General features: G+C 57.5%; 53 protein-coding genes (1 of these 53 running past the window's edge). 23 read left to right on the forward strand and 30 right to left on the reverse strand.

The features are described from left to right. The 4 genes from EJ576_RS26030 to EJ576_RS26045 all read left to right on the forward strand — a co-directional run. The coding region (locus EJ576_RS26030; protein ID WP_178083569.1) for an RHS repeat-associated core domain-containing protein at positions 1-2,074 on the forward strand (2,074 nt) is incomplete at its 5' end. Then, complete coding sequence (locus EJ576_RS26035) at positions 2,071-2,475, forward strand: Imm50 family immunity protein (protein ID WP_126571459.1); 405 nt, start codon at positions 2,071-2,073, stop codon at positions 2,473-2,475. The genes EJ576_RS26030 and EJ576_RS26035, both read left to right, overlap by 4 nt. A 78-nt stretch (positions 2,476-2,553) precedes the next feature. After that, positions 2,554-2,967: a hypothetical protein gene (locus EJ576_RS29715; RefSeq protein WP_158628961.1), complete on the forward strand. Its 414-nt coding sequence runs from the start codon at positions 2,554-2,556 to the stop codon at positions 2,965-2,967. Between the two features lie 138 nt (positions 2,968-3,105). Next, complete coding sequence (locus EJ576_RS26045) at positions 3,106-3,468, forward strand: Mpo1-like protein (protein WP_010566540.1); 363 nt, start codon at positions 3,106-3,108, stop codon at positions 3,466-3,468. Between the two features lie 2 nt (positions 3,469-3,470). Here EJ576_RS26045 and EJ576_RS26050 read toward each other — a convergent pair whose 3' ends face one another. From EJ576_RS26050 to EJ576_RS26060, 3 genes are all read right to left on the reverse strand, one after another. After that, positions 3,471-4,268 (reverse strand): acyl-CoA thioesterase II, encoded by a 798-nt coding sequence (locus tag EJ576_RS26050; protein WP_071496658.1) that lies wholly within the window; start codon positions 4,266-4,268, stop codon positions 3,471-3,473. A gap of 90 nt (positions 4,269-4,358) precedes the next feature. Next, positions 4,359-5,120 (reverse strand): CHAD domain-containing protein, encoded by a 762-nt coding sequence (locus EJ576_RS26055; RefSeq protein WP_126571461.1) that lies wholly within the window; start codon positions 5,118-5,120, stop codon positions 4,359-4,361. Between the two features lie 44 nt (positions 5,121-5,164). Next, complete coding sequence (locus EJ576_RS26060; RefSeq protein ID WP_003172685.1) at positions 5,165-5,443, reverse strand: hypothetical protein; 279 nt, start codon at positions 5,441-5,443, stop codon at positions 5,165-5,167. Between the two features lie 216 nt (positions 5,444-5,659). Here EJ576_RS26060 and EJ576_RS26065 point away from each other — a divergent pair, with 216 nt between their 5' ends. After that, positions 5,660-6,697 (forward strand): patatin-like phospholipase family protein, encoded by a 1,038-nt coding sequence (locus EJ576_RS26065; protein WP_028619502.1) that lies wholly within the window; start codon positions 5,660-5,662, stop codon positions 6,695-6,697. Between the two features lie 57 nt (positions 6,698-6,754). Here EJ576_RS26065 and EJ576_RS26070 read toward each other — a convergent pair whose 3' ends face one another. From EJ576_RS26070 to kdpF, 6 genes are all read right to left on the reverse strand, one after another. Beyond that, a complete protein-coding gene (locus tag EJ576_RS26070) occupies positions 6,755-7,444 on the reverse strand; it encodes a response regulator (protein ID WP_028619501.1) in 690 nt (229 codons plus the stop codon). A gap of 37 nt (positions 7,445-7,481) precedes the next feature. Then, positions 7,482-10,133, reverse strand: coding sequence for a sensor histidine kinase KdpD (locus EJ576_RS26075; protein WP_126571462.1), 2,652 nt, complete (start codon positions 10,131-10,133; stop codon positions 7,482-7,484). A gap of 30 nt (positions 10,134-10,163) precedes the next feature. Then, complete coding sequence (gene kdpC / locus EJ576_RS26080; RefSeq protein ID WP_122725118.1) at positions 10,164-10,709, reverse strand: potassium-transporting ATPase subunit KdpC; 546 nt, start codon at positions 10,707-10,709, stop codon at positions 10,164-10,166. Between the two features lie 64 nt (positions 10,710-10,773). Continuing rightward, positions 10,774-12,831 carry a potassium-transporting ATPase subunit KdpB gene (kdpB, locus tag EJ576_RS26085; RefSeq protein ID WP_178083570.1) on the reverse strand — a complete coding sequence of 686 codons (2,058 nt, stop codon included), beginning with the start codon at positions 12,829-12,831 and terminating at the stop codon, positions 10,774-10,776. 15 nt (positions 12,832-12,846) lie between these two features. Next, positions 12,847-14,541, reverse strand: a complete 1,695-nt coding sequence (gene kdpA / locus EJ576_RS26090; RefSeq protein WP_122725114.1) for a potassium-transporting ATPase subunit KdpA — start codon at positions 14,539-14,541, stop codon at positions 12,847-12,849. Between the two features lie 9 nt (positions 14,542-14,550). After that, positions 14,551-14,640 (reverse strand): K(+)-transporting ATPase subunit F, encoded by a 90-nt coding sequence (gene kdpF, locus EJ576_RS26095; protein WP_003218754.1) that lies wholly within the window; start codon positions 14,638-14,640, stop codon positions 14,551-14,553. 393 nt (positions 14,641-15,033) lie between these two features. Here kdpF and eat point away from each other — a divergent pair, with 393 nt between their 5' ends. Next, positions 15,034-16,398, forward strand: a complete 1,365-nt coding sequence (gene eat / locus EJ576_RS26100) for an ethanolamine permease (RefSeq protein WP_016975347.1) — start codon at positions 15,034-15,036, stop codon at positions 16,396-16,398. Positions 16,399-16,510: 112 nt separating this feature from the next. Then, positions 16,511-16,678, forward strand: a complete 168-nt coding sequence (locus tag EJ576_RS26105) for a DUF2897 family protein (RefSeq protein ID WP_003172675.1) — start codon at positions 16,511-16,513, stop codon at positions 16,676-16,678. A gap of 8 nt (positions 16,679-16,686) precedes the next feature. Here the strand turns inward: EJ576_RS26105 and EJ576_RS26110 are convergent, their stop codons facing one another. Next, a complete protein-coding gene (locus EJ576_RS26110; RefSeq protein ID WP_122725112.1) occupies positions 16,687-17,535 on the reverse strand; it encodes a DUF1989 domain-containing protein in 849 nt (282 codons plus the stop codon). 15 nt (positions 17,536-17,550) lie between these two features. Beyond that, positions 17,551-18,195, reverse strand: a complete 645-nt coding sequence (locus tag EJ576_RS26115; protein ID WP_123476568.1) for a GntR family transcriptional regulator — start codon at positions 18,193-18,195, stop codon at positions 17,551-17,553. Positions 18,196-18,316: 121 nt separating this feature from the next. Here EJ576_RS26115 and EJ576_RS26120 point away from each other — a divergent pair, with 121 nt between their 5' ends. Further along, positions 18,317-18,895 carry a TetR/AcrR family transcriptional regulator gene (locus tag EJ576_RS26120; RefSeq protein ID WP_126571464.1) on the forward strand — a complete coding sequence of 193 codons (579 nt, stop codon included), beginning with the start codon at positions 18,317-18,319 and terminating at the stop codon, positions 18,893-18,895. An 18-nt stretch (positions 18,896-18,913) separates the two neighbouring features. Here the strand turns inward: EJ576_RS26120 and EJ576_RS26125 are convergent, their stop codons facing one another. Further along, on the reverse strand, positions 18,914-19,246 hold the full coding sequence (locus EJ576_RS26125) for a helix-hairpin-helix domain-containing protein (protein WP_122725108.1): 333 nt from the start codon (positions 19,244-19,246) through the stop codon (positions 18,914-18,916). A gap of 582 nt (positions 19,247-19,828) precedes the next feature. Here EJ576_RS26125 and EJ576_RS26130 point away from each other — a divergent pair. Genes EJ576_RS26130 through EJ576_RS26180 form a run of 11 tightly spaced genes read left to right on the forward strand, consistent with a single transcriptional unit; the run spans position 19,829 to position 31,703 of the window. Beyond that, a complete protein-coding gene (locus tag EJ576_RS26130) occupies positions 19,829-20,818 on the forward strand; it encodes an FAD-binding oxidoreductase (RefSeq protein ID WP_028619492.1) in 990 nt (329 codons plus the stop codon). A 12-nt stretch (positions 20,819-20,830) separates the two neighbouring features. After that, complete coding sequence (rfbF, locus tag EJ576_RS26135; RefSeq protein WP_122725103.1) at positions 20,831-21,604, forward strand: glucose-1-phosphate cytidylyltransferase; 774 nt, start codon at positions 20,831-20,833, stop codon at positions 21,602-21,604. 2 nt (positions 21,605-21,606) lie between these two features. Beyond that, the gene (gene rfbG, locus EJ576_RS26140) at positions 21,607-22,692 is read left to right on the forward strand and encodes a CDP-glucose 4,6-dehydratase (protein WP_122725493.1); all 1,086 of its coding nucleotides are present in this window, start codon (positions 21,607-21,609) and stop codon (positions 22,690-22,692) included. A 24-nt stretch (positions 22,693-22,716) separates the two neighbouring features. After that, positions 22,717-24,030, forward strand: coding sequence for a lipopolysaccharide biosynthesis protein RfbH (gene rfbH, locus EJ576_RS26145; RefSeq protein ID WP_028619489.1), 1,314 nt, complete (start codon positions 22,717-22,719; stop codon positions 24,028-24,030). Positions 24,031-24,033: 3 nt separating this feature from the next. After that, positions 24,034-25,749: a thiamine pyrophosphate-binding protein gene (locus EJ576_RS26150; RefSeq protein WP_126571465.1), complete on the forward strand. Its 1,716-nt coding sequence runs from the start codon at positions 24,034-24,036 to the stop codon at positions 25,747-25,749. Continuing rightward, positions 25,749-26,681 carry an NAD(P)-dependent oxidoreductase gene (locus EJ576_RS26155; RefSeq protein ID WP_126571466.1) on the forward strand — a complete coding sequence of 311 codons (933 nt, stop codon included), beginning with the start codon at positions 25,749-25,751 and terminating at the stop codon, positions 26,679-26,681. Before EJ576_RS26150 ends, EJ576_RS26155 begins: the two co-directional genes overlap by 1 nt. Further along, positions 26,678-27,988, forward strand: a complete 1,311-nt coding sequence (locus tag EJ576_RS26160; RefSeq protein ID WP_123476249.1) for a hypothetical protein — start codon at positions 26,678-26,680, stop codon at positions 27,986-27,988. Before EJ576_RS26155 ends, EJ576_RS26160 begins: the two co-directional genes overlap by 4 nt. Then, positions 27,985-28,965 (forward strand): glycosyltransferase, encoded by a 981-nt coding sequence (locus EJ576_RS26165; protein ID WP_126571467.1) that lies wholly within the window; start codon positions 27,985-27,987, stop codon positions 28,963-28,965. Before EJ576_RS26160 ends, EJ576_RS26165 begins: the two co-directional genes overlap by 4 nt. A 43-nt stretch (positions 28,966-29,008) precedes the next feature. Next, a complete protein-coding gene (locus EJ576_RS26170; RefSeq protein WP_122725093.1) occupies positions 29,009-29,653 on the forward strand; it encodes a DapH/DapD/GlmU-related protein in 645 nt (214 codons plus the stop codon). A gap of 42 nt (positions 29,654-29,695) precedes the next feature. After that, on the forward strand, positions 29,696-30,493 hold the full coding sequence (locus EJ576_RS26175) for a glycosyltransferase (protein WP_122725091.1): 798 nt from the start codon (positions 29,696-29,698) through the stop codon (positions 30,491-30,493). Further along, a complete protein-coding gene (locus EJ576_RS26180) occupies positions 30,486-31,703 on the forward strand; it encodes a hypothetical protein (RefSeq protein ID WP_028619482.1) in 1,218 nt (405 codons plus the stop codon). The genes EJ576_RS26175 and EJ576_RS26180 overlap by 8 nt, the downstream gene beginning before the upstream one ends. Positions 31,704-31,768: 65 nt before the next feature. Here EJ576_RS26180 and EJ576_RS26185 read toward each other — a convergent pair whose 3' ends face one another. From EJ576_RS26185 to mtnA, 17 genes are all read right to left on the reverse strand, one after another. Continuing rightward, on the reverse strand, positions 31,769-33,763 hold the full coding sequence (locus EJ576_RS26185) for a nucleoside-diphosphate sugar epimerase/dehydratase (RefSeq protein ID WP_126571468.1): 1,995 nt from the start codon (positions 33,761-33,763) through the stop codon (positions 31,769-31,771). A 97-nt stretch (positions 33,764-33,860) separates the two neighbouring features. Next, the gene (locus tag EJ576_RS26190; protein WP_122725087.1) at positions 33,861-34,874 is read right to left on the reverse strand and encodes a glycosyltransferase family 4 protein; all 1,014 of its coding nucleotides are present in this window, start codon (positions 34,872-34,874) and stop codon (positions 33,861-33,863) included. Positions 34,875-35,003: 129 nt separating this feature from the next. Next, the gene (locus EJ576_RS26195; RefSeq protein WP_126571469.1) at positions 35,004-36,269 is read right to left on the reverse strand and encodes a glycosyltransferase family 4 protein; all 1,266 of its coding nucleotides are present in this window, start codon (positions 36,267-36,269) and stop codon (positions 35,004-35,006) included. After that, positions 36,270-37,400 (reverse strand): non-hydrolyzing UDP-N-acetylglucosamine 2-epimerase, encoded by a 1,131-nt coding sequence (gene wecB, locus EJ576_RS26200; protein ID WP_122725083.1) that lies wholly within the window; start codon positions 37,398-37,400, stop codon positions 36,270-36,272. A gap of 68 nt (positions 37,401-37,468) precedes the next feature. Then, complete coding sequence (locus EJ576_RS26205) at positions 37,469-38,587, reverse strand: capsular polysaccharide biosynthesis protein CapF (protein ID WP_122725081.1); 1,119 nt, start codon at positions 38,585-38,587, stop codon at positions 37,469-37,471. 3 nt (positions 38,588-38,590) lie between these two features. Further along, on the reverse strand, positions 38,591-39,625 hold the full coding sequence (locus EJ576_RS26210; RefSeq protein WP_016975325.1) for a polysaccharide biosynthesis protein: 1,035 nt from the start codon (positions 39,623-39,625) through the stop codon (positions 38,591-38,593). A gap of 511 nt (positions 39,626-40,136) precedes the next feature. Beyond that, positions 40,137-40,367 carry a lipopolysaccharide assembly protein LapA domain-containing protein gene (locus tag EJ576_RS26215; RefSeq protein ID WP_122725079.1) on the reverse strand — a complete coding sequence of 77 codons (231 nt, stop codon included), beginning with the start codon at positions 40,365-40,367 and terminating at the stop codon, positions 40,137-40,139. A 20-nt stretch (positions 40,368-40,387) separates the two neighbouring features. Beyond that, on the reverse strand, positions 40,388-40,684 hold the full coding sequence (gene ihfB, locus EJ576_RS26220; protein ID WP_003218804.1) for an integration host factor subunit beta: 297 nt from the start codon (positions 40,682-40,684) through the stop codon (positions 40,388-40,390). 132 nt (positions 40,685-40,816) lie between these two features. Further along, complete coding sequence (locus EJ576_RS26225; protein ID WP_126571470.1) at positions 40,817-41,101, reverse strand: hypothetical protein; 285 nt, start codon at positions 41,099-41,101, stop codon at positions 40,817-40,819. 161 nt (positions 41,102-41,262) lie between these two features. Beyond that, entirely contained in the window at positions 41,263-42,948 is a 1,686-nt protein-coding gene (rpsA, locus tag EJ576_RS26230) for a 30S ribosomal protein S1 (RefSeq protein ID WP_122725075.1), read from the reverse strand. 120 nt (positions 42,949-43,068) lie between these two features. Beyond that, positions 43,069-43,758 (reverse strand): (d)CMP kinase, encoded by a 690-nt coding sequence (gene cmk / locus EJ576_RS26235; protein WP_028619473.1) that lies wholly within the window; start codon positions 43,756-43,758, stop codon positions 43,069-43,071. Beyond that, positions 43,755-45,965 carry a bifunctional prephenate dehydrogenase/3-phosphoshikimate 1-carboxyvinyltransferase gene (locus EJ576_RS26240; RefSeq protein ID WP_256656649.1) on the reverse strand — a complete coding sequence of 737 codons (2,211 nt, stop codon included), beginning with the start codon at positions 45,963-45,965 and terminating at the stop codon, positions 43,755-43,757. Before EJ576_RS26240 ends, cmk begins: the two co-directional genes overlap by 4 nt. A gap of 28 nt (positions 45,966-45,993) precedes the next feature. After that, positions 45,994-47,106: a histidinol-phosphate transaminase gene (gene hisC / locus EJ576_RS26245; protein ID WP_126571472.1), complete on the reverse strand. Its 1,113-nt coding sequence runs from the start codon at positions 47,104-47,106 to the stop codon at positions 45,994-45,996. A gap of 9 nt (positions 47,107-47,115) precedes the next feature. Continuing rightward, complete coding sequence (pheA, locus tag EJ576_RS26250) at positions 47,116-48,210, reverse strand: prephenate dehydratase (RefSeq protein WP_003172650.1); 1,095 nt, start codon at positions 48,208-48,210, stop codon at positions 47,116-47,118. After that, complete coding sequence (gene serC, locus EJ576_RS26255; protein ID WP_078047491.1) at positions 48,210-49,295, reverse strand: 3-phosphoserine/phosphohydroxythreonine transaminase; 1,086 nt, start codon at positions 49,293-49,295, stop codon at positions 48,210-48,212. Before serC ends, pheA begins: the two co-directional genes overlap by 1 nt. 216 nt (positions 49,296-49,511) lie before the next feature. After that, positions 49,512-52,166, reverse strand: coding sequence for a DNA gyrase subunit A (gene gyrA, locus EJ576_RS26260; protein ID WP_005786294.1), 2,655 nt, complete (start codon positions 52,164-52,166; stop codon positions 49,512-49,514). A gap of 303 nt (positions 52,167-52,469) precedes the next feature. Continuing rightward, positions 52,470-53,546, reverse strand: a complete 1,077-nt coding sequence (mtnA, locus tag EJ576_RS26265) for an S-methyl-5-thioribose-1-phosphate isomerase (RefSeq protein ID WP_122725069.1) — start codon at positions 53,544-53,546, stop codon at positions 52,470-52,472. 108 nt (positions 53,547-53,654) lie between these two features. Here mtnA and EJ576_RS26270 point away from each other — a divergent pair, with 108 nt between their 5' ends. The 4 genes from EJ576_RS26270 (at position 53,655) to EJ576_RS26285 (ending at position 57,232) form a co-directional block, all read left to right on the forward strand. After that, positions 53,655-54,986, forward strand: coding sequence for a TRZ/ATZ family hydrolase (locus EJ576_RS26270; RefSeq protein ID WP_122725067.1), 1,332 nt, complete (start codon positions 53,655-53,657; stop codon positions 54,984-54,986). Positions 54,987-55,050: 64 nt separating this feature from the next. Beyond that, positions 55,051-55,749, forward strand: a complete 699-nt coding sequence (gene ubiG, locus EJ576_RS26275) for a bifunctional 2-polyprenyl-6-hydroxyphenol methylase/3-demethylubiquinol 3-O-methyltransferase UbiG (RefSeq protein ID WP_003189760.1) — start codon at positions 55,051-55,053, stop codon at positions 55,747-55,749. A gap of 4 nt (positions 55,750-55,753) precedes the next feature. After that, positions 55,754-56,425 carry an N-acetylmuramic acid 6-phosphate phosphatase MupP gene (gene mupP / locus EJ576_RS26280; protein ID WP_033902529.1) on the forward strand — a complete coding sequence of 224 codons (672 nt, stop codon included), beginning with the start codon at positions 55,754-55,756 and terminating at the stop codon, positions 56,423-56,425. 66 nt (positions 56,426-56,491) lie between these two features. Next, entirely contained in the window at positions 56,492-57,232 is a 741-nt protein-coding gene (locus EJ576_RS26285) for a YciK family oxidoreductase (RefSeq protein ID WP_122725063.1), read from the forward strand. 130 nt (positions 57,233-57,362) lie between these two features. Here the strand turns inward: EJ576_RS26285 and EJ576_RS26290 are convergent, their stop codons facing one another. Next, on the reverse strand, positions 57,363-57,671 hold the 3' portion of the coding sequence (locus EJ576_RS26290) for an ABC transporter substrate-binding protein (protein ID WP_126571473.1). It continues 1,206 nt past the right edge of the window; only the last 309 of its 1,515 coding nucleotides appear in the window; the start codon falls outside the window, past its right edge — the gene reads right to left on this strand; it ends in the stop codon at positions 57,363-57,365.

The raw sequence follows: 57,671 nt of genomic DNA on the forward strand, positions 1-57,671 counted from the left end.
ACGGGAATACAGCTACAACGCATACGGAAAAATCACCTCCGAGCGCGATGAACTCGGCCACGTCACGCGCTACGAATACGCCGACGGCCTGCACCTGATCAGCCGGCGCATCAACGCTGATGGCACTCAGGTCAAATACCGTTACGACAGTGTGCGGTTATTGCTCACCGAGATCGAAAACGAGGTGGGCGAAACCTACCGACTCCAGTATCACGCCAATGGCCTGATCCAACAGGAAACCGGCTTTGACGGCCAGCGCACAGCTTACCTCTACGACCTCAACGGCAACCTGCAAGAAAAGACCGAACACGGTGACGACGGCAGTCAGTTAGTTACCCGTTACGAGCGCGACTATGCCGGGCGACTCGTAAGAAAAACCCTGCCCGACGGCAACCTGGTCGATTACGCCTACGACCGTCAGGGCAATCTCTTAAGCGTCGAAGATGGCCACTGGGCGTTGGCCTACGAGTACGACAGCCAAAACCGCCTCACCGCCGAACACCAAGGCTGGGGCACGCTGCGCTATGGCTACGACGCCTGCGGACAACTGAACAACCTACGCCTGCCGGACAACAACCGGGTGGCGTTCAACCACGCCAAAGGCGGCCAACTCGAAAAAGTCGAGGTCAATGGGCAAACGCTCACCACTCATCTATTCGATACAGGTCGAGAACACCAAAGAGGCCAAGGAAAGCTGCTCAGCAGTTATCAGTACGACGACCAGGGACGCCTGTTCAACCACGGCCTGTGCGACATCGAAGGTGCTATTTACCGACGCCAGTACCACTACGACACATCCGGCAACCTCACCCGCCTGCTCGACACCCGTAAAGGTGAACACCACTACCACTACGACCCGCTAAACCGCCTCACCCGCGCCGACCACTCCCAACACGTGCAGGAACGCTTTGGCCACGACCCGGCTGGTAACGTTCTCATGCAAGACCGCCCGGGCCCGGACATCGTGGCCGGCAATCGCCTGATGATCCAAGGCGACCATCATTACGACTATGACGCCTTCGGCAACCTTATCCGCGAACGACGCGGCAAAGGCCATCAACTCGTCACCGAATACCGCTACGACTGCCAACACCGCCTGATCGGCATCAAAAAACCCAACGGCCAGACCGCCAGCTATCGCTACGACCCGTTTGGCCGCCGTATCAGCAAAACTGTTGATGGCAGCACCATCGAGTTCTTCTGGCAAGGCGACAAACTCATTGCCGAACACCACGCGGAGTGCCACCGCAGCTACCTTTACGAACCGGACAGCTTCCGTCCGCTGGCGCTGCTGGAAGGCTTCGGTCCGAAGAACACAAAGCCCTACCACTATCAACTCGACCATCTCGGCACTCCACAGGAACTCACCGCTTCCGATGGCGAAATCGTCTGGTCCGCCCATTACCGCGCTTATGGCGAAATCACCCGTCTAGAAATCGCAAAGGTCGACAATCCGCTGCGCTTCCAAGGTCAGTACTTCGACCCGGAGAGCGGACTGCACTACAACCGTCATCGCTACTACAATCCGGATATTGGCCGCTACCTGACGCCAGACCCGGTGATGCTGGCGGGGGGGATCAACGCGTACCAATATGTGCCGAATCCTACGGGATGGATTGACCCACTAGGGTTGAATGCCAACTGCCCACCTAAAGGTACGAAAAGCCCAGAATGTGGCACACCTAAAGAGCCGTCTGCGCCGGAAGTATCAAGGAATGGAGCGTTCAAACAAGCCAAGGCCGATGCGGGAATACCGCGTGCACAACACCCAGATGCCGTACTCGATCCCAGATTAGGGACAATGAGGCAATATTCACAGGTATCAATGAAAGATCAGCAGAAAAACGAAATTCTGGATGCCCGAGGAAGGCCTGTGATGACTCGAGAGTACGAATTCACCCGGGCGGACGGTTCAAAGGTTCTAATTCAAGATCATGGAGCTGGTCACAAGTTTTCAGCACCTGACGGAAAGGGTGATCAAACCGCGCATTTCAATCTTCGACCGAAAAACAGGCCGAGAAATGGAAAATTAGATGGCGCTAGAGACCATTATTATTTCAAGGATAAAAAATGAAATATTGGAACGAGCTAGAAAACACGATTTTCTTCAACAAGGTATTCACTTACCCGGTAGAAATAGGCGAAATAACGCTTTTTTCCGTGACCATTGACAATGACCGACCCAATATCGGTTTAGGTTTCGACATTTCTGAAATTCCTGACGCCCCCCCGGAAAAGTGGATTAAAAAGGGATTTAACACATGCAGAATAGGCCTGGATTGCGGCGGATTGAGCGATGTCAAAATCAAAAACATTCCGACTAGAGAAACGCTAAAAGTCGTGATAACTAAACACGAAACCTATTATGAGTTGCGAGCTACTTCCAAGTCTTCGGCAATCGAGTTAAAAGCCAAATATATTTCTCTCTGCGGTCCAGCCGTATACATTAACGCCCCAGACTCAGCTTGTGGCTAGGTACGCCAAAGCTGTTAAACGGTCACAGAAAGACGATTTCTGCATAGCAAAAGCGAAAAAACTTCTAGAGAATGATAAATGGCAACCCCTCTGACAAAACAATCAGACCTTACAACAAATAACTATAAGAGAGTGCGCGTTTTAGCACTCAATGATCAGATACAAGAAGATATTACGCTGCTCATAGAGGGGACGATCATAAATTGCTTTATTAGTTACTGCCCCTATCAAATAGAAGTTGGGAAATTCTATGACGTGGAGCTGACCATAAACATTCCTGAAGATTATGTGCTTGAGCGTGCTGAGCCGAGCGGCGTGTTGGCCGAAAAGATAGGGCCTGGCTATTTCTATATCCTTTACGGCGAGCTCTATGACGATAAACTTCTCACCTTCACATCGCTGAGCGACGAAGGCATACATTATGACCATCCAGAACTTAACGAGCATTATGTAAAATTAACGGTCGAAAGAATCGACGCCAGCTTTCACTGAAAAGCTTAAAACCGAGCAGTCGTTTACATGGCAGGAGCTTGCAGTCTATGACCCCCATAGCCAGCCCCAATTCGCCCCCTCCTCCAACCCCACCTAAACTCTCTCCATGCTATTTCAACGGACAGAGGATTCACCATCATGGGCAAGCGTCACCCCAATCTCCCCGCCTGGCAATGGCGTAATTACCCGCAGAACCACCAACACCCGACCAACCTGGCGTTGCACCTGATTGCCGTGCCGCTGTTCATCATCGGGTTTCTGTTGATCGTGTCCGGGGTTTTCAGCCTGAGCCTGGCCAGTTTTGCCGTGGGTGTGGTCGGGATTCTGGCCGGCTTGGCGTTGCAGCGTCATGGCCATAGCCTGGAAGCCCAGGCCAGTGAGCCGTTCAGTGACCGTAAAGATGCGGTGCAGCGCCTGGTGGTCGAGCAGTTCGTGACTTTTCCGCGCTTTGTACTAAGCGGCGGCTGGTGGCGCGCCTGGCGGCAGCGCCACCGACATTGAGGTCAGGCGAAGACCACCACGGTCTGGCGGCTGATGGCGATCAACTCGCCGGTCGGGCTCCAGAGGGCGGCAGCGGCATGGCCGTAGCCATCGCGGGCGTGTTCGATGTTGACGTAATACTGGCACCAGTCGAGGGTCGTCAGATCCTGCAAGGGTTGGATGAATTCGATAGTCCAGGTCAGGGTGCTGCCGGGAGCCGGCTTTTTCAGGTGCGGCAGCAAGGCTGGGGGCCAGGCGTCAACCAGGGCGAGGATATGCGCCTCAGTCAGTGGCTCTTCTTTGACATCGCCGCGTAAACGAACCCAACCGCCCATGTCCCGGGATTTATTGCCGGTAAAGGGTAAGCCACCGACACTCCAGCGCATCGCCAAATGACGCATGAACTCGGGGGTAACGCCCTTGATATAGGGCAGTTCCTGGCATTCATCCCAATGTTTGAACACCGGCGGCGCTTCGCTTTCAACCGCGATTTCCGACTCACGGGACGCACCGAAACTGGCCTGTACCAGTGTCGCCACTTCACCGTTCTGCACCACACGGCCAAGCAATTGGCTGACGGCCTTGCCTTCGCGCAAGACTTCGACTTGATAACTGGCAGGAACGTCCGGCGCTACAGGGCCGACGAAGGTGATGGCCAGCGACCGTAGCGGACGATCGGCTGGCACCTGGGCGCGCAGGGCCTCGTATTGCAAGGCAGCCACCAGGCCACCAAAGGTCGCGCGGCCCTGGGCCCATTCGGCGGGGATGGTGACATCCAGCGGGTTGCTGCGGGCGGCGTCGAGCAAATCACTAAAGCGCATGGCGGTCTCACATCAAAAGAAACAGATGAGGGATCTTAACCATCGGGCCAGCCAGGTACAGCGCCTATTCCGGCCAAAAGCCGGACCGGTTTAGAAACAATCGGCGCTGAGTTTATCCAGCACGCGGTCCGCCTGCCCTTCTGCCTTGGCCATGGTACGATGCCACACCGCAACACAAGGTTGCAGATCCGCCTGAAGCTCAGCTTGGGCCAGCCATTGCCAGCAATCGTGCCAATCGCCTAAAGCACCCTGGGCTTTTTTCAGGCGCGACATCGCGTTGGCCGGCAACTTATCCAATTCGGGATAGGCTTCGGCGGCATAACGCACCCGCTTGATCAACAACCGCAGGCGGTGTCGGTCATGATCTGGGTCTTTCAAGGCCTCACCGAGTTTCTGCCATTGTTTGGCCAGACGTTTTTCAATGCGTGGGCGCAGGCCTTTGAGCAATTTCTGATGCTCAGAAGCACGGATGAAACGCGGAAAGGCATCCAGAATCAGCAGCAAATGCGCAAGCTCCGGGCTTTGCGCTACCTGACGATAGGCCTCAGGTTGCAGACGCAGGCGACGGTTGGCGGCCTCGTGATGACCATGCTGGTGCAAATACGCCGCCAGCACCTCACGGTCACGTAGCGGCGTCGTCAATTGGCCGACGGTGCTGGCGGCCAACTCAAGCTGTTCCACCCCTGGCAATCCCCGCAAGGGGCGCAACAAGCTGCGCAGACGGCGCACGGTGGTGCGCAGGTCATGCAAGGCTTCATCGTCGGTGACGGCGGCGAGGCGAGCCTGGCAGCTCAGTAACCCTACTTCCAGGCCAATGACCTGAGCGACTAACTGATCGACCAAAGCTGACATCCTGCCCTCACTGCCTGATGAAAAATCCTACTCGCTGCTGCAGGTCAACGCCCGGCGCGAGACTCACGAATATAGAACCGCGCTTTCTCGGCTTTGTTGGAACAGCCTTCAAACGCTTCAAACTGTTGCTGGGTCTTGGCGCCCGTCAGCAGCGACAAGGCTTTGGAGTAGCTCACCGTGCCAGCAAAGCCTTCAGCCTTGGCAAGATCGAGCTCCTTCCAGGCAGCGTCCAATTGGCTGCCGCAGCTGTCGCGGTATGCGGTCTTCCCGGCACAACCGGCCAGGGCCAGCATGATCACAGGTACACACATCCAGGCTTTCATCGATGACACCTCAAAAAGAAAAAACAGTCGTACGTTGTAGACGTTGCCTACATGGAAAAGTGCCTGTCCTTAGCCTGAAATCGATTGTACCTACAGACCAGAGCATACCCGAGCACCGTGGCTATTCTGGAAAAATTTCGCAGGCCGCCCGCGAAGATTGAAGCCGCCCCCTCAATGGGTGCATTGTGAGACCCTGCCTTGGGGAGGACATGGACCATGAAGAAGCGTGTTGCCTTGGTGCTGGGTTCCGGCGGGGCCCGGGGCTACGCCCACATCGGCGTGATCGAAGAAATCGAGCGGCGCGGCTACGACATCGCTTGTATCGCCGGCTGTTCCATGGGGGCCGTCGTCGGCGGGATCTACGCCGCCGGTAAGCTGGATGATTATCGGAACTGGATTGAAAGCCTCGATTACCTCGACGTGCTGCGTCTGGTGGACGTGAGCTTTCGCCTGGGGGCGATTCGCGGTGAGAAAGTCTTCGGGCAGATCCGCAAGATTGTCGGCGAGATCAACATCGAAGAGCTGCGCATTCCCTACACCGCCGTCGCCACAGACCTGACCAACCAGCAGGAAATCTGGTTCCAGGAAGGTTGCCTGCATCAGGCCATGCGCGCCTCCGCGGCGATTCCCAGCCTGTTCACCCCGGTGATGCAAGGCAACCGCATGCTGGTCGACGGCGGCCTGCTCAACCCGCTGCCCATCGTGCCGGTGGTGTCGAGCCATTGCGACTTGATCATCGCGGTCAACCTCAACGCCACCAACCAGAAGCACTACCATCTGCCGGTGATCCAGCGCCCGCCTGCTTTCAAGAGCCGCTTTAATAACCTGGCCAAGTCACTCGGCTCGCACCTGCCATTTCGCCGCAAACAGGCCGAACAATTAATGAAGTTGGAGCAGGAAGCCTTAGAAGCCCAAGCGGCGGAGATCAACCCGTGGTTGGAGTCGGCCGAGCCGGAATCCCAACAACCCGCCGCCGCACCGGAAAAGCCGGGAGCACCAAAATCAGCGACCGGCTCGTTCATCATCGATAACGTCGGCCCGGCGTCACTGCTGGATTTGATCAACCAGAGCTTCGAGGTGATGCAGACGTCGCTGGCGCAGTACAAGATTGCCGGCTACCCACCCGACGTGCTGATCAACGTACCGAAGCGGGTCTGTCGGTTTTTCGAGTTCTACAAAGCGCCGGAGCTGATCGCGCTCGGGCGGGAAATCGCCAGTGATACGTTGGACCGGTATGAAAGTGAGCAGAGCTGAAAGAGCAGGCGTTGCTGATGGCCTCTTCGCGGGCAAGCCCGGCCAGACGCCTACGTTCTAAGCACTCAACAACCGATACCCCACTCCCGCCTCGGTCACGATAAACCGCGGCTGGGTCGGATCATCTGCCAGTTTCTGCCGCAGGTGGCCCACGACAATGCGCAGGTAGTGGCTGTCTTCGGTATGAGTCGGCCCCCAGATGTCCTTGAGCAATTGTTGCTGGGTAATCACCCGCCCCGGATGCCGCGCCAATTGCGCCAGCACCGCATACTCCTTGCGGGTCAGCGCCACTTCGGCACCGTCCAGCAGCACGCGGCGATAAGCCAGGTCCACCGTCAGCGGGCCAAAACGCAAGGCCGCTTCCTGGGCTTCGCCCGCTGGCGCCTGGCGTAGCAAGGCGCGCACGCGGGCGAGAAACTCCTGAATGCCGAAGGGTTTGGTGACGTAGTCATTGGCGCCACCGTCGAGGGCTTCCACTTTCTGCACTTCGCTCGCGCGTACTGACAGCACCAGCACCGGCACCGTCGACCACTCTCGAAATTCACGCAGCACTTGCTGGCCATCCATGTCCGGCAGGCCGAGGTCGAGCACCAGCAGGTCCGGTTTGCTCAACGCGGCCTGGGCCAAGCCTTCGTTGCCAGTGCCGGCCTCGATCACTTTGTAACCCTGGGAGGCCAGGCTGATGCGCAGGAATTTGCGGATCTGCGGTTCGTCATCAATGACTAAAATCGTCGCGGTCTGGCTCATGGTGCCCCATCAAAATCCGTGAAGAAAACAGGGTAGCTCATGCCTCGCGCTCCAGGCCAGGCTGTGTCGGCAACGGCAGGAACAAGGTGATGCAGGTGCCACGCCCGTCGATACCGTCGGCCACACTGATATGTCCGCCGTGGGCCCCGACCATGCCCTGGCAGATCGCCAGGCCCAGGCCCGTGCCCTGCCCACCACGATCGCCTCGGGCGGCGGTGTAGAACATGTCGAAGATCTTTGCCCGTTCTTCCTCGGGAATGCCTGGCCCCTCATCGGCCACGGCGAAAAACAGCTGATTTTCCGTAACGCCGGCGCTCAGTTGCAAGCGGCCTTGCGGGGGTGAGAAACGTGCGGCGTTTTCCAGCACATTGACCAACGCTTGCTCGATCAACGCGGCATGCACATACAACAAGGGCAACTCAGGTGGCACATCGGTGTTCACCTGCAACGGCGCCAGCACCGCACGCAGACGGCCGAGGGCGCTGCCGACGATATCGCCCGGTGACACCCAGTCCCGTGCCAGTTTCAACGCGCCATGACCGAGGCGTGTCATGTCGAGCAAGTTCTGGATATAGCGGTCCAGGCGCTCAGCTTCATCACGGGTGCCTTCAAGCAACTCGCGGCGATCCTCCAGCGGGATGGCTTCACCGAGCGCCAGCAGGCTGTCGATGCTACCGCGCATGGACGTCAGCGGCGTGCGCAAATCGTGGGACACCGAGGCCAGCAAGGCACTGCGCAGTTGCTCGGTTTCGCCGTGCAATCGAGCGGATTCCAACTCTTGGGCCAGTTGCGCACGCGCCAAAGCCTGGGCCAGCGGTTGGCTCAAGGCCGTGAGCAATCGACGGCGTTGTCCGCTCAACTCCAGGCCGGGTTTTGGACTGACACCCAGCAACCCCAGCGGGCCCTCTTCGCCCGACAACGGCCACCACCACCAACGCCCGAACGGCAAGGTGCCGGTGCCCATACCCGCCGGCTGATCATGCTGCCAAGCCCAATCAGCCGCGGCGCGCTCGGCCTCGGTGAGGGTCAGCGGGCCGCCAGTTTCGATCGTCCAACCACCCTGCCCATCACGATTGACCAGGCACAGGTCCAGGTCGCTCCAGCCTTCCAAATGATGCGCAGCCGCGCTGACCACCGCCTGGCGATCGGTGGCAGCGGTGAGTTTGCGCGACAGGTCGAGCAGCTCGCTGGTTTCTTCCTGAGTGTCGCGCAACGCCTGCAATTGGCGGCGTTGGCGCGCGGCCAGGTTGCCGGTCAGCGCCGCCATCAGCAGGAAGAACAACAGCGTCAATACGTCTTCTTCACGCTGGATGGCGAAGGAAAAATTCGGCGGGATAAACAGAAAGTCATAGGTCAGGAACGACAACGCCGCGCACACCAGCGATGGCCCCAAACTACTGCGCACCGCCACCAGCAACACGGCGGCGAGAAACACCAGCGAGATATTCGGCAGCGGCAGGACACTGGACACCGCCCACGCCACCGCAGCCGCCACCACCGTCGCCACTACCGCGAGCGCATAATCGAACCACACCAACCCACGTACATCCGGCAAGCGTGGTGGCGCCGGGATGTCGTCGCTGTCGAGGACGTTGATTTCCAGGCCGCGTGCATTTCGCAACAACCGTGCAGCCAGGCCACCGCCAAACAAGCGACGCCGCCAACGCATCCGCGACTGTCCCACCAGCAACAGGCTGGCGCGACGTTCAGCGGCGTGCTGGATCAGCGTCTTGGCCACCTCCCCCGCCCGCAGCAGCACTACCTCGCCCCCCAGACGCTCGGCCAGTTGCTGAGCATTCTGCAAACGCAACCGGGACTGCTCATCGCGCGCACGGCCGTTATCGATATGCACCAGGCTCCACGGCAAATGCCGACGCTGGGCAACCCGGCTGGCATGCCGCACCAGGCGCTCGGCCTGTGCATCGCCATCCACCCCCACCAACAAGCGACCACGCACCGCCGGAGCGGCCTGGCCGAGTTGGCGATAGCCCTGGGCCAAATCGTCATCGACATGGGCGGCGGCGGTTTGCATCGCCAACTCGCGCAAGGCCATGAGGTTGGTCTGGGTGAAAAACGCATCGATGGCCGCGCGGGCCTGTTCGGGCACATAGACCTTGCCGTCACGCAGGCGCTCCAGCAGCTCGCGGGAAGGCAGGTCGATCAGCAGCAGTTCGTCAGCCTCTTGCAACACCCAGTCCGGTAGGGTTTCACGCACTTGCACGCCGGTAATGCCGCGCACTTGGTCGTTGAGGCTTTCCAGGTGCTGGACGTTGACCGTGGTGAATACGTTGATGCCGGCGGCGAGCAATTCCTGGATATCTTGCCAGCGCTTTTCATGGCGACTGCCGGGCGCGTTACTGTGGGCCAGCTCGTCCACCAGCACCAGCTTGGGCTTGGCGGCGAGCAGGCCGTCGAGGTCCATTTCTTCAAGCATCACGCCACGGTATTCGCTGCGCAGCAAAGGCTGTTGCGGCAGGCCGCTGAGCAAGGCCTCGGTCTCGGCGCGGCCATGGGTCTCGACCACACCGGCAATCAGCCGCACGCCTTGGCGCAACTGAGTGTGCGCTGCCTGGAGCATGGCATAGGTCTTGCCCACCCCCGGCGCGGCGCCGAGGAAGACTTTGAGCCGGCCACGGCCGTCCCGGGGCAGATCGGCTAATAAGGCATCGGCGCGGCCGGAGTCGCTCATGCGGGCAGTGTCCTTCAGGTATTGATCGGGTTACAGCTTTTCCAGGGCCATGTTCAGCGCCAGCACATTCACCACCGGCGGCCCCACCAACGGGCTTTCGATATGCTCATCGAGCAAGCGCTGCAAGGTCGACACCGGCACATTCCGCGCCGCCGCCACCCGCGCCAGTTGATAGGCAATCGCTGGTGGTGGCAAGTGTGGATCAAGACCGCTGCCAGAGGTAGTCAGCGACGCCAAAGGTACGGGCCCCTGGCCGGGTACCAGTTGTTTGTTTGCCTCATCGATGATGCGCGTCGCCAGCGCCGGGTTACTGGGACCAAGGTTGCTGGCACTGCTGGAAACCGTCGCGTAAGCGCCCGCCGATGGGCGTGGGTGGAACCAGCTGTCACCGGTAAAATCCTGGGCGATCAGGCTGGAGCCGCGCACCTTGCCACTGTCATCGCGTACCAGGCTGCCATTGGCCTGGTACGGGAAGGCGACTTGGGCGACGCCAGTCACGACCAGAGGGTAGGCGACGCCGGTGATCAGGGTCATGAGTACCAGCAGGCTCAGGGCCGGGCGGATCATGTTGGACATTTCGGATTCCTCAATTCGGTCATTGCAACCTGTGGGCACCCAGCTGGCACCCACAGGATTCGGGTCAAACCAGGTGCAACGCAGTCAGCAGCATGTCGATCGCCTTGATGCCCACGAATGGCACCAGGATCCCGCCCAACCCGTAGATCAGCAGGTTGCGGCGCAGCAACGCCGCCGCACTCGCCGCTTGCACACGCACACCGCGCAGCGCCAACGGAATCAGCACCACGATGATCAATGCGTTGAACACAATGGCCGAGAGAATCGCGCTCTGTGGGCTCTGCAGGTGCATCACGTTGAGCACGCCCAATTGTGGGTAGATCGAGGCGAACAGCGCCGGCAGGATCGCGAAATACTTGGCCACGTCGTTGGCAATGGAGAAGGTGGTCAGCGCGCCACGGGTCACCAGCAATTCCTTGCCGATCTGCACCACGTCCAACAGCTTGGTCGGGTCGCTGTCGAGGTCGACCATGTTGGCGGCCTCGCGGGCGGCCTGGGTGCCGTCATTCATTGCCATGCCGACGTCAGCCTGGGCCAGCGCCGGAGCGTCGTTGGCGCCGTCGCCACACATTGCCACCAAGCGGCCGTCGTTCTGTTCATGACGAATGCGCGCGAGTTTTTTCTCCGGGGTGGCTTCGGCCAGCACGTCGTCGACGCCCGCTTCGGCAGCAATCGCTGCGGCGGTCAGCGGGTTGTCGCCAGTGACCATCACGGTGCGAATGCCCAGCTTGCGCAGCTCGGCGAAACGCTCACGGATGCCGGGCTTGACCACGTCCTTCAGGTGAATCGCACCGAGCAACTTGCCATCAGCACACACCAGCAACGGCGTACCGCCGCTTTGGGCGATCTTGTCGATTTCCCGCGACAGTGCTGGCAGCAAGTCGCGCCGTTGCTGACCGATGAACGCCAGCAGCGAATCCACCGCGCCTTTGCGGAACACCCGGCCCTGGTAGTCGACACCGGACAAACGGGTTTCCGCACTGAACGGCACAGCGGTCAGCTCATCCGCAGAGGGCTCGGCCTGCGGATGCAAGGCGCGCAGGTATTCGACGATGGATTTACCTTCCGCCGTGTCATCCGCCAGGGAGGCAAACAACGCGCCTTCGGCCACTTCCTTGCCGCTGACGCCAGGCGCTGCGACCACCGCCGCACACCGACGGTTACCGAAGGTGATGGTGCCAGTCTTGTCCAGCAGCAACACATGCACGTCGCCCGCCGCTTCCACGGCGCGGCCGGACTTGGCGATCACATTGAGGCGCACCAGGCGGTCCATGCCGGCGATGCCGATGGCCGACAGCAAACCACCAATGGTTGTAGGAATCAGCGTAACCAGCAGTGCGACCAGGAACACCAGGGGCAAGCTGCCATTGGCGAAGTGGGCGAAGGGTTGCAGGGTCACCACCACCAACAGGAAGATCAGGGTCAGGCCGATCAGCAGGATATCCAGCGCGACTTCGTTGGGGGTTTTCTGGCGTTTGGCCCCTTCCACCAAGGCGATCATGCGGTCCAGGGTCGACTCACCCGGGTTGGCGGTGATGCGGATCAGCAGCCAGTCCGACACCAGGCGGGTGTTGCCGGTGACGGCCGAACGGTCGCCACCGGACTCGCGGATCACCGGTGCGGATTCGCCGGTGATCGCCGCTTCGTTGACCGCCGCGATCCCTTCGATGACTTCGCCGTCACCGGGGATCATTTCCCCGGCGGCAACGCGTACCACATCGCCTTTGCGCAGGCTGGTGGCCGGCACGACCTTGAAGCTGCCATCGGCCTCTTTGCGACGAGCGCTCAGGCCTTCACTGCCAGCCTTGAGGCTGTCGGCACGGGCCTTGCCACGCCCTTCGGCCAAGGCTTCGGCGAAGTTGGCGAACAGCACGGTGAACCACAGCCAGACCGCGATTTGCACCGCGACATAGGTGGGCACGGCGGTGTCAGGCACGAAGCACAGCACGGTGGTGAGGATGGCCGTCAACTCGACCACCAGCATCACCGGCGAGCGTTGCAGTTGACGCGGATCCAGCTTGACGAACGCCTGGACCAACGCCGGGCGCCACAGGGCGGAGATGGCAGTTTTGGCGGGCTCCTGGGGTTGCACCGGAGCCGCATTTTTTGCAGGCATATTCATTTTCATATCCCTTTACTAGAAGCCCATGCTCAAGTGTTCAGCAATGGGGCCTAACGCCAGCGTTGGCAGGAAAGTCAGGCCGCCCACCAGCAAAATGGTCACGGTCAACAGGGTCACGAACAGCGGGCCGTGGGTTGGGAAGCTGTTCTGGCCAATCGGTGCGGTCTTCTTCATCGCCAGGCTGCCGGCCAGGGCCAGTACCGGGAGGATGTAGCCAAAGCGACCGATCAACATGCCCAGGCCCAGCATCAGGTTATGAAACGGCGTGTTGGCACTGAAGCCGCCGAACGCCGAGCCGTTGTTGGCACTGGCCGAGGTGTAGGCATAAAGCAACTGGCTGAAACCATGAGGGCCAGGGTTACTGATGGCACCGGCCGGACCTGGCAGGCTCGCGGCAATGGCGCCGAGCACCAGCACGCCAACCGGCATGACCAGCAAGGTCACCACCAGCAATTGCACTTCCTTGGCCTGCAGTTTCTTGCCCAGGTATTCCGGCGTGCGACCAATCATCAGGCCGGCGAGGAACACCGCGATCAGCACGTTGAGCAACATGCCGTACATACCTGCGCCGACGCCGCCAAAGATCACTTCGCCGACCATCATGTTGACCAGCGCAACCATTCCGCTAAGGGGGTTGAGGCTGTCCTGCATGCCGTTGACCGAACCGTTGGACGCCGCCGTCGTGGTCACCGACCACAGCACCGTACCGGTGGTGCCAAAGCGTGCTTCCTTGCCTTCCAGCGGCGCGGTTTGCTCCACGGCGGGATTGTTCAGGGTCGGGTTGGGCTGGTATTCGGCCCACAGCGAGGTCGCGCCACCAATCAGGAACAGAGCCAGCATGCAGCCAAGGATCGCGCGGCTTTGGCGCAGGTCCTTCACGTAGTGGCCGAAGGTGAACACCAGCGCCACCGGGATCAGGATGATTGCCGCCAGCTCGAACAGGTTGGCCCAGGCAGTCGGGTCTTCAAACGGATGCGCCGAGTTGACGCCGAAGAAGCCACCGCCGTTGGTGCCCAATTGCTTGATCGCAATCTGGCTGGCCGCCGGGCCCAGGGGAATCACTTGATCCACACCCTGCATCGTCACCGCATCTACATAGTGAGCGAAGGTTTGCGGTACGCCCTGCCACACCAGGAACAACGCCAGCACCAGGCACAACGGCAGCAGGCCATAGAGGGTGGCGCGGGTCATATCAACCCAGAAGTTACCCAAGGTCTTGGTGGATTTACGACCGATCCCACGGCACAAAGCGACCAGCACTGCCAGACCGGTGGCCGGACTGACGAAGTTCTGCACGGTCAGGCCCGCCATCTGGCTGAGATAACTCAGGGACGCCTCACCGCTGTAGGACTGCCAGTTGGTGTTGGTCATGAAACTGACCGCCGTGTTGAAGGCCAAGGTCCATTCCTGACCTGGCAATTTCTGCGGGTTCAGTGGGAGATAGTCCTGGAACAACAGGATCGCGAACAACAGCACAAAGCCTGCGAGGTTGAACGCAAGCAAGGCCAGCATGTATTTCTGCCAGCTTTGTTCTTGATGCTCATCCACGCCGGACAAGCGATAACAGGCACGCTCCACCGGGCCAAATACCGGCGTGAGCCAGGTGCGCTGCCCTTCCATCACCTTGTAATAGAACCGCCCCAGGAACGGGGCCGGCACCAGCACCACCGCAAAGAAGGCAATGATCAGCCAATAGTCATAACTGTGCATGGCCCGCTCCTAGTTCCGATCCGCGCGTAACAGCGCAACCAGCAGATAAATGAACAGCGCCACGGCCAATAGCAGTGACACCCCGTCCAGAACGCTCATGGAAGTCTCTCCGTTTAGCGGCGAGTGCCGCGTGTGGGGCAATTGTCGGCAGGAGTGGTGTAAAGGAACGAGAGCGAGGGTATGGGTGGGGCGTAAAGACGGCGTAAAGAGTAGGTTTATGCGGGGTTTACAGGGAGATTTGTAGTGGATGGGAAGGCCTCACCGCGGCCAAGCCCGGCTCCCACAGGGGAATGCGGTCAAGTGTGGGAGCCGGGCTTGCCCGCGATGACGGCAGTTGCAACACCACCGCACTCAACTGGTGCAAGGCTGCAAAGATTCAAACGCGAAACCATCCCCCACACGACAGTTGCTCCGCTTTACGACAATGATTCTCAGGCTGGCATGCACGCTGCAACACCTTGAATCATTCCAAACCGTTCAGGGAGCAGCACAATGAATACACAACTCAAACCCACCTTGGGCACCCTGCATTTATGGGGCATCGCCGTCGGGCTGGTGATTTCCGGCGAATACTTCGGCTGGAGCTATGGCTGGGGCGTCGCAGGGACCCTGGGCTTTCTGGTCACTTCCTTGATGGTCGCTGCGATGTATACCTGCTTTATCTTCAGTTTCACCGAACTGACGACGGCGATTCCTCACGCAGGAGGGCCTTTTGCCTATAGCCGTCGCGCCTTTGGTGAAAAAGGCGGACTGATCGCGGGACTCGCAACCTTGATCGAATTTGTCTTCGCACCACCTGCGATCGCCTTGGCCATCGGCGCCTATCTTAATGTGCAATTTCCGGCGCTGGACCCGAAACATGCGGCCGTCGGTGCTTATATTGTGTTCATGGGCCTGAACATCCTCGGCGTCAAACTCGCCGCCACCTTTGAACTGGTGGTGTGTGTGCTCGCCGTCGCCGAGTTGCTGGTGTTCATGGGCGTCGTAGCACCTGCGTTCAGCTTCAGCAACTTCGCCCTGAACGGCTGGGCCGGCTCAGACACCTTTGGCGCACCCGCGATTGCCGGAATGTTTGCCGCGATTCCGTTCGCTATCTGGTTCTTCCTCGCCATTGAAGGCGCGGCCATGGCGGCTGAAGAAGCGAAAGATCCGAAGCGCACCATTCCAAAAGCCTACATCAGCGGCATCCTGACCCTGGTGATCCTGGCCATGGGCGTGATGTTCTTCGCGGGCGGCGTGGGCGACTGGCGCACCCTGTCCAACATCAACGATCCCTTGCCACAAGCCATGAAAACCGTGGTGGGTGACAGCTCCGGCTGGCTGCACATGCTGGTGTGGATCGGCCTGTTTGGCCTGGTAGCCAGTTTCCACGGCATCATCCTCGGCTACTCGCGGCAATTCTTCGCTCTTGCCCGCGCTGGCTACCTGCCGTCTTTCCTCGCCAAACTGTCGCGTTTTCAGACACCGCACCGGGCAATTATCGCCGGGGGCGTGGTCGGCATCGCAGCGATCTATAGCGACGGCCTGATCAACCTGGGCGGCATGACGTTGACCGCAGCGATGATCACCATGGCGGTGTTCGGCGCCATCGTGATGTACATCATGAGCATGCTCAGCCTGTTCAAACTGCGTAAGAGCGAACCGCTGCTGGAGCGTACCTTCCGCGCACCGGGTTACCCCATCGTGCCGGGCATTGCATTGGTACTGGCGGTGGTGTGCCTGGTAGCCATGGCCTGGTTCAACGCGCTGATCGGGCTGATCTTCCTGGGCTTTATGGTGGTGGGGTTTGCCTACTTCCAGATGACTGCGCAAGACCGTGCCGATGCACCGGCAGATGCGATGTTGACCGGGCTCTGATCTACTGAGAGGCAGAACGGGCCTACACTGAACTAGTAAGAAAGCCCGTCACTCAAAGCAGTTATTCCCGTGGGAAAGTTCTCCCACGGCAATCTGCCTCAAGGAGAGCCTTATGCCGTGGTATGCGTGGTTGATTATGGTAGTTGCGATCGGATCGATCGTCGGTGGGTTGATGATGCTGCGAGACAGCGCCAACAAAGTCGAACTCACCGACGAACAGCGCAAGCGCGTGGCCGAGCGCAACGCCCAGGCGGATGCCAAGGACGCGCAGGACCGCTGAACCTTGGGTTACTCCCAAGCCGCCCTGGCAATATGCAACCCGTGCTGCCCCTTATAGGCAGCACGTTCCGGCTGGCTCCAGCCGTTTAGCAACTCATCCTCCAGCTTGTAGATCTCAACCCCCAGCGGACGGCACACCGTCAGCGGATCCTGTGCCTGCGGCCCCCACATTGGCAGCGACAGGTCCCCGCCGGGGCACGTCGACAACGCACACAGCAAATCAATCTCGGCAAAGAATTCCAGGTAATCGCCCTTCTGTGCCGGGCAAGCCTTCATGAAATACATGTCGTCATGATTGAGGCCGGTGCACTGGAAAATATTCAATACGTCATGCACGTCGAACTCGGTCAGACCGTGGGGCAAAACCGCGCGGGTCAGGTTCGAATGGCAGTGGTGGTGGAAGTCTTCGCCGGTCAGCATGCGGTTCACATAGGGATCGCAACGCGTACCTAGCAAGTCGTGCAAGCGCCCGCCATGTTCGTCTATACCGTAGCTGGCCAGGCTATCGTCGGTGATTGTCACCAAAGGCCGCAGAAATGGCAGGTTCGACCATAGCCGGTCATGGGTGCTGACATGGGCGCCCTGCAATTGGCGTGTACGTGCAGCCCACAATCGCTCGCGAGGGTCGTTGGCGTTCCACACATTGAAATCACCCACCTGCGGGCCGACCGGCGTGGTCACACGGAACACGTGCCCGGCCGGCACTTTCCACGCCCTACCTGTACGGATCGGCACTTCGAACTGCTCGATCAATGTGCGTTGCTGCTTTCGATCACGAATACGCTCGTAAAACGCCGTGTCGACCTGCAGCGCCGAACCTTTACTGACTTGGTACGCGGCCGGATAGTCTTTGTACATGGTGCAGATCCTCAATCAGGGGCGGTTAAACAAGGCCAATGACAGGCGTTCCGAATCATCCAGGTACAGGCTCATCGCCTCCCCTGCCGCCGGTTTATCCTGCTGGACCAATAAGGTGAAAATCTCACGATCGCGCTCTAACCACGGTGATTGAAAACGCTGTTCATCAGGCGCGGCGCAAAACACCAGACGCAGTTGAGCGATGACTTGGGCAAAAAACTCATCGAACAAAGGGCTGCGCATCAACCCGACAATCTGCTGGTGAAACACCAGGCTGTGAGTGGCGACCGCACGCCAGTCCTCGCGCTCACGGGCCAGGGTGGTTGCGTCGATGGCGTTTTGCATGTGTTCGGATTGGGCCTCTGTCAAAGGACCGCTTTGGGCGATGGACTGCAGTTCCAAGGTGCGACGGACTACGAACAAATCACGCACTTCCTCTCGCTCCAGTCGTCGGACCATGACCCCTTTGTTGCGCACATAGCGGGTCAACCCTTCTTGCCCCAAACGGTGCAACGCCTCACGAATGGTGTTGCGTGAGGCGTTATAGGCCTTCACCAGTTCCACTTCGACCAACGGCATGCCGGGCAGTAACCGCCCACCGATGATGTCAGCACGCAGCTCCAGGGCGATCTGGTCGGCTAAAGACAAGCTGAGTGTCATGACCACCTCACGATTGTTGAACAATCTTCTGCGTTAGAGGCAATCACGTTTCATGCCAATGTGCATGGATGAAAAAAGGTCCAAGTTGGTTAAGATGCCAGCCTGTAGCCGAGGCCACCCCATGCGTTATTCATCCGACCACAAAGCCCAGACTCACCAACGCATCATCAAAGAAGCCTCCGTCCGCTTTCGTCGCGACGGCATCGGGGCTACTGGTTTACAGCCGCTGATGAAAGCACTGAACCTGACCCATGGTGGGTTCTACGCGCACTTCAAATCCAAGGGTGAGTTGGTGGAGAAGGCGCTGCAGTCGGCTGCGGCAGAGCTGGATGCCCATTGCGAAATGCTGTTCAGCCAGGAAAGGCCGCTGGAAGCATTTATTGACAGTTACCTCTCGGAATGGCACCTGACGTCTCCGGACCAAGGCTGCCCGCTGCCGACCATGTCGTCCGAACTGGGCCTGAGGGGCCAGCACAGTCCGACGACGGACGCGGTGCTTAAGGCTCGACTGAATCAGATTGAAGCCGCGCTGGAAAACCCGAATGCCGATCGGCAGAGCCTGGTAATGATGTCGACGCTGGTGGGTGCATTGGTACTGGCTAGAAGTGTCAAAAGCACAGAGTTGGCGACGCGCATCATGGACGTGGTGCGGGAAAACTTGAAGACGCAAGTGCACAATGATGAAAAGGCCGATCAATGACCGGCCTCCTTCCTTGCCTTAATTGATCACGATCCTTTCGCGGTTCTTCTCCAGCAATGCCTTGCCGATACCTTTCACTTCCAGTAACTCGTCCACTGCGGTGAACGGACCGTTGCTTTCGCGATAGGCGATGATCGCCTTGGCCTTGGCAGCCCCGATGCCGAAGAGATCACGGCGCAGGGTTTCCGCATCGGCGGCGTTCAGGTTGACCTTGGCGGATTGTTCGACCTGACGCGTTTGCGCGGAGAGGGGGGCTGGCGCTTCAGGCTTGATGGACGGCGCTGCGGTAGTGGCTACGGAGATGCTGGTGAGAAAAGCAAAGATAAGGGAGGAAATATAGATGTTTTGCATTGGTGACGCTCCATGACATCGTTAAGAGAAAAGCAGCTTTTCCGAAGCTGCCTTTCTACGTTAGGTCATGTTTGGGGCGAGTCAAAAATGGGAAGATTACTGGGTATTACTCTGCCGCCCCTGCAGTCAGTAGAGCCTGCATTTCCAGTTAAGGCCCCAAGCAGGTAGAATCGCGATTACTTACGGAAAAATCAGCTCGAACGCACATGAAGATTGCCCCCTTGTGCGATCGTGGTGATCTTGAAACCTATTACTTCTGGCAGCCGGGCGTTTGAATATCCGGCGCTAGGCACATTAAAAACACCGTCCGTCGGACAGTACACTGACGGCCAAATGCCGCCATGGAACAACCGTTCCCGGGCAGCCTGGTTATCTGCCTTAACCTATATCAAAAATGCCCCAGGCCTGGGTATGTAGTCTGCGCGCTGAATGCCTTATGCCTTCGCACTTTCAGCGCAACGACGAGAGGAGATGTAAACGTACATGGGTATCAAAAGTATGTCGCAGGTGTGTGCAAGAGCCTACGTCCAATGGGATGGACGGATCTCTTATGACGCCCTCCCCGAGCGTGGTGTCTGACACATGTCGATTGTCACGCTCTCGAACCACAAGACATTTACGGCGGAATCCGGAAAAAGCCTTCTGGATTGTGCGAAGTCCCAAGGGACTGTACTCGAGTATAGCTGCCGTAACGGTCGATGCGGCGTATGCAAGGCTAACGTTATCCAGGGCGAAACTGAGCTGGTGCAGCCCGAACTGGCACTGACGGAAGAAGAGCGTTCTTCGGGAACCATCCTGACATGCTGCCGAGCCGCGATCACCGACGTTGAACTGGATATCGAAGACCTTGGGTTATTGGCTGATATTCAGATAAAAACCATGCCTTGTCGCCTCGACACCTTGGAACGCCTTGCAGACGATGTCGTACGGGTAGTGCTTAGAACACCGCCCAGAAGTGCGTTGTTCTACCTTCCCGGGCAATACATCGATGTCATTGGAAAGGACGGCGTGCGTCGTAGTTACTCCATCGCCAACGCCGTCCGTGAGGATGCCAAGCTCGAACTGCATATTCGCCAGGTCGCCAATGGGGTCATGAGTCAATATTGGTTTGACGAAGCCCAAGCCAACGATCTACTGCGGCTGGAAGGCCCTCTGGGAACGTTCTGCCTGCGCGATGCCCGGACTACGAACCTGGTGTTCATGGCTACCGGAACGGGGATTGCACCTGTCAAGGCCATGCTCGAAGCATTGGCGGCCGCGCCTGAATCAATTAGCAACAAGCGTATCTATGTCTATTGGGGCGGTCGCACGGAGGCAGACCTGTATTGGCACCTCGACTTCCCGACACTGGACCTGATCTACCGGCCCACTCTTTCTCGTGCGAATGCACAGTGGTCAGGTGCAACGGGTTACATCCAACAAGCAGTACTTGCAGAAAACCTTGACCTCGCGGATACCTCGGTCTACGCGTGTGGCTCTGAAGCCATGATTCATACGGCGCGCGAAGTGCTGACACAGGCTGGCCTGCCCCTCAAACATTTCCATTCTGATGCCTTTGTAAGCTCGAATTGAACCGGAGACAGCATGAAAGCAGTTATTTTGGCCGGTGGCCTGGGAACACGGCTCAGCGAAGAAACCAGTTTGCGCCCAAAACCAATGGTGGAAATCGGCGGCAAGCCTATCCTCTGGCACATCATGAAGATGTACTCAGCACACGGCATCAATGACTTCATTATCTGCTGTGGCTACAAGGGATATGTGATCAAGGAGTACTTTGCCAACTACTTCCTCCACATGTCCGACGTCACTTTCAACATGCGCGACAACACCATGAAGGTGCACGACCAACGTGCTGAAGACTGGAACATCACTCTGGTCGATACCGGCGACGAGTCCATGACCGGTGGTCGCCTGCGTCGTGTCGCCGACTACGTCAAGGACGAAGAAGCTTTTTGCTTCACGTATGGTGACGGAGTCAGCGACATCGATATCAGCGCCACCCTGGACTTCCACAAGTCACATGGCAAGGCCGCGACACTTACCGCAACTTATCCGCCTGGTCGTTTCGGTGCCTTGGATATCCAGCAGGGCCAAGTGATGAATTTCAAGGAAAAACCCAAAGGTGATGGCGCACTGATCAACGGCGGTTTTTTCGTGTTGAAGCCTGAAGTACTCCGGTACCTGAAGGACGACAGTACGACTTGGGAGCAGGAACCACTGATGAACCTGGCAGCAGAGGGCCAACTGATGGCCTTTGAACACCCGGGGTTCTGGCAACCGATGGACACGCTGCGCGACAAACACTACTTGGAAGAGCTTTGGCAGTCCGGCAAAGCCCCTTGGAAAACCTGGGCTTGAACATGACGTCGACCGTTTCCCCAGCCTTTTGGCGAGGCAAAAAAGTCTTCCTGACCGGCCACACTGGATTCAAGGGCAGTTGGCTGTCTTTATGGCTGACCAGCATGGGCGCACAGGTGAAAGGTTTTTCCCTGGCACCACCGACCCACCCTGCCCTGTTCGTCGAGGCCAAGGTCGCCCAAGGCATGGAGTCGGAGCAAGGCGATATTCGTGATCGCGCGGTAATCGCCCAAAGCATGGTGAGCTTCAACCCCGACGTGCTGATCCATATGGCGGCGCAACCGTTGGTCCGCTTGTCCTACCGCGAACCGGTCGAGACGTACGCTACCAACGTGATGGGCACCCTGCATGTGCTGGAAGCCGCCCGCCAATGCCCGAACCTGCGGGCTATCGTCAACGTCACCACCGACAAATGCTACGAAAACCGTGAATGGGAATGGGGCTATCGTGAAGACGAACCCATGGGCGGCCATGACCCGTACAGCAACAGCAAGGGGTGCGTGGAACTGATCACCAGCGCCTACCGCAAATCGTTTTTCAACAACCCGCAAGGTGCCGCGCTGGCGTCCGGCAGGGCCGGCAACGTGATTGGCGGCGGCGATTGGGCAGAGGACCGGCTGATACCTGATATCCTCAGTGCCTTCGAGAAGGGTCAACCCGTCACAATACGCAATCCAAAGTCGACCCGGCCGTGGCAACACGTGCTGGAACCGCTGAGTGGGTACCTTGTGTTGGCTGAACATCTCTGGACCCATGGGCATCGTTTTGCCCAGGGCTGGAACTTCGGCCCCAAGGATGAAGACGCACGCCCAGTGGAGTGGATCCTTGACCACATGGTGCAGGCTTGGGGTACAGACGCCCATTGGCAACTGGATCAGGACGCGCAACCGCATGAGGCCAACTACCTCAAGCTGGATATTTCCAAAGCGCGCGCCCACTTGCACTGGGCACCCAGCTGGAACCTCGAGACCACGCTCGCCCGAATTGTTAACTGGCATCGTGCCTGGTTGAGCGGCAACGACATGCAGGCCCATTGCCTGGAAGAAATCAATGCCTACATGCTCGCCATGCAGGCCGGCAGCAACTAACTCTATTTTTTAGCAGGATTTTTCATGACCCCCGATATGCTCCGCCAGGAAATCAGCAAGCTCGTCGAGCAGTACGCCAACGTTGCATTGGCGAGCAAGCCGTTCGTGGCTGGCGAAACCATTATCCCGCCGTCCGGCAAAGTGATCGGTGCGCGTGAGTTGCAGTTGATGGTCGAAGCCTCCCTGGATGGCTGGCTGACCACTGGCCGTTTCAATGCCGAATTTGAGAAAAAGCTGGCAGAATTCCTCGGTGTCAAATTCCTGCTGTCGGTCAACTCCGGCTCTTCCGCCAACCTGGTTGCTTTCAGCACCCTGACCTCACCCAAACTCGGTGAGCGCGCAATCAAGAAAGGCGATGAAGTGATTGGCGTGGCTGCGGGCTTCCCAACCACGGTCAACCCAATCGTTCAATTTGGCGCGATCCCGGTGTTCGTTGACGTTGACATGGCTACCCACAACATCAACGCTGACCTGATCGAAGCGGCCATCACACCAAAAACCAAGGCAATCATGCTGGCCCACACCCTGGGCAACCCGTTCAACCTGGGCAAGGTCAAGGCGCTGTGCGAAAAGTACAACCTGTGGCTGGTGGAGGACTGCTGTGACGCCCTCGGTGCGACGTATGACGGCAAGCTGGTAGGTACTTTCGGCGACATCGCTACCCTCAGCTTCTACCCTGCACACCACATCACCATGGGTGAAGGTGGCGCAGTGTTTACCAACAACCCGATGCTCAAGGTGATTGCCGAGTCGTTCCGCGACTGGGGTCGCGATTGCTACTGCGCACCCGGCTGCGACAACACCTGCGGCGACCGTTTCGGCCAGCAATATGGCAGCCTGCCTCAAGGTTATGACCACAAGTACGTATACGCGCATTTGGGCTACAACCTGAAAATCACCGACATGCAAGCCGCCTGCGGCCTGGCCCAACTCGAACGTGCCCAAGACTTCATCGATACTCGCAAGCGCAACTTCAAACTGCTCAAGGACCGACTGTCCAGCCTGTCCGAGTTCCTCGAAATCGCCGAAGCAACTCCCAACAGTGACCCATCGTGGTTCGGCTTCCCGGTGACACTCAAGGAAAGCAGTGGCGTCAACCGTGTTGATTTGTTGAAGTACCTTGACCAGCACAAAATCGGTACACGCCTGCTATTTGCAGGCAATTTGACTCGCCAACCGTACTTCCAGAACCTGGAGTACCGTGTAGTGGGTGAACTGACGAATACCGACCGCACCATGAACCAGACTTTCTGGCTCGGCGTACAGCCATCGCTAGGCCAGGAGCATTTTGAGTTTGTCGGTGAGAAGCTGGAAGAATTCTTTGGGATTGGTTTCTAAACAATGAAAGCATCGGATGCGGTTGCGTTGGTTCTTGCTCAGAACAAGGTGTTGTATGGCTACGAGTTGATCGGAGGGATGATCACCCACCTGGTTGACAGCATCAATCAGTTGGGTGAAACCAAGCTAGTCTCGGTCCACCATGAGCAAGGGGCAGCGTTTGCTGCATCCGCGGTTTCTCGCGCGACACACCATGAAGTACTTGGTGTCGCCTTGGGCACAAGCGGCCCTGGCGCAACCAACCTGATTACCGGTATTGCTGACTGCTGGCTTGATAGCCATCCCTGCCTTTTCCTGACGGGCCAGGTGAATACCTACGAACTCAAGGGCGACAGGAATATCCGCCAACAGGGTTTCCAAGAGCTTGATAGCGTGGCGCTGGTCAGCAGCATTACCAAATATGCCTACCAGATCAGGCACGTGGACGAGTTGCTCCCGTGCCTGCAAAAGGCGATCGACACCGCCAGAGAGGGACGCCCTGGCCCGGTGCTGCTAGACATCCCTATGGATATCCAGCGAAGCGAAATTGATGACGCCGTCGTACATGCGCTTTTGGTACCACAGCCGGAGCGGGTCGAGGCTTCCTTACAGGAGTCCGACCTGGAAGCGATCAAAAACGCGCTGGCATCTGCCCAAAATCCGTTGATTCTGTTGGGTGGAGGGGCTGTCAACGTACGTAACTTCACACCGTGGCTCGCTCAACTGGAAGCGTCGGGCATACCTTACGTCGCCAGTCTGAAGGGAGCAGAAAAGGTCCCGGCGAGCGCGAACTACCTGGGCATGCTCGGCGCCTACGGAACGCGTACCGCCAACCATGCCGTGCAGAATTGCGATTTCCTGCTGGTGCTGGGTAGCCGCCTGGATGTTCGACAAACCGGTGCTAAACCCGAAGACTTTGCCCGCAAAGCCAAGGTTTTCCAGATCGACCTGATGGAAGGGCAACTGAACAACCGCGTTAAGGCGCATGCCTCCTACGTGATGGAACTGAACACGTTTTTCGCACGGTTCCCTCTTTCCAAAGTGCCAGAAAATACGGCATGGGCTACCTGGGCTGCTGATTTGCGAGCTGATTTCGATCAGAGCTTCGTCGATGAGTACACTGATTGGTCGGTAAGCCCTTTCGTCATCTGCTCAACCCTGAGTGCTTTGACCAAAGGGCGTGCCGTCGATTTCGTTGCCGACGTCGGCAACAATCAGATGTGGGCGGCGCATACGTTGCGATTGAGCCAGGGCCAATCCATGCACCATTCCGGCGGTCTCGGCACCATGGGGTTCGCGATCCCGGCGGCCATTGGCGCCTGCAACGCGGGCAACAAGCCTGTCATTGTCATTACGGGGGACGGCGGGGCCCAGCTCAATATCCAGGAACTGGATATCATCGCCCGCGACCAACTGCCCGTCTTGATCATTGTGCTTAACAACCACTCCCTGGGAATGGTCCGCGGGTTCCAGGAAATGTACTTCGAAGGACGCAACTCTTCGACCTACTGGAATGGCTACACCTCACAGTTCAAAGCCATTGGTGAGGCCTACGGCATCAACTCCGCGGTCGTGAGCACCCATGATGAATTTGCGACGCAGGTCAGAATGTTCATTGAATCACCCCGTCCCGCGCTGATCGAACTGATGATGCCTGACGCCCGAGAATGCCGTCCACGGCTAGAATTTGGTCGCTCGATTGATCAGCAGTTGCCTGAAAAAACGCGGACATCACGCTGATGCACATCGCAATATTCGGCGCGAACAGCCAAATTGCCCAAGACCTGACACGTTCACTCGCCGCAGCTCGAACATTCGAGCTGAGCCTGTTTGTGCGGGACAAAAACAAACTCGACATATCGGCATTGATATCCGCAGAACAGCGAAGTATCAAAATCTTTGAGTACGCCGAGTTCGATCAAAACACTCCGTTCGATGCAATCATCAACTTTGTAGGGGTCGGCGACCCCGCAATGGCATCGAGAATGGGATCTGCCATTTTCGACATCACCTATGAATATGACAAGCTCGCACTCGACTACCTTAAAGCCAACACCAAGTGCCGCTATATATTTCTGAGCAGTGGTGCTGCCTATGGCGGTGATTTCGAAACCCCCGCACAGGCTCAGACCCTCGCCACGTTTGACATAAACAACTTGAAATCAACGGATTGGTACGCTGCCGCAAAGTTTTATGCAGAGGCGAGGCACCGAGCGCATAAGGGCCTAAGCATTGTGGATATCCGGGTATTCAACTACTTCAGTCACACACAAGATTTGAGCGCACGTTATTTTATAACCGACGCGGTCCGCGCCATCAAGGACAACACCGTACTGACGACGTCTCCCGCGAACATGTTTCGTGACTACATAACCCCCCTGGACTTTTACACGCTTATATCAAAAGCATTGACGTTCAACGGCGACCTCAACATAGCTGTCGATTGCTATACCAAAGCCCCAACCGACAAGTTTTCAATACTCGATCATCTTCAGAACAATTTCGGCCTACAATTCACCGTTGAAAAAACCACTCAACACATCAATGCCACCGGTGCCAAACAGCACTATTACTCCGAAAACAAAATGGCATCGACATTGGGCTACGTACCACACTTCAACTCCATTGAAGGATTGACTCATGAAATCGAAAGATGTCAATTCATTAAATGAATTATAGAAAAATATTCAATCACGACTTTCGCAACACTGCAATAAATCAGTTATGGCGATTACTCTCGGGACCTGCCCTGCTCATCCTGGTCCCTCTTTACCTGTCATCCGAAGCCCAAGGATACTGGTACACCTTCATCAGCATGGCCGCACTCGCGGTGTTTGCAGACATGGGGTTTTCTGCCGTGCTGCTATTGTTCGCCTCGCATGAGTTTGCACACCTCAAGTTCAATAATCAGAAAGAACTTTGCGGCGCACCTGAGCACATCAGTCGACTGGCGACATTATTGTCTTTCGCCATGCGCTGGGCCAGCGGTATGGCGCTCGTTGTTTTCCCGGCCGTGCTCTTGATCGGGTATTTCATACTGAATGGCAAGACGTCCGAGATAAACTGGCAACTTCCGTGGCTGGTATACGGTGTGGCATCCGTCATTGTATTCATCAATAGCATTGCACTGTCCTTCATAGAAGGATGCGACAGCGTGGGTGACATTCAGAAAATTCGTTTCCACGTCAGCGTGATCAGTGTATGCGTGACCGTTATCCTGCTGATCAGCGGCGCAGATCTGTATGCTCTGGCCTTTTCATTATTAGCCGGCGCACTGGCAGGCACCTCAATAATCCTTCATCGCTACAAAGCCATGCTGGGACAGCTTTATAAACTGACAAAACTCAACAGCCACCCTTGGTTCAAGGAAATAATGCCGCTCCTGTGGCGTTTCGCATTGAGCTGGATCAGCGGCTATTTTGTACTGTCTATATTCACCCCCCTCTCTTTCAGCTATCACGGGGCCGTACAAGCAGGCCAAGTTGGCTTCTCAATGGCCATTTGCATGGCCATGTTCAGCATCGCCAACATTTGGATAACCATTATCACCCCAAAAATAAATATGTATGCGGCCCATCGTAATACCACTGCGCTCGATCAAGCCTTCAGAAAAGGCGTAGCGCTGGCAATAGCCACTTATGCCGCAGGCATGGTAGCGCTCTTCACCGGCCTCTGGCTGATGGAGGGCCAACCCTTGATAGAGAACCGCCTGCTGCCGACCCTCCCTCTGTTGATGGTCAGCACAGGATGGCTGATGCAGTTGATCGTCAATGCAATGGCGATCTACATGAGGGCTTATAAAAAAGAGCCACTGGTCGTGGTATCAGTCGTCAATGGGCTGTATGTCGCGATCACGACTTTGCTGGCCGCGAAGTACCTTCCGTTCGAATACCTTTTTTCTGGTTTTACAAGTGCGTACGTCTTGGTCTTACCATGGGTTTATTGGATTTTTAGGTCTTTCAAAAGGCGTTCATCATGAGTTTTCAGCCTAATCCTGTATTGTCCATTGCACTGCCTACCTTCAATCGAGCGGACTTCCTTGACAGCTCGCTGGCGGCGCACCTGCCGATACTAAGGCGCCATAACATTCAAATTTTCATTTCCGACAATGCCTCGACAGATGAAACCTTCAAGATTGTCGAAAAATGGAAAGCGGAATACCCGCTGCTGCACTACTCGCGCAACCACGAAAATCTGGGCGCGGATTTAAACTTTGAAAAAGCGCTGTCTTTATCGGACACCGCATACACATGGCTACTGGGCGACACCTCACAATTCTGTGCCGACGATCTCGACAAGGTATTGAATCTTTTAAAAACAAACATCCCTTATGACGCCGTATTGGTAAACCTCGTAAACAAGATTGAAACGCCGGAAGCCACCTATCAAGACGCCAATGCATTACTGGAAGATCTCGCAGGGCTCATGAGCTGCATGAGCTGCTTGATCTATAGCAAAGCGCTGATAAATGATGCAGACTTTTCCCGCTATCACAATTCTAACTTCATACAAACAGGCATCCTCTTCGAGTCTATTGCGAACCGCCCCTTTCAAATTCATTGGCTACCCCAGGCATCCGTCACACCCCTTGAAAGCCCACATCTCACGAAAACCAGCTGGGCCCACACAGACAAAATATTCAAGATCGGCCTGACCTGCTGGGTTAACTTTATATTTTCGTTACCCGTCAGCTATTCGCTGAAAGGAAAACTTAAAGCCTGCACCCGTTTTGGCGAAGTATCCGGCGCGTTCACGATCAAAGGCATGCTGTCTCTGAGGGCCAGAGGGTTGTTAAACTACGGCGTCTATAAAGCGTACCGAACGGATCTCAGGCTGTCCGTGGGCTACCCTAGCTGGATCGTCATGGTGATATCAGTCATTCCAAGATCGATGCTCAGTAAGGCAGTCAACCTGTACCTCAAACGCGCACGCAATCTACCGGTGGCAGACCACTAGTTTGCTTCCACCTGTTTACACACGCCAACACGAGTAGACCGCGGTGTCCTATTTTTTTAAAAAACTTAAGCAACATCACGTCTTCATCGTCCCCATGGTGATCGGGCAATTTCTGTTTGTATGGCGAGCCTTTATTCACCTCAGAGCGCTCCCCGCCCCCGGGAAACGTGCCTATCTTGGTCGTGCGCCCAAGGTCTTTGGCCTGGAACACATCACGCTGGGTAATAATTTCAGAGTAGGTGAAGGGCTCTGGCTGCACGCGGTCTCTCAATATCTCAAGTTCATGTATCAGCCGCAGGTCGACATTGGTGAGAACTTTTCCGCCAGCGACCATTTGCATATAGCGTGCTGCAACAAAATAACGATTGGCCGCAATGTCTTGATGGGCAGCAAGATTCACATCACCGACCACTCCCACGGCGACTATTCGGGGGAAAACCAATCCAGCCCCTACGAAACACCTTTCGAAAGAAAACTGGCCAGCAGCGGCCCCGTGACCATTGGCGATAATGTATGGATCGGGGACAATGTCGTCGTACTGCCGAACACCTCTATCGGCGATGGGGCGATCATCGGCGCCAACAGCGTTGTCGCCAAAGATATCCCCAGCAACGTCATTGCTGTGGGCTGCCCTGCCAGGGTCGTGAAAGTCTGGAGCGATAAAGAGAGCAAATGGTTAAATGTTTAAACGTGACTCAGCATGGGCGGCTCCACACATCAAAGGCATGGCATGACGCGTAAGATTGCAGTAGGTATTGTTGTCTATCACGCAGGTGCTGAGTTATTGCGTAGGCTCGAATTGACGTCGTCGGATGGATTTGAAGTCTACGTATTCGACAACTCACCTGACGTTACCAACGTGCGAGAACTCGCGGAGCTTGACCCGCGCATCCACTATTTTACCTGTGGCAAAAATCTGGGATTGGGCATCGGCATCTCAACAGTGTGTGCCAATGCCTATCAACAGGGCCACTCAGCACTTCTGTTTTTTGATCAGGACACCGGATTCAGCAGCGAAACACTGTCTTACATAGAGAATAACTATGCCGACAACAGCGACGCTTACAGCGAGTTCAGCGCAATCGCCTTCAAAGCCGACGGAAATGCTCGGGTACAGGATGTGCCTTTACTGATCAACAGTGGCAGCCTTTATTTCCTGGACAAACTCAAAGCCCTTGACTGGATGGACTGCAGCTATTTCGTTGACAGTGTGGATTATAAGCTGTGCCTGGACTCGTTAAATAAGGGCTATCGCATTGGCGCCTGTGGTGCCACACCGGGGTTCGACCATGTCACCGAGCAGGCTGATAGTCGCTATCGCATCGCGGGTCGTACGTATTCAATGCGGGCCTATTCAGGTTCCAGAATAAAAGACACTGTTTCGTCGAATCTCAAACTTATTTTTTCTGCGCTCAAGAGCCGCCAGGTTGGCTTCGCGCTCAGAATAACAAGATTACTGACGCTCTATTGCGCCTCTCAGATCCTCGTCAGGGTAATCAATACATTAGGAATTTTTAAACGTGACTGATGAAAAAGGCATGACCGGCGAGCGCTCAGCCATTTTTACCGTGTGCAACCTGGCTTACTTATCAAAGGCGCTGGTGCTGGCCGAGTCATTGGTAAAATTCGACCAGCCGAAACTGAAGATCTATATTTTTGATCGTAAGGTCGAAATGGACCTCCCGACCGACCTGGCAGAGTTCTATTGGGTTGAAGAGATCGGATTGGCTGACGTCCGGCACTACGCCTTCAAATACGACATCGTCGAGTTCAGTACCAGCCTCAAGCCCTGGATCACCTTAAAGCTCCTTGAGCAGCACGATAAGGTGGTGTTCCTGGACCCGGATACCTGTGTGTTCAGCCGCCTCGATGGTTTATGGGGCGAGCTCGACACGCGCGACATCATTCTAACGCCCCACTACGTCACGCCTCATGTTGAAGGTGATATCGGGATGCTGCGCTTTGGCTCCTTCAACCTGGGCTTCTACGCAGTTTCCAATACCTCAGAAGGCATACGGTTTCTTCAGTGGTGGAATGAGCGCTGCCTGGAGCACTGCTATTTCGAAACGCAATTCGGACTTTCGACTGACCAGAAATGGGTCAGTATTGCTCCCTGCTTCTTCCCGACCCTGCACGTATCGTTCAATCTTGGCTACAACGTAGCTTTTTGGAATAGCCATGAGCGAACCCTCTCGCCTGACGGCCAGGGTGGCTATACGGTAAACGGGGAGTGCCCATTGGTTTTCTTCCACTTCAGTTCGTTTGATGAGAAGAACCCGGCACTGTTGAGCAAGCGTGCATTTGCGGGAAGAGAGAAACAACGTGAGGACCTTCAGGAAGTCAGTTTCTATTACAAGGAACGACTCTCCAACTTCTCATCCTTCCCTTCCAGCGCCGCCTATGCATTTGATTACATGAGCGATGGAAAATACATATCGCCTACGCTGAGAAGGGCCTACGCCAGCGTGCTGGATGAGTTACCTGCCGGCCATGACCCTTTTGATGCCAGCGGCCCCGTTTATACTTTTGCCAGGAAGAACTTCTTGTTCGAGGCGGGCGGACAATACAAACCGGCCGGGTTTGGTGATGCGCAAACTCACTCTGGAAAGCTCCAGATCATCAACTCAGTGCTAAAGGGGATTCTTTACGTTGTAGGCCCCAACCGGTTCATGAACATATCGAGACTTTTCGTCTACCTCTCGAGCTTCAGGCTGAACAAGAAGCTCTGGAAGCTCTAATACAAGGCCCCTATTGCGAGCTCTGATGAACGGCAAACAGGTCCATCAGAGCGGCAATACGCTGATCACACTTCGCGGTGTCGCTGAATATGCACCCAGTCAACGATCTCACCCTCTGGGGCGTAGCCGCTGACGGTGTCTTTCAACAGCTGCCTGACGAGCGAAAAATCCCCCTCCTCAACAGCCGCCAACAAGCCTTGCAACCGGCCCTTGAGCACTTCCCAGTCCAAGAGTTCCTCATTGGCTCGCATGATCATCGGATGACTCGTGGCAGCGACGTTGTCGCCAATCAACAACTCTTCATAGAGCTTTTCACCCGGACGCAGCCCACTGAAATTGATCAGGATATCTCCGTGCGGGTTTTTCTCGGAGCGGATACTCAGGCCTGATAAGTGAATCATCTTTTCGGCAAGCTCTACGATTTTCACAGGCTCGCCCATGTCGAGCACGAAGACATCTCCCCCCTGCCCCATCGAACCTGCCTGGATAACCAACTGCGCCGCTTCAGGTATCGTCATGAAATAGCGGGTTATTTTCGGATGGGTCACCGTCAGCGGCCCACCCGCCTGGATCTGCTTATGGAACAACGGGATAACCGAACCTGACGAGCCCAGCACGTTACCAAATCGAACCATGGTGAAACGAGTTTTGTTGACCCGCGAGATATTTGACGCATCACCAAACAATCTCGGTGCCAACTCCTTGCTCAAGGCTTGCAATACAAGCTCCGCCAACCGCTTGGTGCTGCCCATCACGTTGGTTGGCCGCACAGCCTTGTCGGTCGAAATGAGCACAAAGTTCTCGACACCTGCCTGCAGTGCAGCCTGCGCGGTATTAAGGGTGCCGATCACATTATTAAGAATACCCTCGGCAATATTGTGCTCCACCATGGGTACGTGCTTGTAGGCTGCTGCATGGTAGACCGTATCGACTGACCAGGTATTCATAACCTCCAACAGTTTGCCGGGATGCCGCACCGAACCCAGGATCGGCAGCAGCGTTACCTTCAACGACTCTGATTCAACACGCTGTTCAAGTTCGGACAGGATGCAATAAAGGTTGTACTCACTATGATCGAACAACAATAGGCTGGTGGGTTCCAGCGAGAGGATCTGACGACAAAGTTCCGATCCAATCGAACCGCCCGCACCGGAAACCAACACTACACGGTGCTTGATGCATCGCTCCAGCAACTCAGGCTGTGCAGGTACGGGATCTCTACCGAGCAGGTCGGCAATGTCTACTTCCTGGATATCATCGACTTTGACTCGACCACTGGCCAAGTCCATGAATCCGGGAACACTGCGCACATGCAACGGGTAGCCTTCCAGATAACCCAGTATTTCTCTACGTCGAGATCGTGTGGATGACGGTATTGCCAGCAGCAGCTCTTCAGCACCGGTCTCATCGATCATCTGCTGGATGCGCTTGGGCTTGTAGACCTTCAGCCCTGAGATGATGCGATCCGAGATGCCGCTGTCGTCATCGATAAAAGCTACCGGACGCATCACCCGACCCATGCGCAAGGCCGCTACCAATTGATTGCCCGCCGCCCCAGCCCCGTAGATAGCCACCTTGATAAGGCCATCATCACGACTGGTGAAAGGCACATGCTGCGCAGCGGCAAACCAGTCCCCCTGAAAGTATTGACGCATCGCCAAGCGCAAGCCGCCAATGATGACCATGCTCAGCCACCAATAGTTGAATACGATTGAACGGGGCACCACCGTCTGATGATTGCTGTACAAATACACCACCAGAGCCAGTAACAATGCGGAGAGGCTGACGGCCTTGATGATTGCAATCAGCGCATCATTGCCGAAATAACGCATCACTGCCCGGTACATGCCAAAGTGGATAAAAAGCGGGATGGCAATCACTGGCGCACTGAGAAACAGCCACAAATGAACTACGAAGGGGTTGTTGAGGTCATCAAACCCCAGGCGCACAACAAATGCCAACCACAACGCCGTCCATACCAGAACGATGTCGGTCGCCACTTGCAAGAAACGTTTATGCCTGCGCGGCAAGCCCACCAATCGGGTACGTAAACTATCCATAAACCCTTTTATACCTCAGTCCCTAGCACTGCCAGCAAAAAAATGGCAGCCCTGTGAGTGTGCAACAAACCCTTGAAGCTCCAGCGCCCATCAATTATCACGCCTTTTCAAGCTCACCCGCATGAAACTTAATAGCGAGCAATACCAATGGAATATAGGCCACCAGCAAGCCCAGAACGCCGTCAAACCCTAGGCCGACAAAGAGCGCGATGGGCAACAACCACAACAGATTGATAGCCATCACCGTCAGCGTAACCGGCAAATGGCGCCCCGCCAGGCGTGATGCATATTGATAGGCATGACTGCGATGCGCTTCATACACCTTGTCTCCGCGCAACAGGCGTCGCCCCAGGGTGAAGGTCGCATCAACGATGAATACACCCAGCAAAATCAACCAGACCCAAAGCATCTCAGGTGCCGCCCACGCAGCCTGAAGCGACAGGATGCCGATCACTACCCCCAGGAAGCCACTCCCGGCATCGCCCATGAAAATACGGGCAGGAGGGAAGTTCCAGTATAAAAACCCAAGTACCGCGACCGCTAACAGCATCGGTGCAATCATGAGGTTTTCATGACCCGTCAGCCAGTACACCAGGCACGCGCCAGCACAAGCGCAGACGGCCTCAATGCTGGCAATGCCATCAATACCGTCCATGAAGTTGTACAAATTCAGCATCCAGACCAGATAAAAGGCTGCCAGTACGTGACCCAACCAGCCAAGGTCCAACTCAACGCCGACGAGGCTGATCGTGGGTAGCCCTCCCACCCAGAACAACGCCCAGATAGCTGCGCCAAAGTGGGCCAATAGACGCCAGCGTGCTGCGATATGGCCATGATCGTCGAGAAAACCAACGACCGCGATCAACGCCCCAGCCCCCAATAATGGCAATGCGGCACTCCAACTGACCCAACCAGCAAACGCCACCAGCACCAACGTCACCAGGTACGTCAGTACGATTGCGACACCACCACCTCGTGGCGTCGGTACAGAGTGCGAACTGCGGCCATTGGGAATGTCCATCAAACTACGCGACAAGGCATAACGGCGTAGGACCCAAGTCAATAGAAGCGATGCTGAAAGCACCGCGGAAAACACCAACCAAATGGTCATGTAGGAAACAGTTCCTGAAACAGATGCGGGCAAAAGGGTTCAGCGTTCATCACTGGTCGGCACTGCCTGGTACTCGACATCGTTCAGGCAGCACAGCCAGGAACGACATCGATGAATGAAGGCTTGCGGTCATTTTTCGTTGCGCCTCAGGGTAGCCTTCCGGAAAAGCGCCTCAAGACGGTCGAACAAGGTCTCCTTGGAAAAATGCTCAAGGTAGTAACGCCTGCCCAACGAGCCCATACTCTCGAGCTCGGGCTTGGGCAACGCACCCATGGTGCGCACAATATTCGCGAGTCCCAGGGCATCGCCAGAACCACACACCATGCCAGCACCCGACCCGGCAACAACGTTGGCCGCCTCGCCGTCAATCATGGCAATGACGGGTTTTCCCGATGCCAGATAAGCCTGGACCTTACCCGGGATGGTTTTCTCGAAAACGTCATTAGTCCTCAACGACACCAACAAAGCGTCCGCAGCGGCGAACAGTGCCGGCATTTTTTCCAGCGGATGCCTTCCGAGCAGCAGGACGTTATCCATTCGGTTCTCCGCCACATGCTTGGTCAGCCATTGACTGGCCCGGCCATCCCCCACAATCACCCAGCGCACAGGCAGGTCCGTCTTGACCGCCTTGACTGCCGCCATGATCGCTGGAAAATCCTGTGCGTCACCAATGTTGCCGGCAAAGAGGATCGTAAACACCGTATCGTCGCGCTGCAGCAGTTCAGAAGGCGCTTGCACCTCCCCCGAAAAATCATCCTCGGCCCAGCTGGGGAAATACACCAACCGATCTGCGCCCATTGCACGCGTGCAGTATTGCTTGACGCTCTCATCGAACGAACGTGACTGCAACAGCAAGTAATCGGTACGGTTGTAGATCCAGGACACCACTTTGCCAACCAGCCTAAGCAGCCGAGGGCTTTCGATAACCCCCACCGCCCTGAGACTTTCCGGCCACAGGTCCAATACCCAGATGAACACCGGGGCCTTTTTCAAGCGACCCAGCACCAGGGCTGGGATTGCCCCCATGATTGGCGACACACCATATACAAAGATCGAATCGAACGACTGGCCGCGCAGTTTGTAACTGCCAACGATAGAGGCACTGCTGAAAAACGAGAGGTAATTCATGGCCAGCGTGAAGTTGCCCTTGCCTCGCGCCAGCATCGGCACTCGGATAACGCGAGCCCCCCGATAACTGGAGAACTGCGCGGGATCACGCCGAAAATCAGCAAAGACCTGCCCTTCCGGATAATTAGGCAAGCCGGTGAGCACCGTCACCTCATGGCCTTTGGCGACAAAGCCTTCGACCATGTTGTTGATGCGCATGTTTTCGGGCCAGAAGTACTGGGTCACCACCAATATCTTGAGTGGCTTTTCCTGGGAGAGCCTGTCCAATCAATATTGCTTCCATACGGTGCGCATGACGTAGTCACGGTAGCTATGGATAATCCGCACGACCTTTTCAGCGACATTGGGCATGCTGTAATCGGCGACAAGCCGTAGCGTCCGTTCTTGCCCCGATGCCTGGCTTTCCAGAAGCTGCAAGCCTTGCATGGCACGCTCGACCTCCAGGCCGACCATCATGACAGCCGCCTCTTCCATCCCTTCCGGCCGCTCATGGGCTTCTCGCAGATTCAGCGCGGGGAAATTGAGGATCGATGACTCTTCGTTGATGGTGCCGCTGTCCGACAGCACCGCTTTGGCTGTCAGTTGCAACTTGTTGTAATCCTTGAACCCCAACGGCTTGAGCAATTGCACATTCTTGTGGAACTTCACACCCATGGCATCGACGCGCTTTTGCGTACGAGGGTGAGTGGTCACGATCACCGGCAAGTCGTAATGGGCAGCGACGATGTTCAACACTTCGACCAACTTGAGGAAGTTCTTGTCGGAATCGATATTCTCTTCGCGATGCGCACTCACGACGAAAAACTTGCCGGCCTCCAGGCCAAGCCGCTCCAGCACATCCGAGGCCTCGATGCCATCGCGGTAGTAATTGAGCACTTCAAACATAGGACTGCCCGTCTTGATCACCCTGTCCGGCGGCAGCCCTTCGCTCAACAGGTAATCACGCGCAATGCTGCTGTAGGTCAGGTTGATGTCAGCGGTGTGATCAACGATGCGGCGATTGATTTCTTCAGGCACGCGCATGTCAAAACAGCGATTGCCGGCTTCCATGTGAAATGTCGGGATCTTGCGGCGCTTGGCCGGAATCACAGCCATGCAGCTGTTGGTGTCACCGAGGATCAGGAGGGCTTCGGGCTTCACGTCCTCCAGCACCTGATCCACCGCAATGATCACGTTGCCGATCGTTTGCGCACCACTTGCGCCGGCAGCGTTGAGAAAATGGTCAGGCTTGCGAATGCCAAGATCCTGGAAAAAAATCTCGTTCAATTCGTAATCGTAGTTCTGCCCGGTATGCACCAGGATATGTTCACAGTGCTCGTCAAGCTTGGCCATCACCCGCGACAGGCGAATGATTTCAGGGCGCGTCCCCACAACCGTGACAACTTTCATTTTTTTCATTTCAACACTCTTCCAGAATCATTGGCATCGGAGCCGTCCGCCCCATGCATTGCCTGACGCGCCCATGCTCAGGCTTGAGTACCCACCGGCATTGCAAAGGTGTCCGGGCGCTCACGATCAAAGATCTCATTGGCCCAGAGCATGACAATCATCTCTTCCTCCCCGACATTGGTAATGTCGTGAGTCCAGCCAGGCACCGTTTCCACTATCCGCGGTTGCTCACCCTCAGTAAGCAGCTCATAAAACTCCCCAGATACTATATGGCGAAAGCGAAAGCAGGCCTTGCCTTTGATTACCAGGAATTTCTCGGTCTTGGAGTGGTGATAATGACCGCCCCGTGTCACGCCAGGGTGGGCGGTGAAATAGGAAAACTGCCCACTGTCCCGGGTCTTCAGCATTTCAACAAAAACGCCGCGTGGATCACCGTACTTCGGAACGTCGTAGGTAAATTGCTCGACCGGCAGGTAACTGACGTAGGTGGAATAAAGTGCTCGCACCAGGCCTGTGCCAACGGCCTCGCTGATCAGCGTGTCGCGACTGTCGCGAAACGCATGCAGCTGATCCGCTAACTCCCCCACAGAAATGCTATACACCGGGGCCACCTGATCAACTGAATCGTGAGGCGAGCCCGTGTCCATTAGCTGGGTGAAACAGTCGACCACATCGTCGATGTAAACCAGGCTGACCATCGCGTGTCGATCATTGACCTGGATCGGCAGGCCTCGGGTGATGTTGTGGCAGAAAGTCGCCACGGCCGAGTTGTAATCAGGCCGCGCCCATTTTCCGAACACGTTGGGCAGGCGCAGAACATGAACCCTGGAACCGTGGCTCGCCTGTAGATCATGCAATGCATGCTCAGCAGCCAGTTTGCTGATGCCGTAGGGATTATCGCGATCAGCCTGGGTCGAGGAGGTATAAAGCACAGGAGTGGGCTTGCCACTCATCTTGATTGCGTCGCACAGAGCCTGGGTCAAATCAGCGTTGCCAACCTTGAACTCCTCGGACGATTGCGGACGATTGACCCCCGCAAGGTGGAAGACAAAATCAACCTCGGCAACCAGCGCGGGCAATTGAGCGATGTTGTTATCACGGGTAAAGGCAACCACGTCGATATCACTGCGCTCACTTAAATGCGCTATCAGGTTCTTACCGACAAACCCGTTGGCGCCGGTGATCAGTACCTTCATCACTCACTCCTCCGGCGTAGCGAGTTCGCCACGCTGGATTGCCTTCATGAACTCGAGTTTGAGCAGCAGCCGTTGCATGCCGGCCACATCCAACCGCTCAGTGTTATGAGAGTTGTAGTCTTCTGTGCGAGAGATTTTTTCTTCGCCCTGCTCTACAAATTTTGAGTAGTTCAAGTCACGTAGGTCGGGCGGAATGCGGTAGTAATCGCCCCTGTCTTCAGCGCAAGCCATTTCTTCACGGCTCAGCAGCGCTTCAAACAGCTTTTCGCCATGACGAGTACCGATGACCTGGATAGGATGCTCAGGCTTACCGACCATTGCGGTCAAAGCCTTGGCCAGGGTTTCAACTGTCGCCGCTGGTGCCTTCTGAACAAAAAGATCACCGTTGCAGCCGTGCTCGAAAGCATACAACACCAAGTCCACGGCGTCCGACAGCGTCATCATGAAGCGCGTCATGCTCGGATCAGTCAACGTCAATGCCTGACCTGCACGAATCTGTTCGATGAACAGAGGAATCACAGAACCTCGTGAAGCCATGACGTTACCGTAGCGAGTACCGCAGATAACCGTCTTTGCATCATCCACGTTACGGGATTTGGCAACCATGACTTTTTCCATCATTGCCTTGGAGATACCCATGGCATTGATCGGGTAGACAGCCTTGTCGGTGCTCAGGCAAACCACTCGCTTGACCGAATTCTGGATCGCGGCTTCCAGGACATTCTCAGTGCCAATAACGTTGGTCTTGACCGCCTCCATGGGATGAAACTCACAGGAAGGCACCTGCTTCAGAGCAGCAGCGTGAAAAATGTAATCCACGCCGCGAGTGGCATTGAGAACACTCTGGTAGTCGCGCACATCACCTATGTAAAACTTCAGCTTGGTGTCGGCATAACGCTTACGCATGTCGTCCTGCTTCTTCTCGTCGCGACTGAAGATGCGGATTTCTGCGATACCACTGTCGAGGAAACGCTTGAGGACGGCGTTGCCGAATGAACCGGTGCCACCGGTGATTAGAAGCGTTTTTCCGCTGAACATAGTAAGTCCTAAAGCAACGCGCACATCACGACAAGCTTCTAGTCGGCCACTCACCTCAATGCCTGCAGACCAACAAATCCAATCTGCCGCCCCGGAATGCTCAACGGTGAAGAGGTTCAAGGAAAACGTCGAAGCTCGTTAGCAAACAGCCCGAAAAATAAGCTTGGTGTGGTGCAGTTAAAGATGAAGGGTATGGAAATTGGTGGCTATTTTAAGGCCTGCATCCTTAAAGTCAAAAGCGAACACGGATGCGTGAGAACATGCCCAAACGGCAATGAGAGGATGGGCACCAGACTCGACACCCTAGGGAGATTAACGCTGACTGGTTATTGATGTGACATGACGGAAGATTTCATACGGATAAACGCTAAACGACTTCATCAGAGCAGTAAACCCCCCCACCTTAAAATAGGAGGACTAGCTCGCCCTTATGTCAGGCTGCGCTTGCCGAGAGGATAAAATGCCGCATGGTTCAAGCATAAGACTACAGCAACCCCCAAGCACATATCGATCAGGCCTTCTGACGTATTCTCTTACGGCCAAGCACCACACCTAGTGCAGGCCCAACAATCATTCCCACGAGTAACGCCAGTAAGGTGAAAACTGAAACAGGTAGCTCAACCGTGGACCAGCCGAAAAACGACAGTGTCGCACCTTGCTGATTCTCGAGCACAAAAAAAACGACAACGAGCGCGAAGAACAAAACAGATACAATCGATGCAAAGCGCGCAAGTCTAGACATAACATTCTCCTGAAAGTCGATCAGACGCCTTCTTCCTCGTCTTCGTTCACACGATCACGCAATTCCTTACCCGGCTTGAAGTGAGGTACGAACTTGCCGTCAAGACTGACGGACTGGCCGGTTTTCGGATTACGGCCCACACGCGGCGCGCGATAGTGAAGGGAAAAGCTCCCAAACCCACGGATCTCAATGCGATCCCCGGTCGCCAGGCATTGGGACATTTGCTCAAGCATGGTCTTGATAGCCAGCTCGACATCCTTGGATGAGAGCAGCCCTTGATGGGTGACAATTCGTTCGATCAACTCCGACTTCGTCATATTTTTCCCTTCTTTTTCAAGCAGCTAGGAAAAGCGCTCCGAAGGTTTTAGCATGACTTGATGAATTTGAACAGCCCATGCATAAACTTATCTGCTGGTTGAATACCCCCCCGCATTGAAGGTGCTATTCGTTCAATTGCAGATCACCAGCATCGTCCGCGTCACTGCGCCGGCAGGGTTCCAGCCAAAGAGAGAGTCACCCTCTTCATCCTGGGCATCACTGGACCTGGTGATGACCTTGTAGCCTTGCATCTTGCACTCTCGAGTGGCGCGCTTCTCGCACTTCTGCCAGTTGTTGCCAAGCCCTGAGCAGTCGATCTCGATGCCACTGACGCCGCGCTTGGCATGGGTCTTGGCGCTGGTAGCGGAGCAGCCTGCGAGCATTACCACGGCGAGTACTACGATAAGCCTGACCATTCAAATCCTTACTGAAGCTACAACACGGGAACCGCTTTTTTCTTAAGACTATAGCTAGTTCTGACACTGAGCTGAACGCCTTGGTTCTAGGTTGTTGATTCAACGAATTTCAAGCACAAAAAAGGGCGACCGAAGTCGCCCTTTCTACAGCTTTACAGAACTTAGTTCTGTTTAGCCATTGCTTCGCGCAGCAGGGAGGCCATGGTGGTCTCGCCTTTTTCAGCTTCCGGAGCAGTTTTCAGGCTCTGGATGGCTTCTTTCTCTTCAACTTCGTCTTTCGACTTGATGGAGAGTTGGATTACGCGGCTCTTGCGATCAACGCTGATGATCTTGGCTTCTACTTCCTGGCCTTCTTTCAGAACGTTACGCGCATCTTCAACGCGGTCACGGCTGATTTCGGAGGCTTTCAGAGTCGCTTCGATATCGTCGGCCAGAACGATGATGGCGCCTTTGGCGTCAACTTCTTTCACAGTGCCTTTAACGATTGCGCCTTTGTCGTTCTCTTGAACGTACTCGGAGAACGGATCGCTTTCCAGTTGCTTGATACCCAGGGAGATACGCTCGCGCTCTGGGTCAACCGACAGGATAACGGTGTCCAGCTCGTCGCCCTTCTTGAAACGACGAACAGCTTCTTCGCCCACTTCGTTCCAGGAGATGTCGGACAGGTGAACCAGGCCGTCGATGCCGCCGTCCAGACCAATGAAGATACCGAAATCGGTGATCGACTTGATGGTGCCGGAGATTTTATCGCCCTTGTTGAACTGGCCAGAGAAATCTTCCCATGGGTTAGATTTGCACTGCTTGATGCCCAGGGAGATACGACGACGCTCTTCGTCGATGTCCAGAACCATAACTTCCACTTCGTCGCCGACTTGTACGACTTTCGAAGGGTGGATGTTTTTGTTGGTCCAGTCCATTTCGGAAACGTGTACCAGGCCTTCCACGCCTTCTTCCAGCTCAGCGAAGCAGCCGTAGTCGGTCAGGTTGGTAACACGCGCGGTAACGCGAGTGCTTTCTGGGTAACGGGCTTTGATAGCAACCCATGGATCTTCACCCAGTTGCTTCAAGCCCAGGGAAACACGGTTGCGCTCGCGATCGTATTTCAGAACCTTGACATCGATCTCGTCGCCAACGTTGACGATTTCGGAAGGATGCTTGATACGCTTCCAAGCCATGTCGGTAATGTGCAGCAGGCCATCCACGCCACCCAGGTCGACGAATGCGCCGTAGTCGGTGAGGTTTTTGACGATACCTTTGACTTGTTGGCCTTCCTGCAGGGATTCCAGCAGAGCTTCACGCTCGGCGGAGTTCTCTGCTTCCAGGACGCTGCGACGGGAAACGACAACGTTGTTGCGCTTCTGGTCGAGCTTGATGACCTTGAATTCGAGTTCTTTGCCTTCCAGGTGCGTGGTGTCGCGCACAGGACGAACGTCGACCAAAGAACCTGGCAGGAACGCACGGATGCCGTTAACGTCGACAGTGAAGCCGCCTTTAACCTTACCGTTGATAACGCCCTTGACCACTTCTTCAGCTGCGAAGGCTGCTTCGAGAACAATCCAGCATTCAGCGCGCTTGGCTTTTTCACGGGACAGCTTGGTTTCACCGAAACCGTCTTCAACCGAGTCCAGAGCAACGTGAACTTCGTCACCGACATTGATTGTCAGATCACCAGCATCGTTGTAGAACTGTTCCAGCGGGATCAGAGCTTCAGACTTCAGACCAGCGTGAACGGTTACCCAGCGAGCTTGGTAATCGATATCAACGATAACACCGGTGATGATGGAGCCTGCCTGAAGGTTCAGGGTTTTTAGGCTTTCTTCAAAGAGTTCCGCAAAGCTTTCGCTCATTTTAATTCCTGTTGATAAGGGCGAAGAATACGCCCATCTCCACACCCCAGACGGTGTGGGTCAGTTTCAGTTAAAAGAAGCCACCGCAGGACTATGACTGGTCCCCTGCGGCCTTCTTGATCACCCGGTGATATCGCGAATGGCGATTTCACTCAAGATGCGTTCCAGCACCTGCTCGATGGACAACTCCGTGGAATCCAGCTGTATGGCATCAGCCGCCGGTTTGAGCGGGGCTACTGCGCGCTGGGTATCACGCTCATCGCGTGCACGGATCTCATCTAGCAGACTCGACAGACTAACACCATCGACTTTGCCCTTCAACTGCAAGTAGCGGCGGCGAGCCCGCTCCTCGGCGCTGGCGGTCAGGAAAATCTTCAACGGCGCCTCGGGAAACACCACGGTTCCCATATCACGGCCATCGGCCACCAGGCCCGGCGGCTCTTGAAAAGCCCGCTGACGCTGCAGCAGCGCATCACGTACGGCCGGCAGCGCGGCAACCTGGGACGCCCAGGAGCCGACCTGCTCGTTGCGCAGGTCATCTGTCACATCGTCCCCTTCAAGGATGATGCGCTGGGGATGACCTTCCGTCGCGCCGACGAACTGCACATCAAGGTGCGCCGCCAGCAGCTTCAGGGATTCTTCGTTGGTCAGGTCGACGCCATGGTTGCGTGCGGCGAACGCCAGCAGGCGGTACAGCGCGCCAGAATCCAGCAGGCACCAGCCCAGGCGCTTGGCCAGGATGCCGGCGATCGTGCCTTTGCCCGAGCCGCTTGGCCCGTCGATGGTAATCACCGGTGCTTTGATATTCACAATTGAGCCTCTTGGGCAACACGGATGCCGACGTGGGCACACAGTGTAAGAAAATTCGGAAAAGACGTAGCAACATTGGCGCAGTCACGGATACGAATCGGCGCCGCCGCCCGTAGGGAAGCCACGCTGAATGCCATGGCAATCCGGTGATCGCCATGGGCATGCACTTCACCACCGCCCATCAGACCACCCTCAATGATAATCCCATCAGGGGTCGGTTCACACTTAACGCCCAGCGCCAACAGACCGTCGGCCATGACCTGGATACGGTCGGACTCCTTCACACGTAGCTCTGAAGCGCCACGCAACACCGTTCGTCCCTCGGCACAGGCCGCGGCGACGAACAACACTGGAAACTCATCGATCGCCAACGGCACCAACGCTTCAGGAATCTCGATTCCCTTCAACGCTGCCGCTCTTACGCGCAGATCCGCGACAGGCTCTCCACCCACCTCACGCTGGTTTTCCAGGGTGATATCCGCGCCCATCAGCCGCAGGATATCGATCACGCCGGTACGCGTCGGATTGACACCCACATGCTCCAGCAGCAACTCAGAACCCTCGGCAATCGAAGCTGCCACCAGAAAGAACGCTGAAGAAGAAATATCCCCCGGCACTTCTATATGGGCAGCCGTCAGCGCATGACCGGACTCCAGCGATGCCGTCGCGCCCTCCACCGCCACCGGATAGCCAAAGCCGCGCAACATGCGCTCGGTATGGTCGCGGGTCGGCGCAGGCTCGGTCACCGCGGTTTTGCCTTCAGCGTACAACCCGGCCAGCAATAGGCAGGATTTGACCTGGGCACTGGCCATCGGCATCGCGTAAGCCAGGCCTTTCAACGACTGGCCACCACGAATGGTCAGCGGCGGACGCCCTTCTGGCCCGGTCTCGATCACTGCACCCATTTCCCGTAGGGGCTTGGCTACGCGATTCATCGGGCGCTTGGACAGGGACGCATCGCCAGTCAGCACACTGTCGAAACTCTGCGCTGCCAGCAAACCCGACAGCAGCCGCATGGAAGTGCCGGAGTTACCCAGGTAAATCGGCCCCGGCGCCGGTCTCAGGCCATGCAGCCCTACGCCATGAATGGTCACGCGCCCATGGTGCGGGCCCTCAATCACCACGCCCATGTCGCGAAATGCCTGCAAGGTCGCCAGGGCATCTTCACCTTCAAGGAAACCTTCGACCTCAGTCACACCCTCAGCCAACGAACCCAGCATGATCGAACGATGGGAGATTGACTTGTCGCCCGGCACCCGAATACGCCCGCTCAAGCGGCCACCCGGTTCGGCGAGGAAGGTCAACTCATCAGCGTTCACTGCGGTTTCCATGTAGGCCCGGCGCGCCAGGATCTTGCTGAAATGCTCACGCGCCACCCGCGCACGGGTGAACACGCCCAATAATTGATGGCCATCTCCGGCATCAACCGCGTCGCGCAAGGCGTCGAGGTCGCTGCGGAAGGTGTCCAAGGTGCGCAACACCGCTTCGCGATTGGCGAGGAAGATGTCGTGCCACATCACCGGGTCGCTGCCGGCAATCCGCGTGAAATCACGGAAGCCACCGGCGGCGTATCGGAAAATCTCGAGGTTTTCGTTGCGTTTGGCCAAGGAGTCCACCAGGCCGAATGCGAGCAAATGCGGCAGATGACTGGTCGCGGCCAGCACTTCGTCATGACGCTCGACCTGCATATGCTCGACATCCGCGCCCAACTCACGCCACAAACGATCCACCACCGCCAATGCAGCCGGATCGGTTTGCTCCAGCGGCGTCAGGATGACTTTATGGCGACGGAACAACTGCGCATTGGACGCCTCCACCCCGCTCTGCTCGGAGCCGGCAATCGGATGCCCCGGCACAAAACGCGCCGGCATACCACCAAAGGCCCGTTGCGCCGCGCGCACCACATTGCCTTTGGCACTGCCGACGTCCGTCAGGATCGCCTGGCCCAGGTCCATGCCCGCCAGTACGGCGAGCAATTTCTCCATGGCCAGGATCGGCACGGCCAACTGGATCACGTCTGCGCCCTGGCACGCGAGCGCCAGGTCCGCCTCACAGCGATCCACCACGCCCAACTCAACCGCCAACTTGCGCGATTGCGGGTCCAGGTCCACACCGACCACTTCGCCACACAGCCCGCTTTCACGCAGGCCCTTGGCGAAGGAGCCGCCGATCAATCCCAGACCGACCACCACCAGGCGACCGATCATAGGCACAGCAGGTTGCAATGCAGTGACATCAACCACGGGCCAGAACCTTGGCCAGCGCCTCCAGGAAGCGGGCGTTTTCTGCCGGCAGGCCGATGGTGATGCGCAGGTGGTTCGGCATGCCGTAGTTGGCGGTCGGACGCACGATCACGCCTTCGCGCAACAGCCCCTGGAACACCGGCGCAGCCACTTGGCCGAGGTCGACACAAATGAAGTTGCCCTTGGACGGAATCCAACCCAGGCCCAACTCACGAAAGCCTTCCTGCAGTTGCAACATGCCGCTTTCGTTGATGCGACGACCTTCTTCCAGGTACTCGGCATCCTTCACCGCCGCACAGGCCGCCGCGAGGGCGAGGCTGTTGACGTTGAACGGCTGGCGCACACGGTTCAGCACATCGGCAACTACAGCGGTGGACAGGCCATAGCCGACCCGCAGCGACGCCAGGCCATACGCCTTGGAGAACGTACGCGAGACCAGCAGGTTCGGGTACGCCGCCAGGAAATCCAGGCCGTTCGGCAAATCACTGCCTTCGGCGTATTCGATGTAGGCCTCGTCCAGCACAACCAGCACGTGTTCCGGCACGTCTTGCAGGAAGTCGTTCAGCGCTTGCGCATCGAACCAGGTGCCGGTCGGGTTGTTCGGGTTGGCGATAAACACCACGCGGGTCTGGGCGTCGATCGCCGCCAGCATGGCTGGCAGGTCGTGACCCCAATCCTTCGCAGGAACAACGCGCGCATCAGCACCGACCGCCTGGGTCACGATCGGATAGACCGCAAACGCGTGCTCGCTGAACACCGCATTCAAGCCTGGGGCCAGGTACGCACGACCAACCAGCTCAAGAATGTCGTTGGAGCCATTGCCCAGGGTGACCTGGTTCAACTCGACCCGGCACTTTTGCGCCAACAGCGACTTGAGGGCAAAACCGTTGCCATCGGGGTAGCGGGTCAGTTCAGCCAGCTCTTCACGAATCGCCGCCAACACTTTAGGGCTCGGGCCCAGCGGGTTTTCGTTGCTGGCCAGCTTGACGATGTTCGCCGGATCCAGGTTCAACTCACGCGCCAACTCGTCCACAGGCTTGCCCGGAACGTAAGGCGACAGTTGTTGCACGCCCGGCTGAGCCAGGGCGAGGAAGTTGCCACTCATGTTAAAGCCTCACAAAACCGCTTTCGGGTAAGAGCCCAGCACTTTGAGTGCCACAGCCTCCTGACTGATTTTCTCCAGCACACCTTTGACCAGCGGGTCGCGGTGGTGGCCGATGAAGTCGATAAAGAACACGTAAGTCCATTTACCGCTGCGCGAAGGACGAGTCTCGATGCGCGTCAGGTCAATCCCGTTGTCGTGGAACGGCACCAGCAGCTCGTGCAGCGCGCCGGGCTTGTTGCTCATGGAGACGATGATGGACGTCTTGTCGTCGCCCGTTGGCGGCACTTCCTGGCTGCCGATCATCAGGAAACGCGTGGAGTTGTCCGGGCGATCCTCGATTTTCTCGGCCAGGCGCGTCAGGCCATACAGGCCCGCTGCCATATCACCGGCGATGGCCGCCGAGTTCCACTCACCCTTGACCCGCTTGGCCGCCTCGGCATTGCTGGAGACCGCCACGCGCTCAACATTCGGGTAATGCGCGTCCAGCCACTTGCGGCACTGAGCCAGGGACTGGGCGTGGGAGTAGATACGGCTGATGCTGTCGGTCTTGGTGTTCTCGCCCACCAACAGGTGATGGTGGATACGCAGCTCGACTTCGCCGCAGATCACCATGTCATGCTCGAGGAAGCTGTCCAGCGTGTGGTTGACCGCGCCTTCGGTGGAGTTTTCCACCGGCACCACGCCAAAGTTCACCGCACCGGCCGCCACTTCACGGAACACTTCGTCGATCGCCGCCATTGGCTTGCTGATCACCGCGTGGCCGAAGTGCTTCATGGCCGCCGCTTGGGTGAAAGTACCCTCAGGACCGAGGTAAGCCACTTTCAGCGGCTGCTCCAGGGCCAGGCAAGAAGACATGATTTCACGGAACAACCGCGCCATCTCTTCGTTGCCCAGCGGGCCTTTATTGCGCTCCATGACACGCTTGAGCACCTGGGCTTCACGCTCCGGACGGTAGAACACCGGCACTTCGCCTTCAGCCAGGGACGCCATCTTCACCCGTGCCACTTCCTGGGCGCACCGCGCGCGCTCGCTGATCAGTTCCAGGACTTTCTCGTCCAGGCTGTCAATGCGTACGCGCAGGGCCTTGAGTTCTTGCTCAGACATTAGCCGTGTTCCTTTTCGAACTCTGCCATGTAGGCAACCAGCGCCTTGATGGCGTTGATGTCGACAGCGTTGTAGATGGAGGCGCGCATGCCACCGACCGATCGGTGCCCCTTGAGGTTCAGCAGGCCACGCTCGTCGGCACCGGCCAGGAATGGCTTGTCCAGACGGTCGTCAGCCAGCCGGAACGGCACGTTCATCCACGAGCGGTCAGTCAGGTTGATCGGGTTGCTGTACAGGCCGCTGGCGTCGATGAAGTCGTACAGGGTGCGCTTCTTCTCTTCGTTCAGCTTGCCCATGGCGGCGACACCGCCCTGCTCCTTCAGCCACTCGAAGACCAGGCCGGACAGGTACCAGGCGAACGCCGGCGGGGTGTTGTACATCGAGCCGTTATCGGCCGCGACCTTGTAGTTGAGCATGGTCGGGCACAGCGAACGGGCGCGACCGAGCAGGTCTTCACGGATGATGTTGACCAGGATGCCGCTCGGACCGATGTTCTTCTGCGCGCCGGCGTAGATCATGCCGTATTTGGACACATCGATAGGGCGCGAGAGGATGTCCGAGGACATGTCGCACACCAGCGGCACGTCACCCACTTCCGGCACCCAGTCAAACTCCAGGCCGCCGATGGTTTCGTTGGCAACGTAGTGAACGTAGGCAGCATCCTTCGACAGCTTCCACTCGTTCTGACCGGGAATGGCGAAGTAGTCGTACGGCTTGGCGGTACCCGCGACATTCACGTGACCGTAACGGGAAGCCTCTTCAATGGCCTTCTGGCCCCAGATGCCCGTGTCGATATAGTCAGCCGTGCCGTCTTCCGGCAGCAGGTTCAGCGGGATCTGGGCGAACTGCTGGCTGGCGCCGCCCTGCAGGAACAGCACTTTGTAGTTGGATGGGATGTCCAGCAAGTCGCGCAGGTCCTGCTCGGCTTTGGTGGCGATGGACACGAACTCATCGCTGCGATGGCTCATTTCCATCACGGAGAGGCCTTTTCCATGCCAGTCGAGGAGTTCACCCTGCGCGCGCTGCAGGACTGCTTCAGGAAGCGCCGCGGGACCGGCACAGAAGTTATAGGCTCTCTTGCTCACATCCAATCTCACTCTGATCTGGTGGGGCTGCAATCATGTTCGGTAACGCTCTGTTTCCGGAGCGGACCGTTGTGGGAGCTGGCTTGCCTGCGATACAGGCGCCTCGGTACGTCAGTGATACCGTGGTGATGCCATCGCAGGCAAGCCAGCTCCCACATGTTTCAAAGGGGACAAACAACAAGGGGGCGAATCTTCATCCGCCCCCTGTGTGTCCGCTTATTCCTGCGGTTCTTCTTCGTCTGCGGCAGCATCGAGGGTTGGCTCGTCGACGTTGTCATCGCCGGCTGCGATCACCTCGCCGTCAAACTCCTCACCTTCCAGCTCCTCGCCTTCGACTTCCGACGGCTCCTGGACACGCTCCAGGCCGACCAGTTTTTCGTCCTTGGCCAGCTTGATCAGGGTCACGCCCTGGGTGTTACGGCCCAGGCTCGACACTTCGGCCACACGGGTACGTACCAGGGTGCCCTGGTCGGAAATCAGCATGATTTCCTCGCCGTCGAGCACCTGGACCGCGCCGACCAGACGGCCGTTGCGGTCGTTGCTGACCATGGCGATCACGCCCTGGCCGCCACGCTTGTACTCCGGGAACTCGCTGATGGCCGTACGCTTGCCATAACCACGCTCGGAAGCGGTGAGGATCTGGCTGCCTTCTTCCGGGATCAGCATCGAAATCAGCTTCTGCCCTTCCGGCAGACGCATGCCGCGCACACCACGAGCGGTACGGCCCATGGCGCGAACGTCAGATTCCTTGAAGCGCGTGACCTTGCCGCCGTCGGAGAACAGCATGACTTCACGCTCGCCATCAGTGATAGCAGCGGAGATCAGTACGTCGCCCTCGTCCAGCTCCAGGGCGATCAGGCCCACACTGCGCTGACGGCTGAAGGATTCCAGCGGGGTCTTCTTCACGGTGCCTTTGGCGGTGGCCATGAAGATGAAGTGACCTTCGGTGTATTCCTCGACCGGCAGCATGGTGGTGATGTACTCATCACTGTCCAGCGGCAGCAGGTTGACCAGCGGACGACCACGGGCAGCGCGGGACGCTTCCGGGATCTCGTAGGTTTTCAGCCAGTACACCTTGCCCTTGCTGGAGAACAGCAGGAGCGTGGTGTGGCTGTTGGCGACCAGCAGGTGAGCGATGTAGTCCTCATCCTTGACGCCAGTAGCCGATTTACCTTTACCGCCACGACGCTGGGCCTGGTACGCAGCCAATGGCTGGGTCTTGGCATAACCGCCGTGGGAGATGGTCACCACGCGCTCTTCTTCCGGGATCATGTCACCCAGGGTCAGGTCGAGGCGCGCATCAAGGATCTCGGTGCGACGCACGTCGCCGTATTCGGCGCGGATCACTTCCAGTTCTTCGCGGATCACTTCCATCAGGCGCACGGCGCTGCTGAGGATGCGGATCAACTCGCCGATCTGGTTGAGAATCTCCTGGTACTCGGCCAGCAGCTTTTCGTGCTCCAGGCCGGTCAGGCGGTGCAGGCGCAGTTCCAGGATGGCCTGGGCTTGCTCTGGCGACAGGAAGTACTTGCCTTCGCGCAGACCGTATTGCGGGTCCAGGGTCTCTGGACGGCACGAATCGGCGCCGGCACGTTCAACCATGGCCACCACGGCGCTGGATTCCCAAGGCGTGCTGATCAGCGCTTCCTTGGCTTCCGACGGGGTTGGCGAGGCCTTGATCAGGGCGATGACCGGGTCGATATTCGACAACGCAACCGCCTGGCCTTCCAGGATGTGCCCACGTTCGCGGGCCTTACGCAGTTCGAACACGGTACGGCGGGTGACCACTTCGCGGCGGTGACGGACGAAGGCTTCCAGCAGATCCTTGAGGTTCAGGATGCGCGGGCGGCCGTCGATCAGTGCAACCACGTTGATACCAAACACGCTTTGCAACTGGGTCTGGGCGTAGAGGTTGTTGAGGATCACCTCAGGCACTTCGCCACGACGCAGCTCAATCACCACGCGCATACCGTCTTTGTCAGACTCGTCGCGCAGCTCGGTGATGCCTTCGAGCTTCTTCTCTTTGACCAGCTCGGCGATCTTCTCGATCAGACGCGCTTTGTTCAGCTGGTACGGGAGTTCGGTGATGACGATCTGCTGACGGCCACCGACTTTGTCGATGTCTTCGATCATCGAGCGGGCGCGCATGTAAATGCGGCCGCGACCGGTGCGGTAGGCTTCGATGATGCCGGCGCGACCGTTGATGATCGCGGCGGTCGGGAAGTCCGGACCGGGGATGTATTGCATCAGCTCATCGACGGTCAGCTCAGGGTTGTCGATGAGGGCCAGGCAACCGTCGATGACTTCACCGAGGTTGTGCGGCGGGATGTTGGTCGCCATGCCCACGGCGATACCGCTGGAACCGTTGACCAGCAGGTTGGGGATCTTGGTCGGCATGACCGCCGGGATCATTTCGGTGCCGTCGTAGTTCGGCACCCAGTCCACGGTTTCTTTATGCAGGTCGGCCAGCAGCTCGTGCGCCAGCTTGGTCATGCGCACTTCGGTGTATCGCATGGCCGCGGCGTTGTCGCCGTCGACCGAACCGAAGTTGCCCTGGCCGTCTACCAGCAGGTAGCGCAGGGAAAACGGCTGGGCCATCCGAACGATGGTGTCGTACACCGCAGTGTCGCCGTGGGGGTGATACTTACCGATCACGTCACCGACAACACGGGCAGATTTCTTGTACGGCTTGTTCCAGTCGTTACCCAGCTCGCTCATCGCGAACAGCACACGCCGGTGCACGGGCTTCAAGCCATCGCGCGCATCAGGCAGTGCCCGACCGACAATTACGCTCATCGCGTAGTCGAGGTAGGACTGTTTCAGCTCGTCTTCGATATTGACCGGGAGGATTTCTTTGGCCAGTTCGCCCATGAGAAGCCTGATTCCTTTTTCGGGTGAAACCTCGTCACATCCATATGGGACGAACGAAGCTCGCCGCTGCCGGCAGAGTGCCTGACAACGACTTACGACAAATCAACGAGTTATGACACGGATCTGCACGTTATAGGCCACCCCTCGGGGTAACCCTGGAAACCGCCGGATGTTATCACAATCGCCGCCACGCACCTATCCCCCTGATGCGCATGGAGCATAGTAAGTTGACGGATGACAGGCTTGAGGGCGACGAGAGGGGCTCAGAGCTGGATCCAAGCCCGTTTCCGGAGGCAAATTGGCTTAATGCAGGCGCTTACGGCACATCAACTTGGCCAGCTTGGCGGTGTCCGGCCGCTCGACCACGCCTTTTTCGGTCACGATCACGTCGATCAGGTCGGCCGGAGTCACGTCAAACACCGGATTGTAGGCACTTACATCGGCTGCGAAACGCCGGCCGGCGACTTCCAGCAACTCGCCGGTATCGCGTTCTTCCAGGGCGACATCATCGCCAGTGGCCATCATCAGGTCCAGGGTCGAACTCGGCGCCACCACCATGAAGCGCACGCCGTGATGCATTGCACACACGGCCAACTGGTAGGTGCCGATCTTGCTGATCACATCGCCATTGGCGGCAATGCAATCGGCGCCGACGATCACCCAGGTCACGCCTTTGGTCTTGAGGATGTGCGCGCCGGCCGAATCGGCATTCACCGTCACCGGGATGCCCTCGCCCGCCAGCTCCCAGGCGGTCAGCCGCGAACCTTGCAGCCAGGGCCGGGTTTCATTGGCATAGACCTGCTCGACCATGCCTTCCAGATAGGCCGCACGAATCACCCCGAGCGCCGTACCGACACCGCCGGTCGCCAGGGCGCCTGCGTTGCCGTGGGTGAGGATGGCCTGGGCATTGCCCTGGTGCTTGCGGATCAGCTCGACACCCAACTGCGCCATGGTGAGGTTGGCTTCGCGATCACTTTCATGGATGGCAATCGCTTCCGCCTCCAGCACCGCCAGCGGATCGGCGTGTTTTTTGACGCGGTCCAGGCGGTCGCGCATGCGTTTCAACGCCCAGAACAGATTCGACGCGGTGGGTCGGGTATCGGCCAGCAGTGCATAGTCTTCTTCCCATGCGGCCTGCCAGTCACCACCCTCGGCGATGCGCTCACGGGCGGCCAGCACCAAGCCATAGGCGGCACTGATGCCAATGGCCGGCGCACCGCGCACCACCATTGAACGAATGGCGGCCGCCACTTCATCGACCGTCACGCAGGCCACCCAGCTTTCCCGGGACGGCAAGGCACGCTGATCGAGCAGGAACAGCGCGCCATCACGCCAATCGATGGCCTTCACCTTCTCCGCTGCCAACAGTCGATCGCGCATCCCTTACTCCGCACTCATAAACAAAGCCGCCGATTATAGCGATCCGCCAGCCAGGACGCTCGGGTATACTTCGCCCTTCTTTTATAGCTGCCTGGGAAGAAGCCTGCGATGACTGCCACTGCCGCCCCGCTCGACTTATTGTTGCTGCCAACCTGGCTGGTACCGGTCGAACCCGCTGGCGTGGTGCTCAAGGAGCACGGTCTGGGCATCCGCGACGGGCGTATTGCGTTTATCGGCCCACGGGCCGCAGCGCTGAAGCTTTCGGCCAACGAAGTGCGCGAACTGCCCGGCATGCTGCTCAGCCCCGGCCTGATCAACGCCCACGGGCACGCGGCAATGAGCCTGTTCCGGGGCCTGGCCGACGACCTGCCGCTGATGACCTGGCTGGAAAAACATATCTGGCCCGCCGAGGCCAAGTGGGTCGACGAAGCCTTCGTACGCGACGGCACCGACCTGGCCATCGCCGAACAGCTCAAGGGCGGCATCACCTGCTTCTCCGACATGTATTTCTACCCCAAGGTCGCCAGTGACTGCGTGCACAACAGTGGCATGCGCGCGCAGATTGCGATCCCGATCCTGGACTTTCCGATCCCCGGCGCCAGCACGCCCGACGAGGCGATTCGCCAGGGCGTCGAGCTATTCGGCGACCTTAAGCACCACCCGCGCATCAAGATTACCTTCGGCCCCCACGCGCCCTACACCGTGTGCGATGACAACCTGGAGAAAATCCGGGTGATCGCCGAAGAGCTGGACGCCGCGATCCACATGCATGTTCACGAAACCGCCTTTGAAGTACAGCAAGCGGTCGAGCAGACTGGCGAACGGCCATTAGCGCGCCTGGGTCGCCTCGGGCTGTTGGGCCCGCGCTTCCAGGCCGTTCATATGACCCAAATCAGCGAGGATGACCTGGCTTTGCTGGTAGAAAGCAACACCAGCATCATTCACTGCCCGGAATCCAACCTGAAACTGGCCAGCGGCTTTTGCCCGGTGGAGCGGCTGTGGCAGGCTGGCGTGAACGTGGCCATCGGCACCGATGGCGCCGCCAGCAACAATGACCTCGATCTGCTGGGCGAAACCCGCACCGCAGCGATGCTGGCCAAGGCTGTCGCCGGTTCGGCCACCGCGCTGGATGCCCATCGCGCCCTGCGCATGGCCACCCTCAACGGTGCACGGGCCATGGGCCTGGAAAGCGAGATTGGCTCGCTGGAGGTCGGCAAGGCGGCGGATATCGTCGCCTTCGATCTGTCGGGGCTGGCGCAACAACCGATCTACGATCCGGTCTCGCAGCTTATATATGCCACCGGACGCGATTGTGTGAAACACCTTTGGGTCGCCGGCAAGCAGTTGCTCGACGACCGGCAATTGACCCGCATGGATGAACAACAGTTGACCGCCACGGCCATCGCCTGGGGCCAACGCATCAGCGGGCACAGCGAATAACGAAGGTTTTGAACCCCTGGGTTCAGGACTGACCAAACGATTTATCAGGTTTAGAGGATTCACCATGAGCAACGTCGACCACGCCGAAATCGCCAAATTTGAAGCCCTGGCCCACCGCTGGTGGGACCGCGAGAGCGAGTTCAAGCCGCTGCACGACATCAACCCGCTGCGGGTCAACTGGATTGACGAACGCGTCAACCTGGCCGGCAAGAAGGTGTTGGACGTGGGTTGCGGCGGCGGCATCCTCAGCGAAGCCATGGCCCAGCGCGGCGCGACCGTGATGGGCATCGACATGGGCGAAGCGCCCTTGGCCGTGGCCCAGTTGCACCAACTGGAATCCGGCGTGAGCGTGGAATACCGCCAGATCACTGCCGAAGCCCTGGCCGAAGAGATGCCCGAGCAGTTCGACGTGGTGACCTGCCTGGAAATGCTCGAACACGTACCGGACCCGTCCTCGGTGATCCGCGCATGCTTCCGCATGGTCAAGCCCGGCGGCCAGGTGTTCTTCTCCACCATCAACCGCAACCCCAAGGCCTACCTGTTCGCGATCATCGGCGCCGAATACATCATGAAGCTGCTGCCGCGCGGCACCCATGACTTCAAGAAATTCATCCGCCCGTCCGAGCTGGGCGCCTGGAGCCGCCAGGCCGGGCTGACCGTCAAGGACATCATCGGCCTGACCTACAACCCGCTGACCAAGCACTACAAGCTGGCCAACGACGTTGACGTCAACTACATGATCCAGACCCTGCGCGAGGAGTGAGCCTGTGAAGTTGCGAGCGGTTCTCTTCGACATGGACGGTACCCTGCTGGATACCGCGCCGGACTTTATCGCCATCTGCCAGGCCATGCGCGCCGACCGCGACCTGGCGCCGATCAACCCTCAGCACATCCGCGATGAAATTTCCGGCGGTGCGAAGGCGATGGTGGCCGTGACCTTTTCCATGGACCCGGAATCCCCAGGCTTCGAGGAGCTGCGCCAAGAGTTTCTCGAGCGCTACCTCAAAGGGTGCGCGGTCCACAGCAAACTGTTCGACGGCATGGCCGAGCTGCTGGAGGACATCGAGAAGTCCAAGCTGGTCTGGGGCGTGGTCACCAACAAGCCACTGCGCTTTGCCGAACCGATCATGCAGCAACTGGGCCTGGCCGAGCGCTCGGCGCTGCTGATTTGCCCGGACCATGTGAAGAACAGCAAGCCGGACCCGGAGCCGATGATCCTGGCGTGCAAGATGCTCGACCTGGACCCGGCCAGCGTGCTGTTTGTGGGCGACGACCTGCGCGATATCGAGTCCGGCCGCGACGCCGGCACGCGCACTGCAGCGGTCACCTACGGCTACATCCACCCGGACGACAATCCGCGCCATTGGGGCGCAGATGTAGTGGTGGATCACCCGCTGGAATTGCGCAAGGTGCTGGATAACGCACTGTGCAGTTGCTGAGATCACGGTAGGAAATGGATGCCCTTGTGAGAGGGTGTACCACCTTGAATTTTGTCGAGGCTATTTATGTTTGATTACTCCGCACGCCCAGAACTGCTCAAAGGCCGGGTGATCCTGGTGACCGGCGCCGGTCGCGGGATCGGCGCGGCGGCGGCGAAAACCTACGCCGCCTATGGCGCCACCGTGCTGTTGCTGGGCAAGACCGAAGCCAACCTGGCCCAGGTGTATGACGAAATCGAAGCCGCAGGCCAGCCGCAACCGGTGGTGATTCCGTTCAACCTGGAGACCGCCCTGCCCCATCAATACGATGAGCTGGCCGCGATGATCGAAAAGGAATTCGGCCACCTCGACGGCCTGCTGCACAACGCCTCGATCATCGGCCCACGCACGCCGATCGAGCAGTTGTCCGGTGAGAATTTCATGCGGGTGATGCACGTGAACGTCAACGCGATGTTCATGTTGACCAGCACGCTGTTGCCGCTGCTCAAATTGTCCCAGGATGCGTCGGTGGTGTTCACCTCCAGCAGTGTCGGGCGCAAGGGTCGGGCTTACTGGGGCGCTTATGGCGTGTCGAAGTTTGCGACCGAAGGCTTGATGCAAACCTTGGCTGATGAGCTTGAGGATGTGGCAGCGGTACGCTCCAACAGCATCAACCCAGGTGGCACGCGCACCAGCATGCGCGCCCAGGCGTATCCAGGGGAAAACCCGATGGAGCGGCCTGCTCCGGAAGAGATCATGCCGGTGTACCTGTACCTGATGGGGCCGGACAGTACCGGCATCAACGGCCAGGCGTTCGACGCGCAATAACAGGCACACTGTAAAACCAAATGTGGGAGGGGGCTTGCCCCCGATTGCAGTGGATCAGTCAACAGATACAGTGACTGTCCCAGCGCTATCGGGGGCAAGCCCCCTCCCACATTTTTTATCGCGGTGTGGGTTAGTTTTTCACCACTTCTTCGAGGGTGAAACGGCCCAGCGGGTTTTGCAGGAAGTTGCTCACGTTCTTGCGTGAGATGTTGATGTACGGGCTGTAGTACAAGTCGATCCAGTTTACGTCCTGTTTCGCCAGCTTCTGCAGTTCCACATACATCTGCTCACGCTTGACCGGGTCCGCCTCGATGCGCGCTTGCGCCACCAGTGCCTTGACCTTGTCGTTCTTGTAACGGGTCATGTAGTTCTGGTTGGTGTCATGGCCCAGCACGAAGGTGGTCTTCTGGTCCGGGTCGAGGATGTCGTTGGTCCAGTA

It is taken from the genome of Pseudomonas sp. C 49-2 (genome assembly GCF_003970195.1).
GTDB classification, from domain to species: Bacteria; Pseudomonadota; Gammaproteobacteria; order Pseudomonadales; family Pseudomonadaceae; genus Aquipseudomonas; species Aquipseudomonas canadensis.

Excerpts from the sequence above, each read along its gene's own strand:
- EJ576_RS26130 (WP_028619492.1), top strand. The coding sequence starts at position 19,829 with ATGTCGATTGTCACGCTCTCGAACCACAAGACATTTACGGCGGAATCC.
- kdpF (WP_003218754.1), bottom strand. The coding sequence starts at position 14,640 with ATGAGCGTTCTGGACGGGGTGTCACTGCTATTGGCCGTGGCGCTGTTC.
- gyrA (WP_005786294.1), bottom strand. The coding sequence starts at position 52,166 with ATGGGCGAACTGGCCAAAGAAATCCTCCCGGTCAATATCGAAGACGAG.
- ubiG (WP_003189760.1), top strand. The coding sequence starts at position 55,051 with ATGAGCAACGTCGACCACGCCGAAATCGCCAAATTTGAAGCCCTGGCC.
- EJ576_RS26210 (WP_016975325.1), bottom strand. The coding sequence starts at position 39,625 with ATGTTCAGCGGAAAAACGCTTCTAATCACCGGTGGCACCGGTTCATTC.
- EJ576_RS26115 (WP_123476568.1), bottom strand. The coding sequence starts at position 18,195 with ATGACACTCAGCTTGTCTTTAGCCGACCAGATCGCCCTGGAGCTGCGT.
- EJ576_RS26190 (WP_122725087.1), bottom strand. The coding sequence starts at position 34,874 with ATGACCATTTGGTTGGTGTTTTCCGCGGTGCTTTCAGCATCGCTTCTA.
- EJ576_RS26110 (WP_122725112.1), bottom strand. The coding sequence starts at position 17,535 with ATGTACAAAGACTATCCGGCCGCGTACCAAGTCAGTAAAGGTTCGGCG.
- ihfB (WP_003218804.1), bottom strand. The coding sequence starts at position 40,684 with ATGACGAAGTCGGAGTTGATCGAACGAATTGTCACCCATCAAGGGCTG.
- EJ576_RS26065 (WP_028619502.1), top strand. The coding sequence starts at position 5,660 with ATGAAGAAGCGTGTTGCCTTGGTGCTGGGTTCCGGCGGGGCCCGGGGC.
- hisC (WP_126571472.1), bottom strand. The coding sequence starts at position 47,106 with ATGAGTGGCAACTTCCTCGCCCTGGCTCAGCCGGGCGTGCAACAACTG.
- EJ576_RS26075 (WP_126571462.1), bottom strand. The coding sequence starts at position 10,133 with ATGAGCGACTCCGGCCGCGCCGATGCCTTATTAGCCGATCTGCCCCGG.
- EJ576_RS26185 (WP_126571468.1), bottom strand. The coding sequence starts at position 33,763 with ATGGATAGTTTACGTACCCGATTGGTGGGCTTGCCGCGCAGGCATAAA.
- EJ576_RS26270 (WP_122725067.1), top strand. The coding sequence starts at position 53,655 with ATGACTGCCACTGCCGCCCCGCTCGACTTATTGTTGCTGCCAACCTGG.
- EJ576_RS26225 (WP_126571470.1), bottom strand. The coding sequence starts at position 41,101 with ATGGTCAGGCTTATCGTAGTACTCGCCGTGGTAATGCTCGCAGGCTGC.
- EJ576_RS26165 (WP_126571467.1), top strand. The coding sequence starts at position 27,985 with ATGAGTTTTCAGCCTAATCCTGTATTGTCCATTGCACTGCCTACCTTC.
- EJ576_RS26120 (WP_126571464.1), top strand. The coding sequence starts at position 18,317 with ATGCGTTATTCATCCGACCACAAAGCCCAGACTCACCAACGCATCATC.
- EJ576_RS26175 (WP_122725091.1), top strand. The coding sequence starts at position 29,696 with ATGACGCGTAAGATTGCAGTAGGTATTGTTGTCTATCACGCAGGTGCT.
- rfbF (WP_122725103.1), top strand. The coding sequence starts at position 20,831 with ATGAAAGCAGTTATTTTGGCCGGTGGCCTGGGAACACGGCTCAGCGAA.
- kdpB (WP_178083570.1), bottom strand. The coding sequence starts at position 12,831 with ATGAATATGCCTGCAAAAAATGCGGCTCCGGTGCAACCCCAGGAGCCC.
- EJ576_RS26105 (WP_003172675.1), top strand. The coding sequence starts at position 16,511 with ATGCCGTGGTATGCGTGGTTGATTATGGTAGTTGCGATCGGATCGATC.
- kdpA (WP_122725114.1), bottom strand. The coding sequence starts at position 14,541 with ATGCACAGTTATGACTATTGGCTGATCATTGCCTTCTTTGCGGTGGTG.
- rfbH (WP_028619489.1), top strand. The coding sequence starts at position 22,717 with ATGACCCCCGATATGCTCCGCCAGGAAATCAGCAAGCTCGTCGAGCAG.
- EJ576_RS26205 (WP_122725081.1), bottom strand. The coding sequence starts at position 38,587 with ATGAAGGTACTGATCACCGGCGCCAACGGGTTTGTCGGTAAGAACCTG.
- EJ576_RS26045 (WP_010566540.1), top strand. The coding sequence starts at position 3,106 with ATGGGCAAGCGTCACCCCAATCTCCCCGCCTGGCAATGGCGTAATTAC.
- EJ576_RS26125 (WP_122725108.1), bottom strand. The coding sequence starts at position 19,246 with ATGCAAAACATCTATATTTCCTCCCTTATCTTTGCTTTTCTCACCAGC.
- EJ576_RS26060 (WP_003172685.1), bottom strand. The coding sequence starts at position 5,443 with ATGAAAGCCTGGATGTGTGTACCTGTGATCATGCTGGCCCTGGCCGGT.
- EJ576_RS26070 (WP_028619501.1), bottom strand. The coding sequence starts at position 7,444 with ATGAGCCAGACCGCGACGATTTTAGTCATTGATGACGAACCGCAGATC.
- wecB (WP_122725083.1), bottom strand. The coding sequence starts at position 37,400 with ATGAAAAAAATGAAAGTTGTCACGGTTGTGGGGACGCGCCCTGAAATC.
- EJ576_RS26050 (WP_071496658.1), bottom strand. The coding sequence starts at position 4,268 with ATGCGCTTTAGTGATTTGCTCGACGCCGCCCGCAGCAACCCGCTGGAT.
- kdpC (WP_122725118.1), bottom strand. The coding sequence starts at position 10,709 with ATGTCCAACATGATCCGCCCGGCCCTGAGCCTGCTGGTACTCATGACC.
- rfbG (WP_122725493.1), top strand. The coding sequence starts at position 21,607 with ATGACGTCGACCGTTTCCCCAGCCTTTTGGCGAGGCAAAAAAGTCTTC.
- pheA (WP_003172650.1), bottom strand. The coding sequence starts at position 48,210 with ATGTCTGAGCAAGAACTCAAGGCCCTGCGCGTACGCATTGACAGCCTG.
- EJ576_RS29715 (WP_158628961.1), top strand. The coding sequence starts at position 2,554 with ATGGCAACCCCTCTGACAAAACAATCAGACCTTACAACAAATAACTAT.
- EJ576_RS26240 (WP_256656649.1), bottom strand. The coding sequence starts at position 45,965 with ATGATCGGTCGCCTGGTGGTGGTCGGTCTGGGATTGATCGGCGGCTCC.
- EJ576_RS26215 (WP_122725079.1), bottom strand. The coding sequence starts at position 40,367 with ATGTCTAGACTTGCGCGCTTTGCATCGATTGTATCTGTTTTGTTCTTC.
- EJ576_RS26160 (WP_123476249.1), top strand. The coding sequence starts at position 26,678 with ATGAATTATAGAAAAATATTCAATCACGACTTTCGCAACACTGCAATA.
- EJ576_RS26055 (WP_126571461.1), bottom strand. The coding sequence starts at position 5,120 with ATGTCAGCTTTGGTCGATCAGTTAGTCGCTCAGGTCATTGGCCTGGAA.
- EJ576_RS26150 (WP_126571465.1), top strand. The coding sequence starts at position 24,034 with ATGAAAGCATCGGATGCGGTTGCGTTGGTTCTTGCTCAGAACAAGGTG.
- rpsA (WP_122725075.1), bottom strand. The coding sequence starts at position 42,948 with ATGAGCGAAAGCTTTGCGGAACTCTTTGAAGAAAGCCTAAAAACCCTG.
- EJ576_RS26155 (WP_126571466.1), top strand. The coding sequence starts at position 25,749 with ATGCACATCGCAATATTCGGCGCGAACAGCCAAATTGCCCAAGACCTG.
- mtnA (WP_122725069.1), bottom strand. The coding sequence starts at position 53,546 with ATGCGCGATCGACTGTTGGCAGCGGAGAAGGTGAAGGCCATCGATTGG.
- EJ576_RS26035 (WP_126571459.1), top strand. The coding sequence starts at position 2,071 with ATGAAATATTGGAACGAGCTAGAAAACACGATTTTCTTCAACAAGGTA.
- EJ576_RS26285 (WP_122725063.1), top strand. The coding sequence starts at position 56,492 with ATGTTTGATTACTCCGCACGCCCAGAACTGCTCAAAGGCCGGGTGATC.
- eat (WP_016975347.1), top strand. The coding sequence starts at position 15,034 with ATGAATACACAACTCAAACCCACCTTGGGCACCCTGCATTTATGGGGC.